The 49,021-nt window shown below is 43.7% G+C and carries 44 protein-coding genes; 25 read left to right on the plus strand and 19 right to left on the minus strand.

Going from position 1 to position 49,021, the window contains the following annotated elements; genetic code table 11:
- A partial coding sequence (locus ACYVAA_RS11915; protein ID WP_460541900.1) for an MBOAT family O-acyltransferase occupies nt 1-1,348 on the minus strand: 1,348 nt, incomplete at its 3' end.
- Between the two features lie 409 nt (nt 1,349-1,757).
- Between ACYVAA_RS11915 and recF the strand changes: the two genes are divergently transcribed.
- Complete coding sequence (gene recF / locus ACYVAA_RS11920; RefSeq protein ID WP_460541902.1) at nt 1,758-2,864, plus strand: DNA replication/repair protein RecF; 1,107 nt, start codon at nt 1,758-1,760, stop codon at nt 2,862-2,864.
- A 509-nt stretch (nt 2,865-3,373) separates the two neighbouring features.
- On the opposite strand, the gene mtgA is transcribed toward recF, so the two are convergent.
- Nucleotides 3,374-4,060, minus strand: coding sequence for a biosynthetic peptidoglycan transglycosylase (gene mtgA, locus ACYVAA_RS11925; RefSeq protein WP_460541904.1), 687 nt, complete (start codon nt 4,058-4,060; stop codon nt 3,374-3,376).
- Between the two features lie 386 nt (nt 4,061-4,446).
- Between mtgA and ACYVAA_RS11930 the strand changes: the two genes are divergently transcribed.
- The gene (locus ACYVAA_RS11930; RefSeq protein WP_460541906.1) at nt 4,447-5,841 is read left to right on the plus strand and encodes a methyltransferase RsmF C-terminal domain-like protein; all 1,395 of its coding nucleotides are present in this window, start codon (nt 4,447-4,449) and stop codon (nt 5,839-5,841) included.
- 61 nt (nt 5,842-5,902) lie between these two features.
- Here the strand turns inward: ACYVAA_RS11930 and hflX are convergent, their stop codons facing one another.
- Nucleotides 5,903-7,174: an HflX GTPase family protein gene (gene hflX, locus ACYVAA_RS11935; RefSeq protein WP_460541908.1), complete on the minus strand. Its 1,272-nt coding sequence runs from the start codon at nt 7,172-7,174 to the stop codon at nt 5,903-5,905.
- Nucleotides 7,175-7,409: 235 nt separating this feature from the next.
- On the opposite strand from hflX, the gene rfbC reads away from it, so the two are divergent.
- The 9 genes from rfbC to ACYVAA_RS11980 all read left to right on the plus strand — a co-directional run bounded on the left by rfbC (nt 7,410) and on the right by ACYVAA_RS11980 (nt 16,871).
- Nucleotides 7,410-7,961 carry a dTDP-4-dehydrorhamnose 3,5-epimerase family protein gene (rfbC, locus tag ACYVAA_RS11940; protein WP_460541910.1) on the plus strand — a complete coding sequence of 184 codons (552 nt, stop codon included), beginning with the start codon at nt 7,410-7,412 and terminating at the stop codon, nt 7,959-7,961.
- 2 nt (nt 7,962-7,963) lie between these two features.
- Nucleotides 7,964-8,704: a tyrosine-protein phosphatase gene (locus ACYVAA_RS11945; protein WP_460541912.1), complete on the plus strand. Its 741-nt coding sequence runs from the start codon at nt 7,964-7,966 to the stop codon at nt 8,702-8,704.
- Nucleotides 8,701-9,660, plus strand: a complete 960-nt coding sequence (locus ACYVAA_RS11950; protein ID WP_460541914.1) for a Rossmann-fold NAD(P)-binding domain-containing protein — start codon at nt 8,701-8,703, stop codon at nt 9,658-9,660. The genes ACYVAA_RS11945 and ACYVAA_RS11950 overlap by 4 nt, the downstream gene beginning before the upstream one ends.
- Before the next feature lie 121 nt (nt 9,661-9,781).
- Nucleotides 9,782-11,188: a tetratricopeptide repeat protein gene (locus tag ACYVAA_RS11955; RefSeq protein ID WP_460541916.1), complete on the plus strand. Its 1,407-nt coding sequence runs from the start codon at nt 9,782-9,784 to the stop codon at nt 11,186-11,188.
- A 32-nt stretch (nt 11,189-11,220) separates the two neighbouring features.
- Nucleotides 11,221-11,994: a phosphosulfolactate synthase gene (locus ACYVAA_RS11960; RefSeq protein WP_460541918.1), complete on the plus strand. Its 774-nt coding sequence runs from the start codon at nt 11,221-11,223 to the stop codon at nt 11,992-11,994.
- Nucleotides 11,995-12,039: 45 nt separating this feature from the next.
- Entirely contained in the window at nt 12,040-12,975 is a 936-nt protein-coding gene (locus tag ACYVAA_RS11965; protein ID WP_460541920.1) for a DUF368 domain-containing protein, read from the plus strand.
- On the plus strand, nt 12,972-13,712 hold the full coding sequence (locus ACYVAA_RS11970) for a shikimate dehydrogenase family protein (protein WP_460541922.1): 741 nt from the start codon (nt 12,972-12,974) through the stop codon (nt 13,710-13,712). The genes ACYVAA_RS11965 and ACYVAA_RS11970 overlap by 4 nt, the downstream gene beginning before the upstream one ends.
- A 334-nt stretch (nt 13,713-14,046) precedes the next feature.
- Entirely contained in the window at nt 14,047-15,297 is a 1,251-nt protein-coding gene (locus ACYVAA_RS11975; protein WP_460541924.1) for a PLP-dependent aminotransferase family protein, read from the plus strand.
- 212 nt (nt 15,298-15,509) lie between these two features.
- Complete coding sequence (locus ACYVAA_RS11980; protein WP_460541926.1) at nt 15,510-16,871, plus strand: PhoH family protein; 1,362 nt, start codon at nt 15,510-15,512, stop codon at nt 16,869-16,871.
- An 81-nt stretch (nt 16,872-16,952) separates the two neighbouring features.
- On the opposite strand, the gene ACYVAA_RS11985 is transcribed toward ACYVAA_RS11980, so the two are convergent.
- The 7 genes from ACYVAA_RS11985 to ACYVAA_RS12015 form a co-directional block, all read right to left on the minus strand.
- Entirely contained in the window at nt 16,953-17,708 is a 756-nt protein-coding gene (locus ACYVAA_RS11985; protein ID WP_460541928.1) for a LytR/AlgR family response regulator transcription factor, read from the minus strand.
- 150 nt (nt 17,709-17,858) lie between these two features.
- Complete coding sequence (locus tag ACYVAA_RS11990; RefSeq protein WP_460541930.1) at nt 17,859-18,599, minus strand: LytR/AlgR family response regulator transcription factor; 741 nt, start codon at nt 18,597-18,599, stop codon at nt 17,859-17,861.
- A 10-nt stretch (nt 18,600-18,609) separates the two neighbouring features.
- A complete protein-coding gene (locus tag ACYVAA_RS11995) occupies nt 18,610-19,659 on the minus strand; it encodes a sensor histidine kinase (protein WP_460541932.1) in 1,050 nt (349 codons plus the stop codon).
- A gap of 142 nt (nt 19,660-19,801) precedes the next feature.
- Nucleotides 19,802-22,630 carry an excinuclease ABC subunit UvrA gene (gene uvrA / locus ACYVAA_RS12000; RefSeq protein ID WP_460541934.1) on the minus strand — a complete coding sequence of 943 codons (2,829 nt, stop codon included), beginning with the start codon at nt 22,628-22,630 and terminating at the stop codon, nt 19,802-19,804.
- A 118-nt stretch (nt 22,631-22,748) separates the two neighbouring features.
- Nucleotides 22,749-24,428: a hypothetical protein gene (locus ACYVAA_RS12005; RefSeq protein ID WP_460541936.1), complete on the minus strand. Its 1,680-nt coding sequence runs from the start codon at nt 24,426-24,428 to the stop codon at nt 22,749-22,751.
- A gap of 203 nt (nt 24,429-24,631) precedes the next feature.
- Nucleotides 24,632-25,582: a lytic transglycosylase domain-containing protein gene (locus tag ACYVAA_RS12010; protein WP_460541938.1), complete on the minus strand. Its 951-nt coding sequence runs from the start codon at nt 25,580-25,582 to the stop codon at nt 24,632-24,634.
- A 2-nt stretch (nt 25,583-25,584) separates the two neighbouring features.
- On the minus strand, nt 25,585-26,319 hold the full coding sequence (locus ACYVAA_RS12015; protein ID WP_460541984.1) for an LOG family protein: 735 nt from the start codon (nt 26,317-26,319) through the stop codon (nt 25,585-25,587).
- Nucleotides 26,320-26,522: 203 nt separating this feature from the next.
- Here ACYVAA_RS12015 and ACYVAA_RS12020 point away from each other — a divergent pair, with 203 nt between their 5' ends.
- From ACYVAA_RS12020 to ACYVAA_RS12035, 4 genes are all read left to right on the plus strand, one after another.
- Nucleotides 26,523-27,119 carry a YkgJ family cysteine cluster protein gene (locus ACYVAA_RS12020; protein ID WP_460541940.1) on the plus strand — a complete coding sequence of 199 codons (597 nt, stop codon included), beginning with the start codon at nt 26,523-26,525 and terminating at the stop codon, nt 27,117-27,119.
- 76 nt (nt 27,120-27,195) lie between these two features.
- Nucleotides 27,196-27,561, plus strand: a complete 366-nt coding sequence (locus ACYVAA_RS12025; protein ID WP_460541942.1) for a phage holin family protein — start codon at nt 27,196-27,198, stop codon at nt 27,559-27,561.
- Nucleotides 27,551-27,922, plus strand: coding sequence for a hypothetical protein (locus tag ACYVAA_RS12030; protein WP_460541944.1), 372 nt, complete (start codon nt 27,551-27,553; stop codon nt 27,920-27,922). The genes ACYVAA_RS12025 and ACYVAA_RS12030 overlap by 11 nt, the downstream gene beginning before the upstream one ends.
- On the plus strand, nt 27,906-28,691 hold the full coding sequence (locus tag ACYVAA_RS12035) for a geranylgeranylglyceryl/heptaprenylglyceryl phosphate synthase (protein ID WP_460541946.1): 786 nt from the start codon (nt 27,906-27,908) through the stop codon (nt 28,689-28,691). The genes ACYVAA_RS12030 and ACYVAA_RS12035 overlap by 17 nt, the downstream gene beginning before the upstream one ends.
- Here the strand turns inward: ACYVAA_RS12035 and ACYVAA_RS12040 are convergent.
- The 6 genes from ACYVAA_RS12040 to panC form a co-directional block, all read right to left on the minus strand.
- Nucleotides 28,671-29,603, minus strand: coding sequence for a helix-turn-helix domain-containing protein (locus tag ACYVAA_RS12040; RefSeq protein WP_460541948.1), 933 nt, complete (start codon nt 29,601-29,603; stop codon nt 28,671-28,673). The genes ACYVAA_RS12035 and ACYVAA_RS12040 overlap by 21 nt on opposite strands.
- A gap of 137 nt (nt 29,604-29,740) precedes the next feature.
- The gene (locus tag ACYVAA_RS12045; protein WP_460541950.1) at nt 29,741-30,880 is read right to left on the minus strand and encodes an acyl-CoA dehydrogenase; all 1,140 of its coding nucleotides are present in this window, start codon (nt 30,878-30,880) and stop codon (nt 29,741-29,743) included.
- A 97-nt stretch (nt 30,881-30,977) separates the two neighbouring features.
- A complete protein-coding gene (locus tag ACYVAA_RS12050) occupies nt 30,978-31,670 on the minus strand; it encodes a zinc metallopeptidase (protein WP_460541952.1) in 693 nt (230 codons plus the stop codon).
- 34 nt (nt 31,671-31,704) lie between these two features.
- Nucleotides 31,705-32,706: a lysylphosphatidylglycerol synthase transmembrane domain-containing protein gene (locus ACYVAA_RS12055; protein WP_460541954.1), complete on the minus strand. Its 1,002-nt coding sequence runs from the start codon at nt 32,704-32,706 to the stop codon at nt 31,705-31,707.
- Nucleotides 32,707-32,708: 2 nt separating this feature from the next.
- The gene (gene panD / locus ACYVAA_RS12060; protein WP_460541956.1) at nt 32,709-33,056 is read right to left on the minus strand and encodes an aspartate 1-decarboxylase; all 348 of its coding nucleotides are present in this window, start codon (nt 33,054-33,056) and stop codon (nt 32,709-32,711) included.
- A 30-nt stretch (nt 33,057-33,086) separates the two neighbouring features.
- Nucleotides 33,087-33,944, minus strand: a complete 858-nt coding sequence (panC, locus tag ACYVAA_RS12065; RefSeq protein WP_460541958.1) for a pantoate--beta-alanine ligase — start codon at nt 33,942-33,944, stop codon at nt 33,087-33,089.
- 127 nt (nt 33,945-34,071) lie between these two features.
- Here panC and ACYVAA_RS12070 point away from each other — a divergent pair, with 127 nt between their 5' ends.
- Genes ACYVAA_RS12070 through glmS form a run of 3 tightly spaced genes read left to right on the plus strand, consistent with a single transcriptional unit; the run spans nt 34,072 to nt 38,114 of the window.
- Nucleotides 34,072-34,887 carry a glycogen/starch synthase gene (locus ACYVAA_RS12070; RefSeq protein WP_460541960.1) on the plus strand — a complete coding sequence of 272 codons (816 nt, stop codon included), beginning with the start codon at nt 34,072-34,074 and terminating at the stop codon, nt 34,885-34,887.
- Nucleotides 34,847-36,235 (plus strand): hypothetical protein, encoded by a 1,389-nt coding sequence (locus ACYVAA_RS12075; protein ID WP_460541962.1) that lies wholly within the window; start codon nt 34,847-34,849, stop codon nt 36,233-36,235. Before ACYVAA_RS12070 ends, ACYVAA_RS12075 begins: the two co-directional genes overlap by 41 nt.
- Nucleotides 36,236-36,272: 37 nt before the next feature.
- Nucleotides 36,273-38,114: a glutamine--fructose-6-phosphate aminotransferase gene (gene glmS, locus ACYVAA_RS12080; RefSeq protein WP_460541964.1), complete on the plus strand. Its 1,842-nt coding sequence runs from the start codon at nt 36,273-36,275 to the stop codon at nt 38,112-38,114.
- Between the two features lie 60 nt (nt 38,115-38,174).
- Here glmS and ACYVAA_RS12085 read toward each other — a convergent pair whose 3' ends face one another.
- On the minus strand, nt 38,175-40,502 hold the full coding sequence (locus tag ACYVAA_RS12085; RefSeq protein WP_460541966.1) for a T9SS type A sorting domain-containing protein: 2,328 nt from the start codon (nt 40,500-40,502) through the stop codon (nt 38,175-38,177).
- A 48-nt stretch (nt 40,503-40,550) separates the two neighbouring features.
- On the opposite strand from ACYVAA_RS12085, the gene ACYVAA_RS12090 reads away from it, so the two are divergent.
- The 4 genes from ACYVAA_RS12090 to ACYVAA_RS12105 are packed head-to-tail and all read left to right on the plus strand — an operon-like array spanning nt 40,551 to nt 44,912.
- A complete protein-coding gene (locus ACYVAA_RS12090) occupies nt 40,551-41,738 on the plus strand; it encodes an Lnb N-terminal periplasmic domain-containing protein (protein ID WP_460541986.1) in 1,188 nt (395 codons plus the stop codon).
- A gap of 49 nt (nt 41,739-41,787) precedes the next feature.
- Nucleotides 41,788-43,827, plus strand: a complete 2,040-nt coding sequence (gene uvrB, locus ACYVAA_RS12095; protein WP_460541968.1) for an excinuclease ABC subunit UvrB — start codon at nt 41,788-41,790, stop codon at nt 43,825-43,827.
- Nucleotides 43,824-44,261 (plus strand): hypothetical protein, encoded by a 438-nt coding sequence (locus ACYVAA_RS12100; RefSeq protein ID WP_460541970.1) that lies wholly within the window; start codon nt 43,824-43,826, stop codon nt 44,259-44,261. Before uvrB ends, ACYVAA_RS12100 begins: the two co-directional genes overlap by 4 nt.
- 12 nt (nt 44,262-44,273) lie before the next feature.
- Complete coding sequence (locus tag ACYVAA_RS12105) at nt 44,274-44,912, plus strand: AlbA family DNA-binding domain-containing protein (RefSeq protein WP_460541972.1); 639 nt, start codon at nt 44,274-44,276, stop codon at nt 44,910-44,912.
- Between the two features lie 209 nt (nt 44,913-45,121).
- Here ACYVAA_RS12105 and ACYVAA_RS12110 read toward each other — a convergent pair whose 3' ends face one another.
- Entirely contained in the window at nt 45,122-45,631 is a 510-nt protein-coding gene (locus ACYVAA_RS12110) for a regulatory protein RecX (protein WP_460541974.1), read from the minus strand.
- A 97-nt stretch (nt 45,632-45,728) separates the two neighbouring features.
- Between ACYVAA_RS12110 and tpiA the strand changes: the two genes are divergently transcribed.
- Both tpiA and prmA read left to right on the plus strand, forming a co-directional pair.
- Complete coding sequence (tpiA, locus tag ACYVAA_RS12115) at nt 45,729-46,487, plus strand: triose-phosphate isomerase family protein (RefSeq protein WP_460541976.1); 759 nt, start codon at nt 45,729-45,731, stop codon at nt 46,485-46,487.
- Between the two features lie 78 nt (nt 46,488-46,565).
- Nucleotides 46,566-47,396 (plus strand): 50S ribosomal protein L11 methyltransferase, encoded by an 831-nt coding sequence (prmA, locus tag ACYVAA_RS12120; protein ID WP_460541978.1) that lies wholly within the window; start codon nt 46,566-46,568, stop codon nt 47,394-47,396.
- 198 nt (nt 47,397-47,594) lie between these two features.
- Here the strand turns inward: prmA and ACYVAA_RS12125 are convergent, their stop codons facing one another.
- Nucleotides 47,595-47,918, minus strand: a complete 324-nt coding sequence (locus tag ACYVAA_RS12125; protein WP_460541980.1) for a Rieske (2Fe-2S) protein — start codon at nt 47,916-47,918, stop codon at nt 47,595-47,597.
- A gap of 464 nt (nt 47,919-48,382) precedes the next feature.
- Here ACYVAA_RS12125 and ACYVAA_RS12130 point away from each other — a divergent pair, with 464 nt between their 5' ends.
- Nucleotides 48,383-48,946, plus strand: coding sequence for a TetR/AcrR family transcriptional regulator (locus tag ACYVAA_RS12130; RefSeq protein WP_460541982.1), 564 nt, complete (start codon nt 48,383-48,385; stop codon nt 48,944-48,946).
- The last annotated feature ends 75 nt before the right edge of the window (nt 48,947-49,021 follow it).

The following is a 49,021-nucleotide window of genomic DNA, read 5'->3' on the forward strand; positions in this document are numbered from 1 at the left end:
TGGCCAATGCGGGTACCTTAAAATTACTTATATCCAAACCATGCTCTTTTTCTCTTTGGAACCATTCGATTATCAGCATGATCATCAGTGCCAATGCTGCTAATTTAGGAGGGAAAATAGGTTTTGAAAAAAGGGAAAGGTCAAGCATTTGCATTAAATATAAGACTCCGTCTTTGACTGAGTTTATGGCAAAAAAAACCGATGAAAGAGCAAATAATAGATAAGTCCTGGTCATTAAAATAATTTCCTTCCAACTGGGAATAAATGCACCATGGGCAATTTCTTTTTTAAATTTTGTTCTCTTTTTGGAAAAAATTATGGGCATAAATAAAACTGCCTGTAAGATTCCCCAAACTACATAAGTCCAGTTAGCCCCATGCCAAATTCCCGTAATTATGAAAATTATAAAGACATTCCTTACTACTTGCCACCTTCTAAAACCTCTAAACCTGTTTACTATATAATCCTTATACCATGATATAAGGGAGATATGCCACCTATTCCATAACTCAGCCATATTTCGTGAGAAAAAAGGGAAATTGAAATTTTTCATCAAATCAAAGCCAAAAAGGCGTGCGGTACCTATGGCAATATCCGAGTAACCTGAAAAATCACAATAGACAAGAAATATGAATAATAAAGCAGCTAAAAGTAAGGTGCTTCCTCCATAATCCCCATAATTGGTAAATACATCTCCCGTATATCCCGAAATATTATCGGCGATCACCATCTTTTTAAACAATCCCCATAAAATCTGCCGCATGCCGTCAGCGGCCTTGTCATAATCAAAGGACCGCTGTTTTTGAAATTGGGGCAAGAGATTGGTGGCCCGCTCTATAGGTCCCGCCACCAGCTGCGGGAAGAAACTCACATAGGCAAAAAAGGAAATAAAATCATCTGTACCCCTTATTTTCCTATCATAAACATCGATGGTGTAGCTGAGCGTCTGTAACGTATAAAAGCTGATGCCTACCGGAAGCACAATATTCAATCGGTCCACGGTCAGACTTTGTCCCATAAGACTAAAGGCATCGACAAAACTGTCCAAAAAGAAATTATAGTACTTAAAGAAGCCTAATAGACCTAGATTGACAAATACACTGGTCAAGAGCAGAAGCTTCCTTTTTCCTTTATCTTCGGCCTTATTCAGCGATAGCCCCACAACAAAATCCACACAACTACTAAAGGCAATCAAAAATAAAAAGCGCCAATCCCACCAACCGTAAAACACATAACTGGCCACCAGCAAAAGTGTATTTTGGAGCCTTATCTGTTTTTTGGGAATCAACCAGTAGAGCACCAAAACAATGGGCAGAAAAAGGGCAAATTCCAATGAATTGAACAACATACTTCTTGTGGCAGCTTGACTTTGGTAAAAATACGATTCCTGTTCCGTCAAGTAAAAGATTGTGAGCAACTTGAAGGAGGGACAAATTTAATTAAAAAAAGTATAAATAATTCTAGTTTTAATTATTGATTTCACATGAATTTCATAATTTTTTATCTAAACAGTAAAAATTAGGGTTGAAAAGAGCTGGTGATGTTCGTCCATTTCATGGTAATGAACCTTACTTTTCTTGGTTTCTCGTAAAGCTATATCAAGTATCAGCGCTTATCTGCGAGAGATCATTTAGGACTTTGAACCTACATGGTATAAGGAAGTATTATCATAAATCCGTCCATTACTTTTATTTATTCTCTACGCTTCCATAATTTTGCTGGACTGATAAACGTAACGCCTAGTCCCTGATTGATCCATGCACCTGAACAGCCTTCAACTGATACAATTCAAAAACTACCCTAAGGCTAAGGTGTCTTTTTCTTCAGAAATCAACTGCTTTTTGGGCATCAATGGCAGCGGGAAAACCAATCTTCTGGACGCCATCCACTACCTCTGCCTGACCAAAAGTGCCTTTAATCCCCTTGATGCGCAGAATATCATGCATGAGCAGGCTTTCTTTTCCATGAAAGGGACCTTTGAAAAAGAAGAAAAAGCGGTGGAGATCCAGTGCATCCTTGAAACCAGAAAGAAAAAGCAGCTCCTCAACAACGGCAAGGCTTACGATAAAATGAGTGAGCATATTGGCTTGCTGCCGGTGGTGCTGATCGCTCCCGATGACTCGGCCCTGATCAGGGAGGGCAGTGAGGAAAGAAGGAAGTTCTTTGACAGCCTGCTTTCCCAATTGGATAAAAACTACTTGGCGAAGTTGGTCCGTTATCAGCATTTTCTCAAGCAAAGGAATGCGCTGCTCAAGCAGTTTGCTGAGCAGGACCGCTTGGACAAAAGTCTCCTGGAGCCTTATGATCTGGAGCTGATCGGTTTGTCGAAATGGATTTATGCCGAACGCAAAGCCTTTATCGAAAGGTTCAAACCCTTTTTGCTGCATCATTATGCGGAAATATCCGGCCAGCGCGAGGCCGTGGAAATTCGCTATGAAAGCCAATGTGGGCAAACAGAATTTGAAGCGAATTTCCGAAACAACCTCCAAAAAGACCTTATCCTTAAACGCACCAATGCGGGGGTCCACAAAGATGATTTTGTCTTTGAAATCGATGCTTACCCATTGAAAAAATTCGGTTCACAAGGCCAGCAGAAGTCCTTTTTGATCGCCCTAAAGCTGGCGCAGTTCCAGGTATTCAAGGAAGAGACCGGTACCAAACCGATCTTGTTGCTGGATGATATTTTTGACAAACTGGACGATTACCGCATCGGCAAGATGATGGAGCTGGTGGCCAACCATGAGTTTGGGCAGCTTTTCATCACGGATGCCCGGCCCGAAAGGACCAAGAATATTTTGAAGGGGATAGAAGCAGATGTGGCCTACTTTGAAATTGAAAGAGGGGAAATAAGACCGGAAAAGTGACTGGATGTTCTTCTTAGTCCACTGCCGACTGTCCACAGACGACGGTCGACTCGAGTGGTCGCGACAGCGATGCTGCGCGACGATTAAATCTGAGCTTTCAGCTCCTTTCTTCCCAATTCAGCTAAAGTCCCCCATTTTCAAGGTGTGCGGGGGCAAATCCCTCAGCGTAACATCTGTAATCAGAAGAAGACAAGAGGCACTGGTGTTAAGTTAATCGTAAACAGGCGTATTGAGCATGTCGAATCCTTTGCTTCGAAATATTGGGTAGAGCGGGTTTAACTGTTTAGACAGCTGCCCCGCTTTACGGGACAAGGCTGCTTGTTTAACTGCTTAACTGAAAAATCACGTTTAGCTATGTGAAATCCATCAGTTAACAAACCTCGCCTGCAAGAGGCAGGTAACCGTTTAAACAAGAAAGTAACTGCGAAAAGTATCGACAAATCATGCTCAACATAAGACTAGATGATGAAGTCTTATGTCTAATGTCTAGCGTCTCATATCTATCTATGCTACTTTCCAAATCCTACGGGATTCAGGTTGTTCATATTCCTTAAAATCCACGCTTGCCGGGTGTACATATAGGAGGTCGGCCGAGCTGGGGACCAACGTAAAGGGTTGGGCAAGACCGCGGCAATCATGGCAGCTTCCTGGCGACTGAGCTTGGAGGCCGGTTTACGGTAAAATTCCTGCGCTGCTGCTTCCACACCGTATAGGCCATCGCCCGTCTCGATGACATTGAGGTACACTTCCATGATCCTTTCCTTGGACCAGATCAGTTCTATCAGGAAGGTAAAGTAGGCTTCCAGTCCTTTGCGGACATAATTTCTTCCGGGCCAAAGAAAGACGTTTTTGGCCGTTTGGTTAGAAATGGTACTGCCCCCTCGAATCCGCTTTCCTGATTTGTTCCCTTCCATCGCTTCCTGGATGGCCTCTACATCGAAACCAAAATGCTCCAGAAACTTTTGGTCTTCTGAGGCCACCACTGCCTGGGGCATATGGCGGGAGATTTCACTGATCGGCACCCAGCTTTTATCCAACCTTGCTGTACGTTTATCGTCGCTGGCTTGTTCGACCAACCTGATGAGCATCAGGGGAGTAATATAAACGGGCACAAACCGGTACAGCACGGTAAGACCGATAGAAATAATAAAAAACCAAAGGATGATTTTTCCGAGAAGTCGGAAGAGCTTTTTCATAGATTATTACTCAAATACTTACACAAAGTACAGTTATTTTTCAGTTTTTTGAAAGCCCATTCTCTTAGGATATTTTATGCGACTGGTTTAACCCGAAATATTCATTAGCTTATCTATTACGGACTGAAAATGCTTTAAAATCAGTCGCTTTGCTTCTGTTTTCGACTTCACCATAGCGGTGCTATGCCTCAGTCTCCAAACAGCCTGATTTTCTTGCATTTTCAACCCTCACTACGATCGCTAATGAATAATCCGGGTTTAATTTTTTGTGCAGCTGCCCCGCTGTGTGGGATGAGGCAGCTTGTTTACCTGCTTAACATAATACTATTGCCAAAAGGGACGATAAAGTCAAACTTATTATATTTGGGCCGGAAACACCTCCAATAATGACAGAAGAAAACATACCAAAACTCCCTAAAGACTTCGAGCTGCAAATGTCTTCCATGATGGGAGACAACAATTATAAAGACTTCAAGGCAGCTTTGCTAAAGCCATCCAAAACCTCCATCAGGATCAATACTGCCAAAAACTACCAGCTGACTGCCGCAAGGGAACAGGTCCCTTGGAACAAAGAGGGTTATTTTTTAAAAGATAGGCCAAAATTCACTTTAGATCCATTATTTCATGCCGGTGCCTATTATGTACAGGAGGCATCTTCCATGTTTATTCAGCATATCCTTCACAACATACAAGCACCAAAGTCAGGACTCTACCTGGACCTTTGTGCTGCTCCAGGGGGAAAAAGCTCGCTGCTTTCCAGCTATATTGGGCAAGAGGGCCTGTTGGTGGCCAATGAGGTCATCAAGGCACGTTCCAGTATCCTCAGAGAAAATATGATCAAGTGGGGATTGGGCAATACCATAGTTACCAATAATGATCCGGACCACTTTGAGCCGTTGGAAGGTCTTTTTGATGTGGTTTTGGTGGATGCCCCCTGCTCAGGAGAGGGCATGTTCCGGAAAGACCCCCAAGCCAGGCAGGAATGGTCATCGGACAATGTGCAGCTCTGCGCTTCCAGACAGCAGCGAATACTGGAAAGAGTGGGAGCTTTGCCTGGTGAAAATGGCTATTTGATTTATAGCACCTGTACTTTCAATAGAAAGGAAAACGAAGAAATGATCCGTTTTTTGACCGGGGAATTTGCTTATGAGCCGGTTAGAATCCCTCTGGAGCAAGATTGGGGGATAGTGGAGACAAGTACCGAAACAGCGGACGGCACTTTTTATGCTTACCGTTTTTTTCCTCATTTAGTAGATGGGGAGGGCTTTTTTGTTACAGTTTTGAAAAGACCGGATGATGCATTCAGCCAGTCACCTAAAAAACTAAAAGACTTTAAGCACTCGGTTTTGAAGCGAGTCAATAAACAAGAGCAACAGCAAATTGCCGGTGAAGTGGGATTGGACGGACAACACACATTTTACAAATTGAAGGACAGCTATTTTACCCTTAGAAAGGAATGGGAAAGACATTTTGAGCACATCGCCTCGGTGTTGAGCATAAAATATTTCGGTATAGAGCTTGGGAAACTTAATAAAGACCAGTTTATTCCTACCCATGACTGGGCGATGAGCATGCTGTCCAAAGAACGGTATCCAAGCCATGAGGTTAATTTGGAGGATGCACTGGCCTATCTCAGAAAAGAGGACCTCAATTTGGACATTCCGGGAGAGGGCTGGATACTGCTGACATTTGAAAAGTTGCCCCTTGGCTGGATAAAAAACATTGGCAACAGGATCAATAATTACTACCCCAAAGAATGGCGGATAAGGATGCGGGATTAACGGGTAAAAATTGAAAAGTGTTACCGTGCTGAGGAACGGATCCCAGCACGGTTTTCAATCTTTAATCTTCTTCCAAATCGTCAAATTGGGACAGATCGAAAGTTTCTGCATCCAGGTAATGTGGGTAAATTTTCATATGCTGCTTTTTGACCTGCTCTATCAAGGATTTTCTGAACCCTTCGATATTGGTGCCGTCCTGGGCGGCCATAAATACCGGCTCTATTCCCGTTTTTTTGGCATATACCTTTTTCAGTTTTTCTAAGTCCAGATAGTTGGCCTCCTCGACTTCATGTTCGGACATGTTCATCAACTCCTCTTCCGAAGGCATTTCCGGTACCAAGTCTACTTTGTTGAATACCAGTAGGATGGGTTTGTCCCCTGCGCCCAGTTCATTGAGGGTTTGGGTTACGACTGCAATATGGTCCTCAAAACTAGGGTGTGAAATATCCACTACATGCACCAGTACATCGGACTCCTTAATCTCCATCAAGGTAGATTTGAAGGATTCGATAAGGTGGGTAGGCAGTTTACGGATAAATCCAACAGTATCAGAGATCAAAAAAGGAATATGGTCCAATACCATTTTTCTAACCGTTGAATCCACTGTGGCAAAGAGCTTGTTCTCTGCAAGCACCTCGGATTTGGTCAACAGGTTCATCAAGGTGCTTTTACCGACGTTGGTATATCCTACCAAGGCCACCCTGACAATGCCTTTCCTGCCTTTTCGTTGGGTTTCGCCCTGTTTTTCGATTTTTCGGAGTTTTTCTTTCAGCAGGGTGATCTGGTTGCGGATCATCCTTTTATCGGTCTCGATCTCTTTCTCACCGGCACCGCCCCTGGTTGCGGTTCCACCTCGCTGACGCTCCAAGTGGGTCCACATACGGGTCAGTCTTGGAAGCAGGTACTGGAAGCGAGCCAGTTCCACTTGGGTTTTTGCCTGGGCGGTTTGGGCCCTGTTCAGAAAAATATCCAATATCAAGAGCGAACGGTCGTACACTTTTACCTTAAGCTCATTTTCCAGGTTTCTCATCTGGGAAGGAGAGAGGTCATCATCGAAGATGACCATATCCACCTCAAAATGCTTTACATAAGCTTGGATTTCTTCCAACTTTCCTGATCCTACGAAGCTCCGTACATCGGGTTTTTCCAGCCTTTGGGTAAAGCGGTAAACCTCCCTGGCTCCTAGAGTTTCTGTCAGAAATGCCAGCTCATCCAAATGTTCCTCCACCTCATGCTCAGATTGGTTTTGGCGGATCAATGCAACCAATACCGCGGTTTCCTCTTGAGGGGCGGTTTCTATAAGTTTCTTTAATTTTCTTGTATATTTACTCATTCAGCTTTTCCAGTCAGGAGTATAAGTTTATCCTAGGTATAATTTAACATTAATTTGAACTAAAGGGAACAAAAATGACCTAAACAAGTTCACTATCAGTATCAACGGATGTGTTCAAAACAATGCGAAATCACTTTACATTCCAGCAAATCTCTAAATTATTTCAGATAAAATTAGTCTGCTAAAAAGAAAGAATGGAAATTTACAGCTGTTTTTGAAAATCGAATAGGAAAAAATGGAAATACGAAGTACCCCAATTCAGGATGTTTTTGAGATCTACCCCAAGGTTTTTAACGATGCCCGAGGGTATTTTCTGGAAACCTACCGTGAAGATCTCCTGGCAGAAAAAGGAATAAACACGCGTTGGGTGCAGGATAATCAATCATTTTCTGTGGCAGGTACCGTCAGAGGCCTTCATTTTCAGCATGCACCAAATGCGCAGGCCAAATTGGTCCGGGTAATTTCAGGAAAGGTTTATGATGTTTGTGTGGACCTGAGAAAAGGTTCCCCTACATTTGGACAGTATCACGGGGTGGTTTTGGACAGTGCCCAGCATAACCTGCTGTATGTTCCTGAAGGTTTTGCCCATGGTTTTTCTGTTTTGGAAGATGCTGTTTTCTCCTACAAATGTTCCAATTTTTACCATAAGCCAAGCGAGGGAGGGATCATTTGGAATGACAGCCAATTGGATATCGACTGGAAAGTGGGCGAACCCATTATTTCCGATAAGGATTTGGTGCTGCCTACTTTGGCTGAATTTAAAGAACAAGCTCAAGGAGGCTTATAGTTATGGGATTACTGAGTTTCTTCAAAAAGAAAGAACAGGAACCATTGACCCTGGATTGGATGGAGGTGGACATTCACTCCCATCTGATTCCCGGCATAGATGATGGTTCCAAGACCATGGAGGAGTCCATTGAACTTATCAAAGGCTTACAAGGCCTTGGCTTGAGAAAGCTGATCACCACACCCCATGTCATGACCGAGTTTTATAAAAACACCCCGGAAACCATACTGGGAGGTTTGGAGAAACTCAGGGTAGCCTTGGATAAGGCGGGAGTGCAGATAGAAATAGAAGCTGCAGCTGAGTATTACCTGGATGAGGTGCTTTTGGAGAAAGTGGAGAGGGATGAACCACTGCTCACTTTCGGTGATAATTTTATTTTGGTGGAGACGGGTTTTATCAACAAGCCCCGAATGCTCAACGAAACTTTTTTTGCTTTGGAAACCAAAGGATATCGACCTATCCTGGCACACCCGGAGCGTTATATCTATCTGCAACACGATCAGGAACTGCTGGAGAGCCTGATGGACAAATCGGTTCTATTTCAGGTAAATTTACTGTCTTTGGCAGGATATTATTCCAAACCGGTAAAGACTCTGGCAGAAAAGCTGGTGGAGAGAAATGTGGTCAAATTTGTGGGGACAGACTGCCATAATGCCCATTATCTGGAGGGCTTGAAGGGCTTGACTTCCAGTAAGTTTTATGACAAATTGAAAAAGGGAAGCCTCGCTAATCACGAGTTATGAAAATATTAATCACCGGCATTACAGGTCTTTTGGGCAGTCATTTGGCCAGGGAGTTTCATCCGCTTGGGGAAATTCACGGGCTCAAAAGGGCACACAGTAAAACTTCCCTGCTAGGTGATCTCGCCAGCAAAATCACCTGGCATGAAGGCGACGTCACCGATTACCAATCCCTGGAAGAAGCTTTTACCGCTATGGATATCATTATCCATGCAGCAGGATTGGTTTCGTTTAGCGAAAAAGACAAAGAGAGTTTGCTCAAAGTAAACCATGAAGGGACTGCCAATGTCGTCAACGTGATGCTGGAAAAGGGAATTAAAAAGCTGATCCACGTTAGTTCAGTGGCCGCATTGGGAAGGACCCCTGAACAAAACTCCGTTGACGAGAACCATAAGTGGGTGGATTCGCCTTGGAATACCCCCTATGCCATCTCAAAGTATTTTGCCGAGCTGGAGGTTTGGCGGGGAGTGCAGGAAGGCTTGCAGGCCATGGTGGTAAATCCTTCTGTGTTGCTGGCCAAGGTCTCCGGACAAAGGAGCAGTACAGCCATTTATGCTTATGTGGAAAGGGAGCTGCCCTTTTACCCCAAGGGATCCATCAATTATATAGACATTAGGGACGCGGCGAAGCTTACCTATTTACTTTATCAAAAGAATTGCTGGGGGGAGCGCTATATCCTCAGCAAAGAGAGCCTGCCCTATCAGCGGTTCTTTAAAACATTGGCCCAGCAAATGGACAAAAAAGCCCCGACCATTGAGGTAAACGGTGCTTTGATCTTTCTGGGGCTGATTTGGAATAAATTTCTCAGTGTTTTCGGCAAGAAAAACATCCTGAATAAACAAACCGCCCAGCTGGCCCAGCTGCATACCCACTTTGAAAACGGCAAAATCAAAAGGACCTTAGACTTTCAGTATACCCCTTTGGAGGAAACTATTAAATGGGCCATGAACGAAAAATAAGCCTTTTTCGTTAATCCAAAGACTGTCACCCACATGGTGAAACAGGGCAAAAAATAATTTCATTAGCTATTTGCGCTACCGATTAATTTGGTATCTTAAGTATAAATTCAACGCCACATACATGACTGGAGATTTTGATCACGACAGGGATGAAGAAAGGGCATTGGTGGAGCGTTTTGAAAACTCCCTGAAAGCCAACTTGGATCTCTTCTTTGATGAAGAAGAACTGGAAGATATTATCCGCTATTATTTTGATACCCAAAATTTCAAAAAAGCACTCAAGGCCAGTCAAGTTTCGCTGGAACGGTTTCCCTACTCGCTGGAAATCAAGCTGCTATATGGGCAGTGTCTTATCTTCAATGACGAGATAGAAGAAGGCACCGATGTGCTGGAAAACCTGAACAACCTTTCGCCAAACAACGAAGAGGTCATACTGGCGCTCTCGAACGGATTGCTGCTCAACGGTAACGTCAAAGAGGCCATCCAGCTGTTGGAGGATTTTCTGCCTATGGCAGAGGACAAGGCGGAGGTGTATTATTCTTTGGGCAATTTTTATAGAGCTGAAAACAATACCGAAAAGGCCATCTATAACTATAAAGAAGCGGTAAAACTTAAAATCAACCATGAGGATGCATTGTTCCAGCTGGCTATGATTACAGAGGAAGAAGGTTCTTTTGATGAGATTCTTCAGTTTTACCAGGAATTTATTGACCAGGACCCTTATAGCGCAGGGGCTTGGTATAATTTAGGGGTGGTGTATAACCGGTTAGGTAGGTTTGAAGAGGCCATCAAGGCCTATGATTATGCGCTGATCATAGACGATTCCTTTGCTTCGGCCTATTTCAATATGGGCAATGCCCTGATGAACACCCAGCAGTATGAACTGGCCGTGGAGGCCTATCAAAATACCATCAACTGTGAGGGGGCCAATTCTGAAAACTGTTGTTATTTAGCGGCCGCCTATGAAAAACTGGACCAAACGGACCAGGCTTTTAAGTATTTCAAGAAATCCGCCAAATTGGATCCAGAGTATGATGATGCCTGGTTTGGGCTGGGGATGTGCATGCTTAAAAGGGACAAATATTTTGAAGCCATTCATTATTTTAAAAAGGCATTAAAGCTATCCAGTGTCAATCCCAACTATTGGGTGGGCCTGGCCGATGCTGAATATCACTTGGGTAACCTTCAGGCAAGCTCAGAAGCTTATGAAGAGGCCATCAACCTGGAACCAGGGCTGATGGAGACCTATGTGAACCTATCCATAATCTATTTTGACCAAAACAGATTTGAAGAGGCCATTGATGTTTTGAAGGAAGGAATAGATGAATTACCCGAAGAAGCGGAACTCTATTATCGCCTCGTAGTTTTTCTCATCAAAACAGGTAAATACAAAGAAGCCTTTTCATATTTAGAAAATGCATTAACTTTGGATTTTGAACGACACGAAATTCTATATGAACTGATGCCGGAAGTAAAGCATCAAAAGGCCATATACAAGATCATCGCTCAATACAAAGAAGGATTATAAGCCGATTACTATTTACCTTTAAATTTTAGAGAATGAATTACGTGCTGAAGAATGTGCCCGTACGTACAGAAAAACCACGAACTACAGGATATACCATGGCTATGGACAAGGGACTTAGCCTTAGAGAAGTAGAAGACTTTATCGATTCTTGTGGAGATTATGTAGACATCGTAAAACTTGGATGGGCCACTTCTTATGTAACCAAAAACCTTAATCAAAAACTCCAACTCTATAAAGACGCCGGCATACCAGTTTATTTTGGAGGGACCCTATTTGAAGCTTTTGTCATCCGTGATCAGTTTGAAGATTACAGAAGAGTGCTGGACAAATACGATCTGGCTTATGCTGAAGTATCCGATGGCTCCATTACCTTGAACCATGACAGGAAATGTGAATACATCAGTACCCTTGCCAAAGATGTCACCGTGCTATCAGAGGTAGGGTCAAAGGATGCGGAAAAAATTATCCCGCCTTATAAATGGATCGAGCAGATGCAGAAAGAGTTGGATGCGGGTGCATGGAAAGTGATCGGTGAATCCAGAGAGGCTGGAAATGTAGGACTCTTCCGTGATTCTGGGGAAGTTCGACAAGGTCTAGTGGAGGAAATTTTGACAAAGATACCCGAAGAAAAAATCCTTTGGGAGGCACCTCAGAAAACCCAACAGGTTTGGTTCATCAAACTCCTTGGCGCCAATGTCAACCTAGGCAACATCGCCCCAAACGAAGTGATTCCTTTGGAAACCATCAGGATTGGTTTGAGAGGAGATACATTTGATCACTTCCTTGACCTTGCTGATGCCAAATAAGCATAGGCGAAGCCATATGATGCAGGGAGCTTTTGTCTGAGTCCGATGAACAACACAAAAAACTATATCCTTACTTATCTCAAGGGAATGGGAATGGGAGCTGCCGATATCGTTCCGGGAGTTTCTGGGGGAACCATTGCCCTGATCACGGGGATTTATGAAACGCTTTTGGACAGTATCAAGTCCTTTGACCTGAAAGCGTTGCAGTTGCTATCCCGTTTTCAGCTAAAGGATCTCTGGAAGCACGTCAATGCTTCCTTTCTGCTGACCTTGCTACTAGGGATTTTCACCAGCATCTTTACCCTGTCCAAGTTGATTACCTACCTAATGGATGAACATCCCATCCCGCTTTGGTCTTTCTTTTGCGGGCTGATCATCATCAGTTCGGTGATGATTCTCCAGGACATCAAAAGGTGGAATGTCATGGTGATCGTGTCCATCCCTCTAGGCGGCTTGTTTGCTTATTGGATCACGGGTCTTAATCCGGTCAATTCACCGGATGCCCTTTATTTTACCTTTGTAGCTGGTGCGATTGCCATTTGCGCCATGATCCTTCCCGGAATTTCCGGAAGCTTCTTGTTGTTGATCTTAGGTAAATATGAAACCATCCTCAGCGCGGTAAACCAACGGGATTTCCTGACTTTGGGCATCTTTGCAGTGGGCTGTATCGTAGGTATACTGTCTTTTTCAAGGCTTATTTCTTGGATGCTTAAACATCACCACGCTGTCACGATTGCCGTTCTGTCGGGTTTTATGTTGGGCTCCATCAATAAAATATGGCCATGGAAAAAGGTGCTTAGTTACAGGATGTCCAGCAGTGGTGAGCAGAAACCCTTTGTTACTGAAAATATATGGCCTAACCACTATTTTGCAGAAACAGGCCTTGAACCCAAATTCTTCCTTGGACTGATGGCCTTCCTGTTTGGAATAATCCTGGTCATTGGCCTGGAAAGAACCGCTTATTACTTAAAAGGAAAATGAGAAAATTCGGACTTATCGGTTATCCATTAAAGCATTCTTTCTCCAAAAAATATTTTACGGAGAAGTTTGATAAAGAGGGAATTGACGGCTGTCAATACGAGTTGTATGAGCTGGATACTATCAACAAATTTCCTGAATTGATCAAAAACAACCCTGAGCTGGAAGGCATCAACGTCACCATTCCCTATAAGGAGCAGGTCATTCCCTTTCTGGATGAACTGGAGCCCGGCTGTAAAGCCATAGGGGCCGTCAATTGCATTAAAATCAAGGATGGCAAGCTGACTGGATACAATACTGATTATATTGGATTTAAGGATTCACTGAACAAGTGGTTGGATGGAAAGCGTACAAAGGCCCTCATCTTGGGTACTGGGGGAGCTTCCAAGGCCATCAAACAGTCCCTAAAGGACCTTGAAATGCCTTACCTGATGGTTTCCCGTTCTGATAACGGACAAAAGGGACTGATCACTTATGATGACCTTATCCAAAATGAAAAATACCTGCAAGAGTACCGACTGATCGTCAACACTACCCCTTTGGGGACCTTCCCGAATACCGAAGAAATGCCGTCCATTCCATTGGATCAGATAGGAAGGGAGCACAAAGTGTATGACCTGGTGTACAATCCCGAAAAAACTTTTTTAATGCGGTCCATGGAGGCCCGTGGTGCGGTAGTGAAAAATGGATTGGAAATGCTCCAACTCCAAGCTGAAGCAGCTTGGGATATTTGGAATTAAACCATCTCATTTATTTCACAACCTGATCTGCCCGCGCTTTAGATCCACATTGCCTCCTCTCTATTCTAAAAGAGGAGATGGAAGCTTCTTGGCGAGAAACTGTTTAAGGCATCTTTTCTACAGCTACTTTATGTTGGAGAAAATGTTGGATTCTCGCATACATGTCCCGATCCTTCTAGAAGGACGGTGTCAAATTCGATTTAAGGTAGACGGCAATGAAACTTGGTCTACACTTTCCAAATAAGGGTAAGTGGGCTTTGATCTACCCTGATTTTAGCAGAGGCTTCCATTGTCATGATCAAGAGCGGGACAGCTCTTCAAACACCTTATACTTATGTATTGGAAAAAATTATCGCACGAAGAAGTAAAAAAATCCATATTTGAAGCACTGGATAAAAATCATAATTACAGAGGGGAGTTTCCCGCATTAGGAGTCCCCGGTACTTACTTGGACAGCACTGAATTTTATCACGATGCCCCTTTTCTGAAAGATGCTCCCTTTATGTCCGTTATGGTGCAGAACCCCAATCATATCGGCATCCATACTTTGAGTGAGGAATCTGTACTGGACTTATTTGAAGGGACGCAAAAAATTGAAAGGGACCTGATCCACTTAGTGGCCGAGGAGATTTTTGGAGGAGAAAAGGGACAACAGGACGGATACGTAGCCACTGGGGGAACGGAAGCCAATATTCAGGCCATGTGGGTCTACAGAAATTTTTTCAAAAATGAATATGGCGCTGAAAACGGGGAAATAGCTGTGTTTTATTCCAGTGATTCACACTATTCCATGCCAAAAGGGGCAAATCTGCTCAACCTCCAAAGTTTTATCCTTGAGGTGGATGAAGCGTCCAGACAGATCACCCAAAATTCATTGGAGGATCAGATGGGTAAAGCCAAAGAGGAAGGGTATAAATATTTCATCGTGGTAGCCAACTTATCCACTACCATGTTTGGTTCTGTGGATGATGTGGACCGATTGGGGGACTTCTTTACCGAGGCGAAGGTTCCGTTTCGAATCCACGTGGATGGTGCTTATGGCGGATTTATTTATCCTTTTACGGACGAGGCTAGCCCTTATACCTTTAAGAACCCTTACATTACTTCCATTACCTGTGACGGCCATAAGATGTTACAGACGCCTTATGGAACGGGGTTGTTTTTGATCCGGAAAGGATATATCCATCATGTCTGCACCGAGGAGGCTCAATATATTCCTGGAAAGGACTATACCCTCAGCGGCTCACGGTCAGGAGCGAATGCCGTTTCCATGTGGATGATATTAAAAATCCACGGCTCGGAAGGCTGGAAGTATAAAATGGCCTCCCTCTGTGACCGGACGGAAAGGATCTGTAAGCGGCTTGAGAAGATGGGAGTAGCGTTTTTCCGAAATCCCCATCTTAACATTATTACCATAAGGGCTCAGTATATTTCCCCTAAAATTGCCAAAAAATATAATTTGGTGGCTGATTCCTATGAGTTTGAACCGAAATGGTACAAGATCGTTGTGATGCATCATGTGAGACAGGGAGCATTGGATAGTTTCCTCATGGACATGGAGGGCGAGCTGGCACGAAAAATCTAGCTATAAGGTTAAAAAGTACCTTGAAAGTTCCTAAGTGCATTTTCAGGGTACTTTTTCCATCTACAAGTACGTACTCAATTTTTATCAACTGAACGACAAGAGCTTACAAAACATCCCCTAAATCAGGCCTTAATTTTGGTTAAAAAAATGGCAATCACAGTGATTATTATCTATCTTATTACAGACGGATTTATCACTAACCTTTCTCGCTTATGCCAAGAGTTAAGAAAACCGAAAATGACCGCAAGATATTCGTTTTGGATACTTCGGTCATCTTGTACGCCCACAATTCGATCATGAATTTCGCCGAACATGATGTGGTCATTCCCATCACCGTTTTGGAGGAATTGGATCAGTTTAAAAAGGGCAATGATTCCAAGAATTTTGAGGCGAGAGAGTTTATTCGATTATTGGACAAGCTGTCCAGAGACAAAATGATCCATAACTGGACCCCTCTTAATGGAAGGACCAAAGGTAATTTCAAGGTCATGATGACCTCTGACAAAATGAAAGAGGCTGCCATCAATGCCAACAAAATCTTTGGAGAGGAAAAAAATGACCATAAAATCCTCAATGCAGCGTTGGAGCTGAAACAGGGTGAAAATGGCCGCAAAGTAATTTTGGTGAGCAAGGACATCAACCTGAGATTGAAAGCAAAGTCGCTGGATATCCATGCTGAGGATTACGAAACGGGCAAAATTAAAAACATCACGGAGCTCGAAAACACCGGGAAGGCCTTTTTGGAAGGAATGGATCCAGATGTGATCAACCAGCTGTATGAGACTCACACGGTCGAGGCCAAAGAGGTTTTGGGGACGAGAAAAAGAAAGGCGAATACCTATTACATCCTGAGGAGTGAAAAGAATTCTGTCCTGGCATTCTATAATGGAGAGAACAATACCGTGGAAAGGGTGGATAAAAAGATCGCCTATAACATCAAGCCCCGGAATGCTGAGCAGGCTTTTGCACTTCATGCCATTACCAATCCCAATATCAAATTGGTTTCCATACAGGGTGTTGCAGGTACGGGTAAGACCTTGCTGGCCCTTGCAGGGGCCCTCGAGCAAAGGAGAGACTATAAACAGATCTTTCTGGCCAGGCCCATTGTGCCTTTGAGCAACAAAGACATAGGCTATCTGCCCGGGGACATTAAGTCTAAACTTAACCCTTATATGGAACCGCTGTGGGACAACCTGAAATTTATCCAAAACCAGTACAAAGAGAGCGATAAGGAATTCCAAAAAATCACCGAGATGGTCAATCAGGAAAAACTGGTCATTCAGCCATTGGCATACATTCGGGGCCGTTCCTTGTCCAATATCTTCTTTATTGTGGATGAGGCTCAGAACCTCACGCCCCATGAGATCAAAACCATTATCAGCAGGGCGGGAGAAAACACCAAAATCATCTTTACAGGTGATGTCCATCAGATTGATACCCCCTACCTGGACAGTCAAAGTAATGGCTTAAGCTACTTGATAGATAGGGTCAAGGACCATCCTTTATACGCCCACATTAAATTGGAGAAAGGGGAGCGGTCGGAGTTGGCCAATTTGGCCAATGAACTGCTTTAAATTAGATAGGAAGATAAAAGTGGAAATGAAAAAGAGCCTCTAGGATGGAGGCTCTTTTCTATGGTATAGGTAAGTCAATGCTTAACTCTCCGTGATGGTGTTTAACTTGGCCAGGAAGCTGTTATAGTACTGCCTGCCGACCTGGACCAAAGCCCCGCTCTTCAACGTGATTTCTTTGGTGCTGAAACTATCTATTTGCGCCAGCTGAACGATATAGGATTTTTGAACTCGGAGGAACAGGTTTGAAGGAAGTTTCTCCTCCATGTCCTTCATCGATTTACGGATGGTGTAGTTCTTGTCTTTAGTGAAGATGGATACCATGTTGCCATTTGCTTCCACATAGTAGATATCTTCATAATTTACCCTGACATAGGAATTATCCGATTTGATATACACGGCATCAGTAACCAAGTAGGGACTTTTGTCCTCAGGTGCTTTGGAAACATCAGCGTGGAGCGCGTTGGTTCTTCGGTTATAAAGTACGATCTCCACTATCGCATGGATATCGTTGGTGTTGAATGGCTTGACGATAAATCCTGCCGGGTGTATCCGTTTTGCTCTTTCAATTATTGTAGGGTCACTATAAGAAGTTACATAGATTATCGGAGCATCTACCATTTGCTGAATAATCTCCCCAAGTTCAATGCCGTCCTTATCGCCTTTCAGTTTGATATCCATAAATACCAGATCAGGCCGGTATTTTTTGATGACTTTAATGGCTTGATTGGCGGAGTTCGCAATGTCGATGTTTACATAACCCAAAAGTTCGAGAATCTCCTCAATATTTTCTGCAATATCCGGATCATCCTCAACTACCAAAATTCTTTCTTCTTTCATATTGTTTCGCGTCCTTCCTAATCTGCTATTGGCAAAGTGATAAAGTTATATTTCTTAGCCATTTGCAGTCAAGAATCATATAATGTGGTACTTAAATGCTGAAATTGAAAATATTAATTTATAAAAACAATTTAAACTACATTTATTTAATTACAAACTCATCATGTCCTTGAATCGTGCAGCCTGCCTTCTGCTGACTTCTATTCTGTCGCCTCCTTTAAGGGTGACCACCAGCCCTCCGTTGAACCAAGGTTCGATTCCGTCTACCCAGCTCAAATTTACAATATGTTTCCTGCTTGCCCTAAAGAACGATTTTTCATCCAGTCTTTCGTCCAATGCGTTCAAGGATTTGTGGATCATTGGTTTATTATTGTCAAAATAGACTTTAATATAGTTGCCATCCGACTCAAAAAGACGGACATTTTCTAATTTTACAAACCAACAACGGTCGCCGTCCTTCACAAAAACCTGGTCTTCCAAGGTGAGCTTTTTTTCTTTTTCTTCTGGGGAAATCTCATCTGGCCTGGAGCTGGAATCACCGTTGATTTTACTTTTCAGTTTAGAGATGGCTTCGGACAGCCTGGCCGGGTCAATGGGTTTGAGTAGGTAATCCAGTGCATTTACCTCAAAAGCCTTCAGGGCAAATTCATCATAGGCAGTGGTAAATATAACATTGGGCACTGCTTCTATCTCAGTCAAAAGGTCAAACCCTGTTTTTTCAGGCATTTGGATGTCAAGAAAAATCACATCCGGATTTAAAGACTCTATTTTTTCCTTGGCATCATCCACATTTACTGCTTCGCCAACCACTTCCACATCATCTAAACCCGTAAGCAGATTGATCAATTCTTTTCTTGCCAGTCTTTCATCATCTATTACAAGTGCGCGCATACCTTAAAATTTATTCTAATTTAATACTTTGTTTCGGAATTTTTATTTCGGTGATGACAAACTCTGCATCGAAGTTCTTCATCTTAAAATTTGCCCTGCTGCCATATATCAAACGAAGCCGCTGTATCGTATTGGAGATGCCATGTCCGCTTCCATCCTCTTTTCTGCCTACCGCTCCCTTCAGCTGCCCACTGTTTTTGACGCTTATATAAAGGTCCCTGGACAATCCAATAGAACATTTGATCTGAATGAGCCCCCCTTTCATGCGGTTGGAGATACCGTGCTTGATGGCGTTTTCCACGATGGTCTGCAGCATCATCGGAGGTATTTTGTAATGGAAAGCCTCCTCTTCTATTTCGTAACTGACTTTTAAACGTTCCTCAAATCGAATGGTTTCCAAGTCCAGATAATCCCGGACTATTTTAAGCTCATCCCCAAAACCTATCGTCCGCTTTTTGTCCATTATCAGTGAATAGCGCAGGATATTGCTAAGCTGGGTGATGGCCTCCTTGGACTTGGGAGGGTTTTCATCCACCAGTGCCCTGACGCTGTTGAGCGCATTGAAGATAAAATGTGGGTTCAGCTGACTTCTGAGTTGGTTCAGCTTGATTTCATTGATCTTGGCCTGGTATTTAAGCGTAGTATTGTAGTTTTCCAAGAAATGGTACAGGAAATACATCATGGTCCAAAGACTGTAATACAGGAAGCTGATGAACAAGTTTACCAACAGCACGATCGGCTTTAAATCCTCGTGGACCCTGAGGATGCCGAAAATCCAATTGATCAATATGGTAGCAACCACATTGGCAAAGCTGAGAATCAGAAGCACCACAAAGGCATTGGCCAGTAATTGGGTGATGCTGAAATCAAACCACCTTTTGGTTTTGATCATGTGCCTAAATACATGGGTGGATCCCAAGTAGAAGGCTCCCAGCGAAAGGTAGGCTCCTATCTGCACAGATGTGACCCCTCTGATCAAAGACATAAAAAAGAGGTTGACCACTACAAAACAGGACCAACCTACAAATTGAAATATCCAGTATAAACGACTCCTATCCATACCATCTCAAATATAAGAAAGTATCAGGATGTCTTCAGCTATTTTTTACCAATGGACGAGCCACTGGCTGAAAGGGGAAGTTCTCCTTTCCTATAATTTTGAATTTTTACCTCGTAAGACGACAATAATCGTGGTCAATAAATCATTTAAGTTCCATTTTCAGAAACTTAGCCGTGTAGCTGGAGGGATGCTCAGCCACTACTTCAGGTGTTCCCTGAATGATGATTTCCCCGCCTTTGTCCCCGCCTTCGGGCCCCAGGTCAATGATGTGATCGGCGACCTTGATGACATCGAGGTTATGTTCGATGATAAGGACCGTGTTGCCTTTTTCCACCAGCCGGTTCAGCACCTCCAATAAATGCTCGATATCTTGAAAATGTAAACCAGTAGTAGGTTCATCCAAGATATAGAAGGTCTTTCCGGTGTCTTTTTTCGATAGTTCAGTGGCCAGTTTGACCCGTTGGGCTTCCCCCCCCGAAAGGGTAGTAGCATGCTGGCCAAGGGTAATATAGCCCAAGCCCACATCATTAAGCGTCTGGATCTTTCGGAGGATTTTCGGCTGTTTGTCAAAGAATTCGACGGCCTGCTCCACGGTCATGTCCAGTACATCTGAAATGGATTTGCCTTTGAACCTGACCTCCAAAGTCTCCCGGTTGTAGCGCTTTCCCTTGCAGGTTTCACAGGGGATGTGAACATCGGGTAAAAAGTCCATTTCGATCAATTTCATCCCTGCCCCTTCACAATCCTCACAGCGGCCACCTTTTACATTGAAGCTGAATCTTCCCGGCTTATAACCCCGGATTTTTGCTTCTGGAAGTTCAGTAAACAAGGCCCTTATATCTGTAAAAACGCCTGTATAGGTCGCCGGGTTGGAGCGGGGAGTTCTGCCGATCGGGGACTGGTCCACTTCGATCACCTTGTCCAAATGTTCCAGCCCTTCTATTTTCTTATGGGCCAAGGGCTCTTTTCGGGATCGGTAAAAGTGCTGGTTCAGCAATGGAAACAAGGTCTCATGGATCAGTGAGCTTTTGCCGCTTCCTGATACTCCCGTCACACAGATCATGCTGCCCAGTGGGAGTTCCAAGTCCACATGCTTTAGGTTGTTTCCACTGGCCTGATGAAGTTTAAGCCGTTTTCCATTGCCCTTTCTGCGGCCTTTGGGAACGGCTATTTCAGCCTTTCCGTTCAGGTAATTGGCTGTCAGGCTGTTTTGCTTTAATATTTCTTGGGGTGTTCCATGGGCCACTATATGTCCTCCATGCCTTCCTGCTCCCGGTCCGATGTCCACAACGTAGTCTGCATCCATCATCATGTCCTTATCGTGCTCGACGACCAAAACGGAATTGCCCAAGTCCCTCAGGTCCTGCAAGGCTTTGATCAACTTGACATTGTCCCGCTGATGAAGGCCGATACTGGGCTCGTCTAAGATATAAAGCACTCCCACCAGCTGAGTCCCTATTTGGGTGGCCAGCCTGATCCGTTGGGCTTCTCCCCCTGAGAGCGTCCTTAATGGTCTGTTCAATGAAAGATAATCCAGTCCAATATCCAGCAGAAAACCTATCCGCTTTCTGATTTCTTTCAATACTTCGGCACCGATTAGCTTTTGCTTGTCGGTAAGCCTATCTTCAATGTCACTGAACCAATTTCCCAGCTGGCTGATGTCCATCATGGCCAGCTCTCCAATATGCTTCTCTGCGATCTTAAAATGCAGTGCTTCCTTCTTCAGCCTATATCCTTCACAATCGGGACAGACTTTAGTGCTGGTAAAGTCGCTTACCCACTTCTGTAATTTGTCGGAGCCTCCCTCCTGTTGCTTCTTAAGAAAATTGACGATGCCCTCAAAACTGGTACTCCATTTGGTTCCCGGATATTTGACAGAATCGACTTCCACCTCCATCTTGTCTCCATAAAGCAACACTTCCAGCACATCGTCTTTCAGGTTTTTTATCGGAGTGGAAAGGCTTCCTTTATAGCGCTTTAGTATGGCTTCGATTTTCTTAAAGATCCAGATGTCCCGGTATTCACCCAAGGGGGCGATTCCTCCGCGGGAGATACTTAGCTCAGGATTGGGGATGATGCTTTCACGGGTGATCTCTTCGATCATTCCCAGCCCGTTGCAGGTAGGGCAGGCCCCATAGGGGCTGTTGAAAGAAAAGGTGTTGGGAGCAGGCTCATCGTAGGACAGGCCTGTAGTAGGGTCCATCAGGTACTTGGAAAAATGATGGACTTTGCCTTCCTCATCTCTCAGCATGATCACCCCCTTTCCATGTTGTAGGGCTGTCTTTAACGATTGCGTGATCCTGTATCGGTCGTCTTCCTCCGCTATAATGCGGTCAACCACGATTTCAATATCATGGATTTTGTATCGGTCTACTTGCATTTTGGGGACCATTTCCATGACCACCCCATCCACACGGACTTTGGAAAAGCCCATCTTTCGGATCTGTTCAAATAGTTCCCTGTAGTGCCCTTTTCGCCCCTTTACCACCGGGGCAAGGATATACAGCTTTTTTCCGGCAAAATGCTCCAAAATCTGATCAATGATCTGATCCTCGGTCTGCCTGACCATTTTCTCCCCAGAAAGGTAGCTAAAGGCCTCTCCGGATCGGGCGTAAAGCAGTCGCATGAAATCGTAGATCTCCGTTACCGTGCCTACAGTGGACCTAGGGTTTTTGCTGGTCGTTTTCTGCTCGATGGAAATTACCGGTGAAAGTCCGTTGATCTTATCCACATCCGGCCTTTCCATCCCCCCTAAAAATGAGCGGGCGTAAGCAGAAAAACTTTCCATATACCTGCGTTGTCCTTCGGCATAGATGGTGTCAAAAGCCAACGAACTCTTACCACTACCGCTCAGCCCGGTAATGACCACAAGCTTGTTTCTGGGAATGGATAAATCTATGTTTTTGAGATTATGCTCCCGTGCTCCAAAGATCTCAATTTTCTCTTCTACTGCTGCTACTGTTTCTGCCATGAAAGGATCAGGACTTTTATTGGGTTATACAATTTGACAAAAATATGGATTATTCATGGAATACCCTTGCTCTCTTTCTAAACCCGTTTGAAGTTCAATTAGTTTTCTCTGCCATGAGTTAGTTTTTCTCATTGGCCTTTTTCCTCATTTTGGCTTCATCTTCTCCCGTAATAGTGGAGCGCATGCCGCTTAGTAGCAGCTTCCACCAATAATTGAAAATAAATTTACTCTGATCCCTTTTGAAATAAACATCCCCTTTTTGCAGCTCGCCCTTTTTGTTGGGATTGTCCGTGCGGATAATGAATTTATTGGTCAGAAATGATCCGATCTTTTGAAAAATATTCTGGCCTTTTGTGGAGGATTTTCCTTTGATGTCAATGGCCAGATCATGGTACTTCATCACCAATTCTCCCGTGCCTTCCACATCATCCCCTTTGATATTGAAAAAAAGATCATCAATGACCCCGTCTCTTATGGCCACCTGGGTAGCTGGCCTCAGCATGGGGTTGATAGAGGCCAAAGGCATGTTGCGAATATGGCCGTTCATGGTAAATCCTCCCGTGCTGTCCTGCAAATAGTAAGTGACCTCTAAATCCACATCCCCCTGTCCCATGATCTTGGCGTTTGCCTTTAAGGACAGTTCATTGTGCATTTTTAGCATTTCCGGGATGTTGGTTACGTTGATGATTTCTCCGTTCACTTGATCAAAATAGATTTTTCCCGCCTCCTCGGAGCCGTTATCCGGACGCTCCTCGTAAGAAATCAGGCCGTTTTCCAATTTGATAAGATCCACATGGAGGGGCTTAGGAATACTTCCTATAATCTGATGGATCATCATCGGCCGCTTTTGGGTATTGTCCGGCTTCCTTTTGTCCCGGAAAACGGATATTACAAAATCCTTGGCTTGGAGTTTTTCTGTTTCAATGACATTTTCCCGGAAATAAGCCGAGTAGTTCATGTTGATAAGCTCTAGTTTGCCCTGCTCCACTTCTACCCAGTCGGTTTCCTTTTCAAAATCATTGATATACTGGTATTTCCCCAATTTATTGTCCAGCTTCACTCCTTCTATGGTGAGCGACCTTTCCTCCATGTCAAAATGAAGAGCGTTTGCCTCAATCAGGTTACGGTAGTCATTGAAATGGATGGCCGACCTGCCAATATTACCCTTTACGGTTTCCACCTCGAAAAGTGCTTTTGGATTGATCAGGTCTTGATCACTTAATTTAAAGCCTTTGGCCTGAACATTCAGGTCCTCAATTTTCAGCCTTGTAGAATCATTGCTGATATCCTTGTTCTCTACGGAAAAGTGCTCAAGCTTTATATGTGAAACATTGATCATTTGATAATCTTTGTCTGCTTTACGTCTCACCGAGGATTTCTTTTTGAGCTTTATAGAGTCCAAGGAAGGTGATACAGATGAAATGCTAACGTTTTTCAAGTCGGCCGAATCCAAGGTAATGACGTTGTCTAATAATAAGCTGCTCCACAAAAATCCCGATAACAAAACCCTCTCGGCTATTAAATGGATCTGTACCTTGCTGCTGTCAGGCTTTTCTTCGGGAAATATGGCTACTGAGTCCAGTTCCAGATAGGTGCCCCGATAGTCATAGTCGAGTTTGATTTTACCAAACTTTACCCGGTGTCCGCTAAAATCATTGGTGCGTGTAATCAAATCGCTGACGATTTCATCAGCATTTTTATTGAGGTAAACATTCACCAAGTAAGGAAGACCTTTCAAAATAAATAAAGCAACGAGCAGAACTAAGCCTAAAAAAGTAAGCAGCTTTTTATAATTCATTGGATCTGTGGTCTAAGAGGACCTAATATAACTAATTAATTCTATGAAATAATGCAGCGTCGTACTTTGCTAGTTGTTAATATGGAGAAAATCAATTTATCCCTCTTGCTCTATTTTTTGGCCACTGAGTAAGGGCAAATGTGCATTATGCGAAGTAGGTGGAGGAAGTTAGCACGCAGGATGTCCCCAAGACCACATCAATATTACTCCACAGGGAGTTTTACCACGTACTCTTTTCCTCTCCTTACCGTCAGTTTATCAGTTCTCAGCCAAGGGTTGTAATTTTTTAGCTCCTTATAACTGCTGCCATGTTTGATGGCCCAATCTGCCAGATCCTTTACTGAACTTTTTATCACTAACGTTCGCATCTCAGGAAGTTCGTAAAGGTCATCTTTGCTGAGTTCAAAACCGTATTTTCCGGGATGTTCAAAAATCTCCTTAAATGCTAAAATCCGGAACATATACCTGCTGGTTTCTTCATTGAGCAACAGGTCATAGTAATCGGGCTGATGTTGGTTGTTCATCCTTCTGCCCAAGCCCGCCTGGCCGATATTGTAACTTGCGGCTACGTTGGTCCACATCCCGAATTTAGCGTAGGCTTTTTGTAAGTATTTGCATGCCGCCACCGTGGCTTTTTCAAAATGGTAGCGTTCATCCACCTCCTTGTTTACCTCCAGTCCATAATCCTTGGCCGTGCCTTCCATAAACTGCCAAAATCCCCTGGCCCCGGCCGGTGATGCGACATTCATAAGGCCGGATTCAATTAATGCCAAATATTTGAAATCATCCGGGATGCGGTATTCTGCAAGTATTTTTTCAATGGTAGGAAAAAACTTGCCGGTGCGCTTCATCATCAATAACATATTAGATTCCCAGTAGGCGTTTACATAGATTTCCCGCTCCAGCCGTTCTATAATGTCCTTTTCCTTTAATGGAACGGGCTCTCCCGCAAAATCCAACTGTTCCGGAAGATCAAAGATTTTAACCCTGGCGGGCAATTTCGCCTCTCCTATTTCAGCACGGCCAATCCTTTCCATCTTTCCTGAAGTCGACAATGGCTGTGGATCGGTGGGAGCGCTGTTCATCAGGTACAAGACCATGCCAAACAACACTACCACAAGTGTATAGAGAATGTAAATATGAAAATGTTTCAAAATCAGAAGTTCGGAGATAGTAAATATTTATTGTAAAATTCATCAATGACCTTCACTGCCTCAGTGGCGGTATCCACTACAGAGAACAAGTCCATGTCCTCAGGGCTGATGTTATGATGTTTGTCCAGCATCACTTGCTTGATCCAGGATATCAGTCCTTCCCAGAATTCTTTGCCAACAAGAATAATGGGGAAGCGACCTGTTTTTTTGGTCTGGATCAGGGTCATCGCCTCGAACAGCTCATCCATAGTGCCAAAGCCACCGGGCAAAACTATAAAACCTTGGGCATATTTTACAAACATTACCTTTCTTACAAAAAAGTAATCGAAGGTGATCAGCTTGTCCTGATCTATGTAAATATTATTGAATTGCTCAAAGGGCAGCTGGATATTTAGGCCTACTGATTTTCCCTTTTCGGCATGGGCCCCTTTGTTCCCCGCTTCCATGATACCGGGTCCGCCGCCGGTAATGACCCCGTATCCGTGCCTTACCAGCTTGGCCGCTATTTCTTCAGCGATCTTGTAGTATTTGTTTTCCTGGGGAGTTCTGGCCGAACCAAAAATTGAAACGCAGGGACCAATCTTTGCCAATTTTTCGAAGCCTTCGACAAATTCAGACATGACTTTAAATATCACCCATGAATTTGCACTTTTAATTTCACTCCAATCCTTCTCTTTAAATGCCCTGCGAATTCTCTCTTCTTCAGTCATTGCTGTTTTTTTAATTTCTCCGTTCATCATATCTATTTGGGTTTAAAAAACTTCTGTTACGCTTCTTCCAAAAGTGATCACTTTCAGTATTTCAATATAGCATTATCCTATTTAAAACGAAATAAAGCGCATTTTGTTAATGATCAACGAGTAAATTCCGTGAAGTATGATGCTGCTATTGCAAATTTCGTTCCCCTAAATTACCTTCGTGAGTTTTTTTATCAAACCATATGAATTTACTGGAGAAATCACTGGCTGTCAATGAGATATTCAAAGAGCTGGAGCTTGAAATCAAGCACTATTACAGGCAAACAGGCCTAGGCTGCGTGCAGGGATGTAGCCACTGTTGCGCTAACCCAAAAATTCCTGCGACACCTCTGGAATTTTTGCCTTTGGCCTTTCATCTCTACCAATCGGGCAGGGCAGAGGAGTTTTTGGAAAAACTTGAATCCACCGGAGAAGAAAGTTACTGTGTGCTGCTTAAACAACTTAGTTTGGACGGTAGAGCGGGGCAATGTTCTGCTTACTCCCAGAGGGGCATGATCTGCCGGCTCTTTGGTAACTCGGCCAGAAGAAATAGGGAAGATAGAAAAGAACTGATCACCTGTAAGCTGATCAAATCTGAGAAGCAGGAACTGTATGATAAGGTAGCTGCAGCTATTATGGAAAACCAAGTGGCTATCCCGGTAAGTTCGGATTATTATACCAAGCTATATGCTATTGATTTTCATATGGCTAAGGAGCAATATCCTGTTAACATAGCGATAAAAAAGGCCTTGGAAGCTGTTCTGTCCTTTTATTTTTACTTTGAGGGACAGGCGATATAAGTTTTTCGTGCAATCTTTTTGATGTATATTGTAAGGAAGTTAATCTCTAGAACAAATTTTTAATTATAACCTGAAGATGATGCTAAACGTCTCCGAGATTATTAATACGGTCAAAAAGCTAATTGAGATCAAAATAGAGATTCTCAAAAGCGACATCAAAGAGAAGATTTCCGATGCCGTTACCCGAATAGCTATTTTAACGATGATGGTGATTGTTTCGGTTTTGATTCTGCTGTTTTCAAGCATAGCTTTGGCCTTTTATTTTGCTGAAATTACCTATTCCAATTCGCTGGGATTTTTGTATGTGGGGCTGATCTATGTGGCCATATTGATCATTCTTTACATTATCAAAGATTCCAAAAGCATACAGAGAGGTATATTTGATGCATTGAACAAAATTTTGTTCCTAAGTAAATCAAACAGAAACGAAGATGGTAAATAAAGAGCTTAGGCAGCAGGAAGCTGATCTGGAAAAGCAACTGGAACAACAGCTCGGGGTGTTCAAAAAGGAATCGGACACTTGGGTGAAAATTGGAGGAGCTGCATTGGCCGGAGGTTTGCTGTCTTATGGGATTGCTAGGGTTGCCCGTGGAAAGAAGGATAAAAAACTAAAGAAAGCTATCCGGGAATTGGAGCAAGAAGGTAAAATTGATCAAAGCCTTTATAAAAAAAACACCAAAAAACATAAATCATCGCTAATGGGCAGTTTCGGAAAGCGCCTGCTGATGGTGTTGTTTTCGTTGGGCCAGGCCAAGCTCATTGATGAACTGCAAAAGAGAGCCCTTCATGTCAACAAAAGGTAGGTCCGATATCGGTAAAAAGCTCTTCGATTTGCATCATTCCGGCCTTAAGGGACTTGCTTTGCTGATAGATCCTGAGAAGTCAGGGCCTGGGCAAAGTTTTAACGGCCTTATTTCCCGGGCAGTGGAAGGGGGAGTGGACTTTTTCTTTGTCGGTGGAAGCTTGATTGCTGCGGATAATGTCAGGGAAACAATTTCAGGTATCAAGGAAACGGCCGGTAAGAACATCCCGGTAGTGCTGTTTCCCGGCAATGTGATCCAAGTGTGTGATCAAGCTGATGGGATACTTTTTCTTTCGCTCATTTCCGGGAGAAACCCTGATCTGTTGATTGGCCAACAGGTTACTGCAGCCCCTCTCCTCGCCAGAACACAGCTGGAAATTCTGCCCACCGGATACATGCTGGTGAATGATGGGGAAATTACCAGTGCCAATTATATCAGCCAAACTATCCCTCTTCCCAATGATAAACCCGCTTTGGCGGTGGCCACAGCATTGGCCGGTAGGTTTTTGGGGCTTCGCTATTTCTTTTTGGATGCCGGTAGCGGTGCTAAGTCCCCTGTTGATAAATGCATAATTGGAAGTGTGAAAGAACAGACTGATGCTCCGTTGATTGTCGGAGGGGGAATTGATAGCTTGGAAAAAGCCAGGAATGCCTGGGAGGCAGGAGCCGATCTGGTCGTACTTGGCAATGGGGTAGAAAAAAGCCCCGGCCTTCTGACCGAGGTGCTTGATTTCTTAAGGGTATATAATTTATCCCTGAACGTTAATTAGGGATTCCCTTCTTCGCATTTTGCCTGCAGGCAGTCCATACATCATTTTGAATCTTCTGCAGAAATAGGCTGTATCTTTATATCCTACTTCTTTGCCGATATCCCTGATGCTTTTTTTGGTGGTTCTGAGCAGGTCCACAGCCGCTTCCATTCTTTGGTATTCTATATAATCCTGCGGGTTGATGCCGGTCAGCATCTTGAAGTACTGTCCAACGTAATCTTCCGACACATTGGCTACTTTTGCCAACACTTTATTGGAAAGGTCCCCGCCGATGTTCTTCTTGATATAGTTAAACATATCGATCAACCTTGGATCTTTGAAGTAGGTGCTGTTGGTGGACATTTCTTCCACAAACAGCCTGTTTTTAAGGATGTGTCTTACCAGTTCCACCACTAAGAGCTCAGTATGCAACTTTATTACCCGCTCTTTTCCGGGTACGTTCTGCTCAGATTCTTTGACCACATCTTCCACGATAGAAGCTAGTCGGTCATTAAAGCGGATAATGAATGGAGGAATCCCCAAGGAATTAAAAAAGTTGACCACGTCAAATACCTTAGCTTCAAAAGTCACAATGGTCATGCAATCTTCCTCGATGGTTTTGATGTCTTTGAAGCTGATGCTTTGCAGGTGTTTTTTCTTGTTTTCAATAAAGTCATCATTGGCCATCTCATTTCTTTTGGAGGCCGTTCCAAAAGTCACTTTACTGGCGCGGCCAGCGGGTAAAAACAGGATTTCACCTTCATTGACCACTTCCTGTTCTTCCCCGAATTTCAGGCTTCCTTGATGCAGAAGTATTACGGCATTCTCGGATTCCGTATAATCAGTCACTGTCACTGGCCTTTCTACCCTGAAATTATTTCCTCGCGTATACCTTACACCAACAGATTCTATGACTTTATTGTAATATTCCATTATTAACGCAATTTTGAATAGTGCGTAAAAGTATGATTATTTTAATTATAATATAATAAAAATAATGAAAAATTTAACATTAATGAAAGAATAATATAAATATTACTAGTGATGGGAATCTGTGAATATCCGTTCTTTTATCTTAAAACTCCTCTTGAAATTACAATTTTTTGGATTTCGCTGGTTCCTTCGTAAATCTGGGTGATTTTTGCGTCGCGCATCAGTCTTTCGACGTGATATTCTTTGACAAATCCATATCCACCATGAATTTGTACTGCCTCAATGGTAACTTCCATGGCCACTTCCGATGCGTACAATTTGGCCATAGCACTGGCATGGCGGTATTCCTGTCCTTGGTCTTTCAGCCATGCCGCTTTCATGACCAGCATACGGGCTGCTTCTATTTTAGTGGCCATATCCGCCAGCTTAAACTGTATCGCCTGGTGCTGGCTGATGGGTTTGCCAAAAGTATGGCGCTCCTTGGAGTAGGCCACTGCCAGTTCATATGCTCCGGAGGCTATTCCCAAAGCCTGTGCGGCAATGCCGATGCGTCCGCCATCCAAGGTTTTCATGGCAAAGGTGAAACCGAAACCGTCCTCCCCGATCCTGTTTGCTTTCGGGACTTTGACATCATTGAACATGAGGGAATGGGTGTCCGATCCTCGGATGCCCAGTTTGTCTTCTTTTTTTCCGATCTCAAAGCCTTCCATGGTTTTTTCCACGATAAAAGCGGAGATCCCCCGGTGCTTTTTGGTGGGGTCGGTTTGGGCCATGACCAGGTAGGTATCGGCAGTGCTGCCATTGGTGATCCAGTTTTTGGTTCCGTTGATCAGATAATGGTCCCCCTTGTCCTCGGCTATTGTTTTTTGTGAGGTGGCATCAGAGCCGGCTTCGGGTTCTGAAAGGCAGAAAGCTCCTAAAGCCTCTCCTGAAGCCAAAGGCTTCAGGTATTTTTCTTTTTGGGCATCATTGGCATAGGTCTCCAGGCCCCAGCAGACCAAGGAGTTATTGACCGACATGACCACAGAGGCTGAGGCATCGATCTTAGAGATTTCCTCCATTGCCAAAACATAGGAGATGGCGTCCATTCCCCCTCCATTGTAGTTTGGGGATACCATCATTCCTAAAAATCCAAGTTGGCCCATAAGTTTGATTTGTTCATGGGGGAACTTGGCATGGGTGTCACGGTCAATTACGCCAGGCAAAAGTTCTGTTCTGGCAAAATCCCTGGCTGCTTTCTGCACAGCCAAGTGATCTTCTGTTAAGCTAAAGTTCATCTTTAATTGGGTTTATTATATAGGAAAGGAATATAGGCTAAAAAAACAAAAGGGGCAATTTCTTGCCCCTTTCCAATGATCATTTTTTTTAGATGGATCATTCCCTTCCTCCGAAAAAGATGGATGCATAATAGGCCAAAGTAGCCAAAGAAGCCACTGCTGCAACCACATAGGTCATGGCCGCCCATTTCAGGGCATCTTTTGACATGCCATACTCGGAAGTGGTCACGATATTTCTTTCCTGTACCCAGGCCAAAGCCCTTCTACTGGCATCAAACTCGACAGGCAAGGTGATGAAAGTAAATAGGGTAATCACTGCGTATGAACCCACCACAATCGCACCAACGATTTTTATCGGTAGACCAAACAGTGCTATCCCGCCAAAAAGGGATGCGATCAACACAAAGTTAAGGATCTTGCCACTGGCGTTCTGAACAGGAACCATCGCTGAACGTAAATTCAACCAGGCATAAGACCTTGCATGCTGTACGGCGTGGCCACACTCGTGGGCTGAAACGGCCGTAGCGGCAGCATTTCTGCCATAATACACATCTGGACTGAGGTTCACGGTCCTGTTTTGCGGATTATAGTGGTCGGTAAGCTGTCCGTCCACGCAGTGTACGGAGACATTGTGAATGCCATGGTCGGCCAACATTAACTCCGCAATTTCTTTTCCGGACAAATTCGCCTGGAGAGCGGTCTGGGAATACTTTTTGAATTTACTCTTGAGTTTTTGACTTACCACAAAACCCAAAATCCCAAATACAATTACAATTAAGATTAATAACATATTCTTGTTTGTTTAAACGCTAATTATAACGGAACTATACGCCAACCGGTTTTGATGTTACCGATATTTTTGCAACCGCCAATAGGCTGATCACACCGGTAATCAATACAATCAAAACTTGTGAGCTGTGAACAATGACTGCAAAAATTTTGCCCTCTTCTTCGGCAAGACCATATGTCATTAAAATAAACGCTACCAGGGCATGAAAGGTCCCGATTCCTCCTTGTACTGGCGCCACCATGCCAATACTGCCCATCACCATCACCATCAGTATGGCGGAAGGAGACAAATTGGCAGTGCTAGGGATGCCTTTGGCTATAAAATACATCATATAGTAATAAATCAGCCAAATCCCGATGGAGGCTACCCAGAAACCAAGCCTGTTGTCCATTCGCTGCACACTTTTGAGGCCTTGAATCAGTTCACGGATAAAATGATGGAACTTCTGGACAAGTCCATGGTCCCTGTACCTCTTAGAAATCCAGTAAAAAGCCATGAAAAGTAAAACCACTCCTCCTATAACGAGTGGTAGGTATTTGGAAAGAACAGCCAAAATACTGTCCACAGAAACCAAGTCTGCTGAAAGCTCCAAAAATACTTCCCGTTCCAGAACAAAAGCCATGAAAATGACCACCAACATGAAAAGGAGGTCAATGGAGCGCTCAAGGATAACGGTTCCCAGCAGTTTGCTGACAGGTAGCCCGTTTGTCCTTTTTAGTACCCCGCACCTGGCCACTTCCCCAGCTCTGGGTACCAGCATGTTGACCAGGTAGCCCACCATCAAAGCCCAAAAAGCCCTGCCACTGGAGATTTTTTCATGAAGGTCTGCATTGATTAATAGTTTCCACCGCCAAGCCCTGAGCCAAAAGCCAAAGGCAGAAATCAGGATGGAAATGCCGATCCAAAAAAAGGAAGCCTGCTGAAGTGCTTCCAACAGGCTTTCCATTTTTACGTCTTTGTACAAAAACCAAAAGATCCAAATGGCCACACTCAAGGATATCACCACTTGTATCCATTGCTTCAGATTAAGTTTCAAGTCTAGATCAATTTATTGGAATCATCAGGAAATACAACAATCGGTTTGTAAGATTTGGCTTCTTCAAAATCCATGGTTGCATAAGCTATAATAATGACCACATCGCCCACTTGTGCTTTTCTTGCTGCAGGGCCATTCAGGCAAACCATTCCACTTCCCCGCTCACCTTTGATCACATAGGTTTCCAGTCGCTCCCCATTGTTGACATTTACAATCTGCACCTTTTCGTTCTCAATGAGGTTCGCTGCGTCCATCAAATCTTCATCAATGGTAATACTCCCCACATAATGAAGCTCCGCTTGGGTGATCTTAACCCTGTGAATCTTTGATTTCAATAACTGAATTTGCATGGTAATTTAAATTTGCCACAAATTTAAGGATTAAATCGATAAGTTGTCGATCAACCTCACTTCTCCTACATAAGCAGCAGTACATATTGAGTACTTTTCACTTATGTTTTCCGGGGAAGAATTTAGCTCTGAGACAATTTCAAGGCTGTTTGTTTTGACCAGTTCAAAATATTCCAGCTCTGCCAATGGCTCCAGATTAAATTTTTGTGATATATTTTTCTTTACTTCAAACCATGGTTTTCCATCTAAAAGTTCATTTCTGGCTGAATTCATGGATTCAAAGAGTATCAATGCTGCTTTTCGCTGATGATCAGTTAGTCTACGGTTACGCGAGGACATGGCCAGTCCGCCATTTTCACGAATGGTGGGTACTACTTTTATTTCCACATCAAAGGAGAGGTCAAGGACCAACCTTCGGATAATGGCTACCTGCTGAAGGTCTTTTTGCCCAAAATAAGCGGTGTCTGGTTTGATGATGTTAAAAAGCTTGGAGACCACTACTCCCACGCCATTGAAATGTCCTGGTCTGAAAGCTCCCTCCAGGATCCGTTCCAGGTCGCCGAAGTCAAATTTCAGTTGATTGGGCTGTGTGTACATTTCCTCCACGGCGGGCAGAAAAACATAATCCACCTGCTTTTGCTCCAACAATTTGAGGTCTTCTTCCACTGTCCGTGGATATTTTTTTAGGTCATCCGGGTTATTGAACTGCGTGGGATTGACAAAGATCGAGACGATAACGAGGTCAGAATGATCTTTGGCATTTTCTACTAAAGTCAAATGCCCCTCATGCAGCGCTCCCATAGTAGGGACCAATCCTATGGTTTTTGAGGCTAATCGGTGCTTAAGCAGCTGATTTTTAATTTCTTGTTTGGTATGGAGAATTTTCACAACTTTTTCATTTTCGCATAGCAAAATAGGAGCAAAAGTAAATTATTCTGGACAATATCAATGGGTTTTTGTATTTTTTTTTGTATCTTTGTAGTCCCGTATTATCCCTCAACAAAAAAAACAAGATATGTCCAAACTTCGTATTCTCTACGTTGCAAGTGAAATCAATCCATTTCTTCAAACCTCAGAGGTAGCCAACTTCGTGAGGGCATTGCCTCAAGCCATGCAGGAGAAAGGAATGGAGATCCGTATTCTTGTTCCGAGATTTGGTTTGATCAACGAAAGAAAGAACAGGTTGCATGAAGTAGTAAGGCTTTCAGGAATCAACATTTCAGTAGGAGATGAGGAAAAGCCGTTGATTATCAAGGTTGCTTCCATTCCTAATGCGAAACTTCAAGTTTATTTCATTGATAACGAAGACTATTTTCAAAGGAAAAGCGTTTTCTTTGACAAGCAGGAAAAATTCTATGAAGACAATGACGAAAGAGCCATTTTCTTCTGTAAAGGAGTAATTGAAACTGTGAAAAAACTGGGCTGGGCCCCGGATGTGGTACATTGTAACGACTGGATGACCAGCTTGATTCCGCTTTACCTAAAAACCACGTATAAGAACGAGCCGTTATTTAAAAACACAAAATCGGTTTTCACTATTTACAATAACGGATTTAATCATAAATTTGGCGATGATTTGTTGGAGAAGGTCAAAATGGTTGACATCGACGACAGTATATTGGCACCTCTTAAGTCCAAAGACTATGAAGGCTTCCTGAAAATAGGAATGGAATATGCTGACGTGGTGATCAAAGGAAATGAAATCTCCGAAAATCTTAATCAAATAATTGAAGATTGCTCTAAAGATAAAAAGTGTGAGATTAACAACGAAGACGAAGAAGAACAACTTTTTGAAAGTTATTACAACATCTATACAGACCTGGCAGGCTAAGCTTGCCGGGCTCTTATTAATTTCCACATCATTTCATACTTCTTGTACCGATCCTTCTGATATCGGATTGGTGCTTGATCCAAATGCTAACCAGATAGGGGTGTTCTACGCAGAAATACCCCTTTCTGCTTATTTGGTATCTGTGGATTCTTTAAGAACTACCAATCCCCTGGTTCTGGTGGCCGGCGGTGATAACAGCAGCTTTTTTGGCCGGACAGAATCTATCGGTTACAGCAGGTTGTCCTTTAGCCGCTCTACTACCCGGCCCACAGAGGAGGCGATTTTGGATTCAGCGAAGTTTAGTCTAAGCATCAGTTCGCTTACTGCGGATGATCTTGATGAGGCCAAAACTTTTTCGGTTCATAAACTGACGGAACCGATCTTGGACACTGCCTATTATAACTTCAATCATTTGGCGTACGAGGAGAGTCCTTTTGCTAGCGGCTCTTTTATGCTTAAAGAGAATTCCGATACGGTAGTGCATATGACATTGGACGGCGCCGTGGCAGAGGATTTGTTTACCAGGTTGAAGACTGAGGATCCGGTTTTTGACAATATCTTCAGTTTCCGGGAGTATTTTCCTGGCTTTGCCTTGAAAGGAAATCCTGATGAGGAGACGGCGATCAATGTTCTTTTGGGCAGTGACACGGGAATCAAGCTTTATTACAGAGACGATGCGGAGGACACTGTTTCCACTGCCTATACCATTTCCACTTCCCAGTCCCGTCATTTTAACGGGGTAATCAATGACCCTACAGGAACACCGACCGAAATAGTCGCCGAAAAAGATGTCGCTTATGAAGTAGGTGATTTGGTAGGCAGTAAATCCCTTTTGGGTTTGGTGCTCAAACTGAATATGGAGCCGCTTTCCAATTTTCTGGATACCTTGGAAAATGCCACCTTCAACCATGTCACTATGGAAATAGGGCCTACGGAAAATTTTCCTGATAGTAAGCTTCCTCCTCCGAGTCTAATTCCGTATTTTACAGATGAGAACAACGAAATTTTAACGAGAGAGGTAGACGGCGCGCTTTATAGCATTCAATCCGATGTGGCACAGCAAGTGGTAACGGACGAAGACGGTAATGTACTTCCTGCCGTATCTACCACTGGTACCAATAATTTGGTTTTTAACACAGAAAAGTTCTTATACCAACAATCCCTAACAGCCTACATCGATGCGCTCTATCGGACCGATGTGATGAGAACCGATCTTTTACTTTATCCCAGAACCCCTAGCGGCAACAGTTCTCCACCTTATAGCAACGACTTTGTTCGCTCTTTGAGAGAATATGTGGTTAATCAAAATTCTATAAAACTTAAAATTTTCTATTCGAAGATGCGATAGATTTAAAATAAATTTCGACCCTAATAAATAAATTTTTATGTGTGGAATTGTAGCGTATGTCGGTAAGCAGGAAGCTCTGCCTATCGTCATCAAAGGCCTGAAACGCCTCGAATACAGAGGCTATGACAGTGCCGGCGTGGCCTTATTGAATGAAGCCGGACTCAATGTTTACAAGAAAAAGGGAAAGGTGTCCGAGCTGGAAGAAGCCATCAGGAACCGTCCCGACCTCCATTCTCACATCGGTATAGGACATACTCGATGGGCAACCCATGGAGAGCCGAACGATGTGAATGCGCATCCGCATTATTCATCATCGGAGAATTTTGCTATGATCCACAATGGCATCATAGAGAACTATGATGTTCTGAAAACCGATTTGATCAACAAAGGATACACTTTCCATAGTGAGACCGACTCGGAAGTCTTCATCAATTTTATTGAGGACATTTATCAGAACAATAATTGCAGCATTGAGGAGGCAGTAAGGCTTGCTCTGCATAAGATAGTAGGTGCTTATGCCATAGTGCTGATGCACAAGGATCAGCCTGATACCTTGATTGCAGCCAGAAAAGGTTCCCCTCTGGTGATCGGAGTAGGAGAAGATGAGTTTTTCTTAGCTTCAGATGCCACTCCAATCATCGAATATACCAACCAAGTGGTTTATTTGGACGATTATGAGATTGCGGTGATCCGTGACGCCAAGCTCCAGATCAAGACCATTGAAAACGTTGAGACCCATCCCTATATCAACCAATTGGATTTAGAGCTTGAAGCCATTGAAAAGGGAGGTTTTGATCATTTCATGTTGAAGGAGATCAACGAGCAGCCTCGATCAATAGCGGACTGTATGCGCGGAAGGCTTGATGCCAGGGCCGGAAGACTCGTCTTGGGAGGTCTGCAGGACTATATGAACAAGTTCCAAAATGCAGATAGGATCATCATTACCGCTTGCGGAACCAGTTGGCATGCAGGATTGGTGGCCGAATATCTCTTTGAAGAATTTGCCAGGATTCCGGTGGAAGTGGAATACGCCTCGGAATTCAGGTACAGGAATCCTGTTGTCAACAGCAAGGACTTTGTCATTGCCATTTCTCAATCTGGAGAAACAGCAGATACATTGGCAGCAATTGAGCTGGCCAAAGAAAGAGGTGCTACCATTTTTGGAGTATGTAACGTTGTGGGGTCTTCTATCGCACGGGCTACCCATGCGGGGTCATATACCCACGCAGGGCCGGAAATAGGTGTGGCTTCTACTAAGGCATTTACCGCCCAGATTTCAGTACTTTCCATGATGGCCCTGATGCTGGGGTATCAAAGGGGGACTTTGCCTGAGAGCAAATACATCCAACTGCTCAGTGAGCTGGAAGCCATTCCTGCCAAAGTAGAAAAAGCGCTAAAGCTAAATGAGCAAATCGAAAAAATAGCAGCCCAGTATAAAGATGCAAGAAACTTCCTATACTTGGGAAGAGGATATAATTTCCCGGTAGCCCTGGAAGGAGCGCTTAAACTGAAAGAGATTTCTTATATCCATGCCGAAGGCTATCCTGCAGCAGAAATGAAGCACGGACCGATTGCTTTGATTGATGAAGAAATGCCGGTAGTGTTTATAGCCACCCAGGACAGTTCCTACGAAAAAGTCGTAAGCAATATCCAAGAGGTTAAAGCCAGAAAAGGAAAAATCATAGCTGTGGTAACCGAAGGAGACCAGACTGTAAAGAAAATGGCCGATCACGTTATAGAAATTCCAAAGGTTCACGAAGCATTTGTGCCATTGATCTCTGTGATCCCCTTGCAGCAGCTCTCTTACCATATTGCTGTGATGCGCGGTTGTAATGTGGATCAGCCAAGAAACTTGGCCAAATCCGTTACCGTGGAGTAATAAGCGGCAAAAATAGTTAACTAACAAAGCCCTGACTCGAAAAGTCAGGGCTTTGTTTTTCTACTGCTTTATCCATTTCGTGTAAGCAATGGATTCATCAGATTGGATGCTGATGAGGTAGATGCCGGGGCAAAGCTTTTTAAGGTGGCGTTGAAGTTCTTCATGTGTAACTGAAAAGTTTCCTGATTTTTCATAGATGATACTTCCCTGTGAATTTCTTATACTCAACTGTGTTCTATTTGGATCAAAGGACGATGGGATGGAAAGTCTTATAGGCCCTTGATGGTGAGGGTTTGGTGAGATCAGCAGCTTTTCTTGGATTAACTGTTTTTTTACCAGCTGGAATACAGGCGAATGGTGTTCGTTTTGAAAGTTATCCACACCGGATAATTGATAATAAACAGGGCCATCGATGTGATTAAGACGATCACGCAGGATATACGAGTTTCCTGCAGTTGTTCGCGTTTCCTTCTTTTCTGCCTTAACTTCCGTAACAAGTTCAAAGTTATCCACATTGGTATGGGACCTATAAATACGATAAAGCAGGATATTGCTTTCATCAGAAATTGTCCAGTGAATCCAATTGGAGCTTCCTTTCTGGTATGCCCCATGATCCAGCCATAGAACAGGGAGTACACTTACTTGCCTACTACTTCCAATCGTAAAATTATTGGTGTTTATTTCACTAAGGGTAATGGCTCGTTTGGCCCAGTAATGACCGCCGGCGGATTCGGCCGATAAATGACTTCCTTCGGCCGCTGTTCCTTCCGCAACTATCCTTAAGTCATCCAAGTTATCCACAATTAGGTCATCTGCGGCTATACCAAGCGTCAAATTGCTATTGTCCGATGATAGATTCGAAAAGGTGAAGTAGCTGTTAAGCTGATGCATAATGGGTTCTCCGTCCTTGTCGTTATAACCAGGGTCGTGGTCTACCCCTGCTACCTGTTGATAAGTAATGGAAAGGTCTGACCCAGAGCTGTTTTGTGTTCCTGTTAGTTGTACTGTTCTCACTCCTCCTTCATACTTATCCACAAACGGGAAACTTGCGTTGCCACTGCTCAAGGTAGCTGGAATATTAGAGTAATGGATCGTCTTTAAGTTGCTCCAGTTTCCCTCAGTATAAGTATAGGCCCCCGTTTCCGACGTGTTTATAAACAAATCCTGATCTGAAAAATCTATACCTCCTTTGATCATGGAGAAGTTTTTATCGATGGTAAGGTCATTGTCCACAAACACGGTTCCATTGGACTTGTCCACATCCAGGTGCGAAATTTCAAATGAAAACCCAATGATGGACTGATCTGATGAGCCTTGTATGCTGCAGTAGGTATTGTTATCCACAATTGAACCAAGTCCATTTTGAGTGAGGTTGCCTGTAAGATATAGGGTGTCTGGCAAATTCTTCTGCCCACTTCCTTCAAATAACAAATGGTGATAGTACTGAGGGCTTTCAGCTTCTGACATGGCGGAGCTGATAAAATTTTGGTTTCCGGAATTAGAGGCATAAGTGACCGTTCCAGCCAATTCGACCACGACGGCATTGATTTCTGGGTCATTTGCATTGAGGACCAAACTGCCGCCTTCCTTAAGGTCAAAGAGGGCCGCCGGGATCATTCCGCTGGCTGAGCGGAGAACGATATCTTCTGAACAGTGGGTTTCCAAGGTGGCGCCATTTTCTATTATAAAGTCACCGTAGGGACCGGAAACGGCAGGGTCTGTATTGAATGAGAACGTGGCACAGTCTATTCCGGGGTTTCCTTCTTGGATTACCTTTCCTGAAAGGAGCTCGAATTTGCTGGCTTTTATGGATTCTTGGACGGTAAATTCTTCACCTAAATCCGCATCAAACACTACGCAGTACCTGCTCCTTGTAGAGAAAGCACTCCAAGCACCAAGAGGAACGATTACTCTGCTAGCCCCTTTAAAAGCCAGTTTGCTATCAAGACTGCTTCCTATCCAGTCGATAGTGTTCCAAGCCCCATTAGGTGTTCCGGGAGCCGGTCCGCTGTAGGCATTTAAACTACCGTAAAGGCTTAATTGAAAATCATTGATGTCCAACTTTTCGCCGGTACCGGCTTCGGCATTCAGGAAGAGTGATCGGATGGCTTCGTTTTGGGTGAGGGTAACTTCATCTCCATATTCAATATACACATCATTGTCTGTAGAGGGCTTTGCGACGGCTGATGTCCAAGTAATACCGTTATACACTTCCCAAATGGAAACCTGATCAAAGTCTCCACTGGATATGGTCCTATACGCTCCCGTGATCTGACTTAAAGCTTGCTTGGATAATATCAGGGCCGCAATGAAAATTACGAATATTATCTTGTAAATTCGTTTTGGATTGTATCCATCAAAAATATCAGGTAACAATGAAAAAGTCATATTCAAAAAGTTTACTGGATATATAATTTACTAACATATCTCTTAATGATGAAGAAAATCGCCTTACTTTTTTTGCTCATTGTGTTGAATTTAAACCTGTTATCTGCTCAATCATATAGGGTCAGTCTTTTGACCTGTGATCCGGGAGATGAGCTGTACAGCATTTTTGGCCATAGTGCCGTCAGGGTGGTAGACCTAAACAGTGGTAGAGATCTGGTCTTTAACTATGGAACTTTCGATTTTGACACCCCCAACTTTTACCTCAAGTTTGCCAATGGAAAACTCGATTACATGCTTAGCGTAAGCACCTATGATCAGTTTATTGAGCACTATACCTATCTCGAAAGAGCCGTTCGGGAGCAGGTGCTTGACCTCAATGAGCAACAGGCTGCCAAGGCCGTTGAGTTTCTGCAAATCAACTATCAGCCCGATAACCGATACTATCGCTATGATTTCTTTTATGATAATTGTGCTACTCGGATCAGGGATATGATGGAAATTGTTTTGGGGGATCAACTGGAATGGAAGGATCCTCTGGAGACAGAAGATAAAACGTTCAGAAATTTGATTGATGAATATGTTTACCCACTTCCTTGGGGAGATCTAGGGATCGACCTCGCTTTGGGAAGCGTCATCGATGTAGATGCGACAGAAAGAGAAAAGCAGTTTCTTCCCGATTATATGGAAGCGGCATTTGCAAGGGCAGAAATTGTCGGGGATGGTCCTTCAAGACCCTTGGTAAAAAGCCAGACCACGGTTTTGGACCTGCCTCCAGTGGATATCAGTTGGAGCCTGATAAACCCTTATTTCTTGTTTTGGGGAGTGGCCATTCTTTTTATTACCATCACCTATTTTGGCTTTAAGAGGAAAAAACTTTACCTGGGACTGGATCAGGCATTGTTTGGGATACTTTCTTTGGTGGGAATCATTGTCGTTTTGCTTTGGTTCTTTACCGAACATACGACAACCAAGTTCAACTGGAACCTGCTTTGGGCTTTCCCTTTGCATGGGATCTTGGTTTTTGGATTGGCCCAGAAGACGCCACCGGAATGGCTGAAGAAGTACCTGTTGTTTGCCCTGATTTTGGCAGATGCTGCCATAGTGTTTTGGATTTTGGGGTGGCAGTCTTTCCATCCAAGTGTACTTCCGCTTATTTTGGTAGTGATTTTGAGGACCAATTATTTGTATTATAATTTGGAGAGATTAAAGTCCCATAGGAGAAATGTTCCCGTTTAAAAACTTTTCTCCTGCCCCAGGATGTTAGTAAAGGATATCGAAAAAAAATATGGATTTCAAAATCATTTCCGATTACAGTCCCACCGGCGACCAGCCCGAAGCGATTAAAAACCTATCTGAAGGAGTTCAAAGTGGAGATCCTTCCCAAGTGCTTTTGGGGGTAACCGGTTCAGGGAAGACCTTTACGGTAGCCAATGTCATTGAAGAAGTCCAAAAGCCTACTTTAGTGCTTTGCCATAACAAGACCTTGGCTGCCCAATTGTATGGGGAATTCAAACAGTTTTTCCCTGAAAATGCCGTGGAATATTTTATATCCTATTACGATTACTATCAGCCGGAAGCGTTTATTCCCACTAGTGGCGTGTACATTGAAAAGGACCTTTCCATCAATGAGGAGATCGAAAAACTCCGCCTCAGTGCCACTTCTTCCCTGTTGTCCGGTAGGCGTGATGTGATCGTGGTGGCTTCCGTTTCCTGTATTTATGGTATAGGTAATCCGGAGGAGTTTGGAAAAAACGTGGTTAGACTTCAGGAGGGAGACCGTATTCCAAGAAACCAGTTGCTCTTCCAGTTGGTGGATATCCTATACAGTCGGGCCAATGCAGATTTTAAGCACGGAACCTTCAGGGTCAAGGGAGACACGGTGGACATCTTTGTTGCCTATGCTGATTTTGCCTACAGAATTTATTTTTGGGGGGATGAAATAGAGGCGATTCAACGGGTGGATCCTGCTACCGGAAAAAAGATATCCACAGAAAAGCTTATCACGATCTTTCCAGCCAACCTTTTTGTGACGGGAAGAGATGTGATTGATGTGGCCATTAAGGAGATTCAGGATGATCTGGTGGCGCAACTTTCCTTTTTTGAAAAGGATCTAAGGTTGGAGGAGGCCAACAGGTTAAAGGAAAGGACGGAGTTTGACCTGGAAATGATCAGGGAACTCGGCTATTGTTCCGGTGTGGAAAACTACTCCCGTTATTTTGACAGGAGGGCAGCTGGGGCCAGGCCTTTCTGTCTGTTGGATTATTTCCCGGATGATTTTCTGATGGTGATTGACGAAAGCCATGTGACCGTTCCCCAAATCCGAGCGATGTGGGGAGGTGACCGCTCCCGAAAAGTCAATTTGGTGGACTATGGATTTCGGCTTCCTTCGGCGCTGGACAACCGGCCATTGAAATTTGATGAGTTTGAATCCTTGACCAACCAGATCATCTATGTAAGTGCTACTCCCGCGGATTATGAGCTCAACCAAACCGATGGTGTGGTGGTCGAGCAGATTATCCGGCCCACAGGTCTATTGGATCCGTTGATAGAAGTAAGACCAAGTGGCAATCAAATTGATGATTTGTTGGAGGAGATAGACCAGACCATCAAAAGCGGGGACAGGGTTTTGGTTACCACCCTGACCAAAAGAATGGCCGAGGAACTCAATAAATTCCTCGAAAGGGCGGGTATCAAATGCCGCTATATCCATTCGGAAGTCAAGTCTCTGGACCGTGTGGAAATCCTGAGGGAATTGAGGCTGGGGATTTTCGATGTGTTGGTGGGCGTGAACCTGCTCAGGGAAGGGCTGGATTTACCGGAAGTATCTTTGGTGGCCATTTTGGATGCCGACAAGGAAGGCTTTTTAAGAAATGAACGGAGCTTGGTACAGACCATTGGTCGGGCGGCCCGAAATGAAAACGGAAGGGTGATCATGTACGCCGATCGGGTAACTGAATCCATGAAAAGGGCCATAGATGAGACTAAAAGGAGAAGGGCGATCCAAATGGCCTATAATGAAGAGCATGGAATCACTCCTAAAACCGTCCTTAAATCCAAAGAAAAAATCATGGGCCAGACCAAAGTGGCCGACAGTAAGAAAAATGCCAAGTTCTATGATGATCACTTTACCGAGGAGAATGCCTATGCAGCGGATCCGGTGGTACAATATTTGAGCAAGGAGAAGCTAGAAAAACTGATCCCACAAACCCAGAAGCAGATGGAAAAAGCCGCCAAGGAACTTAACTTTATGGAGGCGGCCAGACTGCGTGACGAATGGCAGGGATTGCAAAAACGATTGGAAGAGCTCAAAAGAATGGATGGATGAAAAACAAACTAATATTACTGGCTTTCCCCTTACTTTTATTGGCCGCAAAGAAGACCGAGGCCCAGCAGGCAGAAGGAAGCTATATGATTTCAAGTGCCTTTGACTTGGCCAGAACTGATGCCCCTGGCGTGATCAGAAGGTATCAACTCGGGTTGGAGGCCAACTATTTCCACTGGTATTTTTTGTCCTTTTCCGGTGGGTATGAATTCAACTATAACCGGCCTAATCACGTTACATTGGGAGCGAGGTACTATCCCTTGGAACCGGTTTTCATTAGGATGAGGGGCTTGGTGGGAAAAGACAGTGACCTGGCTTTTGGGGCAGGATACACCTATAATTTATCCTACCGATTCCGTTTGGAGGGTATGGTGGATTATTATGCAGTGACCAATGTGGCTGGTTTGCGGGCTGGAATCAGCTTTTTGATCAACTAAAAGGACATTAAAATGACACTTCAGGAAGTGGCCAGACTTGCCCAGCAGGGCGAGGGTTTACATATTGAATTCAAAAAAAAGGTGTCACACCCTGAGAAAATCGTCCGGGAAGTCATTGCGCTGTCCAACACTGATGGAGGTTATCTTTTTATCGGCGTGGACGATGACAAAACCGTCAGCGGTCAGCGCTATGTGGAAGAGGATGTCTACGTGCTCAACAAAGCCATCAAGGAAATGATCCGCCCTTTGGTCCAGTTTGAGCATTGGATTATTCCCATTACGGAAAAAAAAGGAGTAGCGGTTTATCATTTTGAAAAAAGCCCCAGGAGACCGCACTATCTTTACGAACAGGGCAGAAAAAGGTCCTTTGTTCGGGTGGAAGACCGCACGGTACAGGCCAGTCGGGAGGTATGGGAGATTCTTCGAAGGGGAAAACAGGAAAAGGATATCATTTTTAATTATGGCGAAAAAGAAACCAAGCTGATGCAGGCCTTGAAAGAAAACGAATCCATTACCTTAAAAGAGTATTCCAAGATCGCCCGATTGCCAAGGTTCATCGCTTCCAAAACCCTGGTCAGGCTGGTGCTGGCCAATGTACTGCAGGTAATTCCACAGGAACAGGAGGATTTGTTTAAGCTCAAGCAGGTTTAGGGGATTGGTTATTGGGGAATTGGTTATTAGGATAATGGCAGAATGGATTAAGGAGTTTGCCATTCCAGCCTCAAAAAAAATAGACCCTATTGTGCTTGTTCTTATCCGAAGTCCTCTTTTTCCGGTTTTTTGAAGATACTTTATCAGTTATGCCAGTATCTGCGTTTATCTGTGCGATCAGCGGGAAACAAAAAGGGATTTTTAGGCATTCACTCCCCTACTTTTAACTCTTCCAATGCCGCCAAAACCAAGTCATTTTCGAAGCCTCTACCCAACATAAAACGGTGCACCTTTGCTTTTTTCTTGAATAAATCCGCTTCTTTGGTGGATGCCCATTTCTTTTCTGCCAGTTCCATCACAGTGTCCCAATAGTTGTCCGGATCGATTTCCTTCATTCCCTCTTTGATGCAGTTGGCGCTGATCCGATGCTGCTTGAGTCCCTGTAAAATCTTATTTTTTCCCCATTTTTTAAGGTGAAACTTTCCCCGTACATAGGAAACGGCAAAGCGCTCTTCATTAAGAAAGTTTTGGGTGATCATTTCCGAGATCAGCTCTTCCACTTCGTCCTGGAACAGGCCATAACTGTACAACTTGTCCCTCACCTCTTGCTGGCTCCGCTCCTGATAGGCACAAAAAGCTGCGATCTTCACCTTGGCCTGTGAAGGTGTAAGCGTTTTTTTCTTAGGCTCGTGGGAATATTCTTTTCTTGGGAAGGACATTTTATGTAATTTTAGCATCGAAATATCTTTTCAGCTTTGAATTCATTACCTGAAAGGACTTTTCACATCAAATATATTAAACCTAACCTAAATTATCATGCGCAAAAAAATCGTCGCCGGTAACTGGAAAATGAACGGAACTCAGGAAGAGGGCCAAAAGCTGACTTCTGAGATTGTAAATATGGTCAAAGATGAGCGAATCAATGACGTAACTGTTGTACTGAACCCTCCTTTTGTCCATGCTTCCAATGTGAAAAAACTGATCGGGGGTGTGGAAAACATCTTCCTCGGCGGACAAAACTGCTCAGACAAGGAATCTGGAGCTTATACCGGTGAAACTTCTGCTAAAATCTTAGCTTCTTTCGGTGCTTCTTTTGTCATCCTGGGCCATAGCGAGCGCAGAGAATACTTTAATGAATCAAATGAAGAGCTTACTGAAAAAGTAAAGCTGGCCTTGGCCAATGGACTTACCCCCATCTTCTGCTGTGGAGAGCCTTTGGAAATCAGGGAAGCCGGTACTCATGAGGAATACGTTAAGGAGCAGTTGACAGCCAGCCTTTTCGGCTTAAGCGAGGAGGATTTCTCCAAGTTGGTCATTGCTTATGAGCCGATCTGGGCGATCGGTACGGGCAAAACTGCTACTTCAGAGCAGGCTCAGGACATGCATGCAGCCATCAGATCCCATTTGGCCTCCAAGTATGGCCAGGCAGCGGAAAATACTTCCATCCTTTATGGCGGTAGCTGCAAGCCTGACAATGCCAAGGAAATCTTCGGCAAGCCTGATGTGGACGGTGGATTGATCGGCGGTGCTTCGCTTAAATCAAGAGACTTTGTAGACATCATCAAGTCATTCTAAGACATTCCGAACTCCTGCCGCAGGGCGGGAGTTCTTCCTTCCCCTTTTACAGCATCCTTATTTATTTTTCCCCGAGCCATGGAATACCTGGAGTTTAAAATTAACTGTAACCAAGAATTTACCGAAATCCTAATCGCCGAATTGGCCGAAGTAGGCTTTGATTCCTTTTTGGAGACCGATGAAGGATTGGAAGCTTATATTCAGGAAGATCTTTTTGACCGGGGGGCATATCGTGAAGTTATTGACCGCTACCAAGAGGTGGCCAATATTTCCGTTTCCGAGGGCAAAATGCCCAAGGTCAACTGGAATGAAGAGTGGGAAAAGCATTATGATCCGATTTCCATTGGTACAGAAGTCTATGTGCGGGCTTCCTTCCATGCTCCCAGAGAAGAGGTAAAATACGATATCCTGATCAACCCAAAGATGTCCTTTGGTACAGGGCACCATGCCACCACTTACCTGATGCTTTCCCATCAGCTGGAGACTCCCCATGAGGGCAAAAGCATGATTGACATTGGTTCTGGTACAGGGATTTTGGCCATCATGGCCCATAAATTAGGGGCTTCCCATGTCGAGGCTTTTGATATTGACAACTGGTGTGTGGAAAACGGTAACGAGAACTTTGAGCTCAACGGAATGGGTCAGGTCAAGATGGGGCTCGGCACCATCCGGGAGGTCAATCCAAGCGGACCATTTGATATTGTGATGGCCAACATCAACAAAAACGTGCTGATGGACGAAATGGAAGTTTACGTTTCCCTGATGAAGCCGGATGCCAAGCTTTTCCTCAGCGGATTTTATGAGCAGGATGTCCCAGACCTCCAATACATGGCTGAATCTTTGGGGCTAAGGTTAAAAGGCCAAAAAGCCAAGGATAACTGGGCCGCCATCGTATTTGAAAAAGCGTAATTTGCGCCCCCTTTTCTCTGAGCTTAAACTGCAGGGATAATTCCATATTATCATACCTAACAAAAGTCAAGGTTTATCCGAAAAAGCCAACTATAATTTAATAACCTCTGTGTTCACCGTGCCCTCCGTGGTTAACAATCCGAACAAACACTCTGTGGCCTCTGTGAGACCTTGGAGCACTTTGTGGTTAACCTTAAATCAAAGCTCAATTTCCAAGCCATCATCCGTTAAATTGGTTTTGTACACCTCTAAATCTCCGCAGCTTCCCCCCGAGACCAGTTGGCCGCTGTGAAGATCAAAGCGATAGGAGTGCAGGGGACAGATGATTTCCCCAAAGCGATTGATATGTCCGTCTTTCAAAAAGGCTCCCCTATGCGGGCAGAGCTGTTCGAAGGCAAAAATATTTTCCCCTGACCTGACCACACATACTTTTTTGGCGCCAAGCTGGGTGACGCGGATATTGCCTTCTGGCAGCATGGACTTGACCTCCTCCTTTGATTTTCCCAATGTGAATTTTCGCATGGCCTCCAAGATAAGGGATTTTGGCTGAATCAATAAAGAAGACGAAGCTTTGTTAACCACAGAGGGCACAAAGTTTCTTTTGTAGCATCTCAGCGAACTCCGTGTTCTTCGAGGTAAAGCTTTATAACCACAGAGGCCACAAAGAGCTCAGAGGTGGTTGAGCTTCTGTGTAGGAAAAGCTTTTTCCGCCAGTTGCACAAAGCCACGGCGCAGAGTCAAGAGGAAGCACATAGACCACAAAGTTTTTTTGTAGCATCTCAGTGAACTCCGTGTCCTTCGTGGTAAAGCTTTTAAACCGCAGAGGACGCAAAGTGCGCAGAGGTGGTTAAGCTTTTGTGAAGGAAAGGTTGTCCGCCAGTTGCACCTTTCCGGATCAATTTCAACGTAATAGTCTGAAAAATAAAGATTAAAATATTTTTTATTACTAACCGATTGGTTAGTTTTGTGGTGTGATCAAAAATTGAATGCCAAGAACAAAGAAATATAACGAGGAAGAAGTAATCGAAAAAGCGATGAATTTATTCTGGCGAAATGGTTACGAAACAACTTCTATGCAAATGCTTGAGAAAGAAATGGGAATTAATAAATTTTCTATCTATTCAAGTTTTGGTAGTAAAAATGGTGTATTTCTTGAAAGTCTAAAGTGTTACAAGCAAAAGCTAAACAAGCTTTTAAACAAATTAAAGGCTTCTGAAAACGGCATTTTAGGGATTAAGCAATATTTTTATGATTTTATCGACTTTACAAAGGAAACAGAATTCGGTAAAGGCTGTTTAGTTACTAACACGGCCAATGAAATCGGAGAAGACGCAGACCAGCAGATAAAAGAATCTTTAGCCAACTTTACCAATGAAGTAAAACAAATATTTGCTAATATTTTAAAACAAGATAAAACCAAAACCAATACGGCTATTGAACAACAAGCGGATTTTCTAATTATTTCTATGTTCGGCCTATCTTCTGCTACACGAATATTTAATAAGAAACAACTTGAAAATTACATTGAAAACATATTTATAAACAAATGACATTTTTTTTAGTTTAAATCTAAACGATTGTTTAGTTATTAAATAAAGAATTATGAGAAAAGTATTATTTATCAC

Source organism: Echinicola sediminis, assembly GCF_054777495.1.

Excerpts from the sequence above, each read along its gene's own strand:
- recF (WP_460541902.1), top strand. The coding sequence starts at position 1,758 with ATGCACCTGAACAGCCTTCAACTGATACAATTCAAAAACTACCCTAAG.
- mtgA (WP_460541904.1), bottom strand. The coding sequence starts at position 4,060 with ATGAAAAAGCTCTTCCGACTTCTCGGAAAAATCATCCTTTGGTTTTTT.
- ACYVAA_RS11930 (WP_460541906.1), top strand. The coding sequence starts at position 4,447 with ATGACAGAAGAAAACATACCAAAACTCCCTAAAGACTTCGAGCTGCAA.
- hflX (WP_460541908.1), bottom strand. The coding sequence starts at position 7,174 with ATGAGTAAATATACAAGAAAATTAAAGAAACTTATAGAAACCGCCCCT.
- rfbC (WP_460541910.1), top strand. The coding sequence starts at position 7,410 with ATGGAAATACGAAGTACCCCAATTCAGGATGTTTTTGAGATCTACCCC.
- ACYVAA_RS11945 (WP_460541912.1), top strand. The coding sequence starts at position 7,964 with ATGGGATTACTGAGTTTCTTCAAAAAGAAAGAACAGGAACCATTGACC.
- ACYVAA_RS11950 (WP_460541914.1), top strand. The coding sequence starts at position 8,701 with ATGAAAATATTAATCACCGGCATTACAGGTCTTTTGGGCAGTCATTTG.
- ACYVAA_RS11955 (WP_460541916.1), top strand. The coding sequence starts at position 9,782 with ATGACTGGAGATTTTGATCACGACAGGGATGAAGAAAGGGCATTGGTG.
- ACYVAA_RS11960 (WP_460541918.1), top strand. The coding sequence starts at position 11,221 with ATGAATTACGTGCTGAAGAATGTGCCCGTACGTACAGAAAAACCACGA.
- ACYVAA_RS11965 (WP_460541920.1), top strand. The coding sequence starts at position 12,040 with ATGAACAACACAAAAAACTATATCCTTACTTATCTCAAGGGAATGGGA.
- ACYVAA_RS11970 (WP_460541922.1), top strand. The coding sequence starts at position 12,972 with ATGAGAAAATTCGGACTTATCGGTTATCCATTAAAGCATTCTTTCTCC.
- ACYVAA_RS11975 (WP_460541924.1), top strand. The coding sequence starts at position 14,047 with ATGTATTGGAAAAAATTATCGCACGAAGAAGTAAAAAAATCCATATTT.
- ACYVAA_RS11980 (WP_460541926.1), top strand. The coding sequence starts at position 15,510 with ATGCCAAGAGTTAAGAAAACCGAAAATGACCGCAAGATATTCGTTTTG.
- ACYVAA_RS11985 (WP_460541928.1), bottom strand. The coding sequence starts at position 17,708 with ATGAAAGAAGAAAGAATTTTGGTAGTTGAGGATGATCCGGATATTGCA.
- ACYVAA_RS11990 (WP_460541930.1), bottom strand. The coding sequence starts at position 18,599 with ATGCGCGCACTTGTAATAGATGATGAAAGACTGGCAAGAAAAGAATTG.
- ACYVAA_RS11995 (WP_460541932.1), bottom strand. The coding sequence starts at position 19,659 with ATGGATAGGAGTCGTTTATACTGGATATTTCAATTTGTAGGTTGGTCC.
- uvrA (WP_460541934.1), bottom strand. The coding sequence starts at position 22,630 with ATGGCAGAAACAGTAGCAGCAGTAGAAGAGAAAATTGAGATCTTTGGA.
- ACYVAA_RS12005 (WP_460541936.1), bottom strand. The coding sequence starts at position 24,428 with ATGAATTATAAAAAGCTGCTTACTTTTTTAGGCTTAGTTCTGCTCGTT.
- ACYVAA_RS12015 (WP_460541984.1), bottom strand. The coding sequence starts at position 26,319 with ATGAACGGAGAAATTAAAAAAACAGCAATGACTGAAGAAGAGAGAATT.
- ACYVAA_RS12020 (WP_460541940.1), top strand. The coding sequence starts at position 26,523 with ATGAATTTACTGGAGAAATCACTGGCTGTCAATGAGATATTCAAAGAG.
- ACYVAA_RS12025 (WP_460541942.1), top strand. The coding sequence starts at position 27,196 with ATGATGCTAAACGTCTCCGAGATTATTAATACGGTCAAAAAGCTAATT.
- ACYVAA_RS12030 (WP_460541944.1), top strand. The coding sequence starts at position 27,551 with ATGGTAAATAAAGAGCTTAGGCAGCAGGAAGCTGATCTGGAAAAGCAA.
- ACYVAA_RS12035 (WP_460541946.1), top strand. The coding sequence starts at position 27,906 with ATGTCAACAAAAGGTAGGTCCGATATCGGTAAAAAGCTCTTCGATTTG.
- ACYVAA_RS12040 (WP_460541948.1), bottom strand. The coding sequence starts at position 29,603 with ATGGAATATTACAATAAAGTCATAGAATCTGTTGGTGTAAGGTATACG.
- ACYVAA_RS12045 (WP_460541950.1), bottom strand. The coding sequence starts at position 30,880 with ATGAACTTTAGCTTAACAGAAGATCACTTGGCTGTGCAGAAAGCAGCC.
- ACYVAA_RS12050 (WP_460541952.1), bottom strand. The coding sequence starts at position 31,670 with ATGTTATTAATCTTAATTGTAATTGTATTTGGGATTTTGGGTTTTGTG.
- panD (WP_460541956.1), bottom strand. The coding sequence starts at position 33,056 with ATGCAAATTCAGTTATTGAAATCAAAGATTCACAGGGTTAAGATCACC.
- ACYVAA_RS12070 (WP_460541960.1), top strand. The coding sequence starts at position 34,072 with ATGTCCAAACTTCGTATTCTCTACGTTGCAAGTGAAATCAATCCATTT.
- glmS (WP_460541964.1), top strand. The coding sequence starts at position 36,273 with ATGTGTGGAATTGTAGCGTATGTCGGTAAGCAGGAAGCTCTGCCTATC.
- ACYVAA_RS12085 (WP_460541966.1), bottom strand. The coding sequence starts at position 40,502 with ATGACTTTTTCATTGTTACCTGATATTTTTGATGGATACAATCCAAAA.
- ACYVAA_RS12090 (WP_460541986.1), top strand. The coding sequence starts at position 40,551 with ATGAAGAAAATCGCCTTACTTTTTTTGCTCATTGTGTTGAATTTAAAC.
- uvrB (WP_460541968.1), top strand. The coding sequence starts at position 41,788 with ATGGATTTCAAAATCATTTCCGATTACAGTCCCACCGGCGACCAGCCC.
- ACYVAA_RS12100 (WP_460541970.1), top strand. The coding sequence starts at position 43,824 with ATGAAAAACAAACTAATATTACTGGCTTTCCCCTTACTTTTATTGGCC.
- ACYVAA_RS12105 (WP_460541972.1), top strand. The coding sequence starts at position 44,274 with ATGACACTTCAGGAAGTGGCCAGACTTGCCCAGCAGGGCGAGGGTTTA.
- ACYVAA_RS12110 (WP_460541974.1), bottom strand. The coding sequence starts at position 45,631 with ATGTCCTTCCCAAGAAAAGAATATTCCCACGAGCCTAAGAAAAAAACG.
- tpiA (WP_460541976.1), top strand. The coding sequence starts at position 45,729 with ATGCGCAAAAAAATCGTCGCCGGTAACTGGAAAATGAACGGAACTCAG.
- prmA (WP_460541978.1), top strand. The coding sequence starts at position 46,566 with ATGGAATACCTGGAGTTTAAAATTAACTGTAACCAAGAATTTACCGAA.
- ACYVAA_RS12125 (WP_460541980.1), bottom strand. The coding sequence starts at position 47,918 with ATGCGAAAATTCACATTGGGAAAATCAAAGGAGGAGGTCAAGTCCATG.
- ACYVAA_RS12130 (WP_460541982.1), top strand. The coding sequence starts at position 48,383 with ATGCCAAGAACAAAGAAATATAACGAGGAAGAAGTAATCGAAAAAGCG.